Raw genomic sequence first — 57,671 nt, 5'->3', positions numbered from 1 at the left:
GGGCAGATGATCGCGATCAGCGGCGGCCTTGGGCTATTGGTACCGCCGCTGACCTCGACCCTGCTGGGCAGCGTCGACAAAGCGCGCTCCGGCATCGCGGCGGGCGTCCTCAACGCGACGCGGCAGACCGGCAGCGTCCTCGGCGTTGCCTTGTTCGGATCGCTGATCGCGGGAACAGGCGCCTTCATGGAAGGCCTGCATGTGTCGTTGATCGTTTCAGCGGCGGTCTTGTTGCTGGCGGCGGCGGCGATCGGCTTCGGTGCACCGGCGCGAGAATGACAATGTGAACGAATCCGGACATCCGCCATTTACCATTCGCAGACCGGTCATGTAGCCGGTTACCGATCGTCCACCTCTGTCGGTTCAAGTGCGGGTCCATAGGGACGGGGCCCGCAATGTATCAAGTTCTCTACTGTCTTACCGAGGAGCACGATCTGCGCCTCGTCGCGCTCGGCGGTGCGGTGTGCCTGCTCGCCAGCGCAGCGGCGATCAGCCTGTTCCATCGCGCGCGTGCGACGCACGGGCTCGAGCGTCTTGCCTGGATCGGCCTCGATGCTGCCGTCAGCGGCTGCGGCATCTGGGCGACGCATTTCATCGCGATGCTCGCCTATGGGCCGGGAGGCGCGGGCGCCTACAACATCCCGGTGACGATCCTGTCGCTGATCTTTGCGATCGCCGTGACCTTCGTGGGGCTGAGCATCGCCGTATCGTCCTCGCGCGCGGCGTGGGTCGCCCTTGGCGGCGCCATCGTCGGCACCGGTGTCGCGGCGATGCATTACACCGGGATGGCGGCGCTGGAGATACCCGCGCGGGTGGGCTGGATCGGAAGCACGGTTGCTATCTCGATCCTGTCCGGAATTGTCTTTGCGGCGCTTGCCCTGTTCGTGGCGGCGCGACGCGATGACCTCTTCCATGCGCTGACGGCGACGGCGCTGCTGACGGTCGCCATCGTGGCACATCATTTCACGGCCATGGGCGCGGTGCTGCTGACGCCGGATCCGACGCTCGCAATCAGCGGCCTGTCGATCCCGCCGGCCTCGCTGTCCTTTCTCACCGCCAGCGCCGCGGTCGCGATCATCGCGATCGCCCTCGTGGCGGCGCTGCTCGACCGCCGCGCCAAGGGCGAACTGGGGGCCCAGCAAATGGTGTTGGATACGGCGCTCGAGAACATGTCGCAGGGGCTGTGCATGTTCGACGCCGACGGCACGATCATCCTGTTCAACGAGCGCTATGCGGCGATGCTTCGCCGCACCGACATCGCGCTGACCGGCCGCCGGCTGGTCGACATCTTGCGGGATGAGCAGGCCAAGGGCCAGTGGCAGGGCGATGCCGATGAATTCTTCGCCCGCCTCGTCGCCGACGCGCGCGAGGGCCGCACCACGACCGACGTGGTCAACCGGTTCGGCCGCTCCATCCGGGTGGTCAACCAGCCGATGCACGGCGGCGGCTGGGTCGCGACCTTCGAGGACATCACCGAATGGCTGGAGGCGCAGGCCAAGATCTCGCACATGGCGCGCCATGATGCGCTGACCAGCCTGCCGAACCGCGTGCTGTTCCACGAGCAGCTCGAGCAGGGGCTGCGCCGGACAAGGTCGGGCGAGCAGCTCGCGGTGCTCTGTCTCGATCTCGACCACTTCAAGGACATCAACGACTCGCTCGGCCATCCCATCGGCGATGCGCTGCTGAAGGAGGTCGGCCGCAGGCTGACGGCCGTCGTCGACGAAAGCGACACCGTGGCGCGGCTGGGCGGCGACGAGTTCGCCGTGGTCCAGATCGGACGCTCCGAGGAAACCGCCGCGAGGTCGCTCGCCCGCCGTCTCGTCGAGGTCATCTCGGCACCGTACGAGATCGACGACCATCAGATCGTGATCGGCGTCTCGATCGGCATCTCGCTGTCGCCGCAGGACGGCAGCGACCCGGACGAATTGCTGAAGAATGCCGACCTCGCACTCTACCGCGCCAAGGCGGACGGCCGCGGCACCTATCGCTTCTTCGAGACCGGGATGGATGCCCGCGCGCAGGCGCGGCGGCTCCTGGAAATGGATCTGCGCGCGGCGCTGCAACGTGGCGAGTTCGAGCCGTACTACCAGCCGATCCGCGACGTCATCAGCGGTCGCGTCGTCGCTTTCGAGGCGCTGCTGCGCTGGAACCATCCGCACCGCGGCCTGATCGCACCCATCGACTTCATCCCGCTGGCCGAGGAGACCGGACTGATCGTCCAGCTCGGCGAATTCGTGCTGCGCTCCGCCTGCATCGACGCGGCGAGCTGGCCTGACGACGTCGACGTCGCCGTCAATCTGTCGCCGGTGCAGTTCAAGAATCCGAACCTGATCGCGTCCGTGACCGAGGCGCTGACCGCTTCGGGGCTCGATGCGCGACGCCTCGAGCTCGAGATCACCGAATCGGTGCTGCTGCAGAACAGCGAGGCGACGTTGACCACCCTGCACGAGCTGCGCGGCATGGGGGTGCGGATCTCGCTCGACGATTTCGGCACCGGCTATTCGTCGCTCAGCTATCTGCGCAGCTTCCCGTTCGACAAGATCAAGATCGACCGCTCGTTCGTGTCGGAGCTGGCGACGCGCGAGGATTCCATGGCGATCATCCGCGCCGTGACCGGCCTCGGCCGCAGCCTCGGCATCGTCACCACCGCGGAAGGCGTCGAGAATGATGCGCAGCTCGAGCTGCTCAGGCGCGAGGGCTGCAATCAGGCGCAGGGCTATCTGTTCAGCAAGCCGCGGCCGGCCTCCGACGTGACGATCATGCTGGACCGCCCGCGGCTGTTGGCGTCGGCGTGACGTTCAGCCGCGGCGCAGCGCGAAATGGGCGCCGCAGAACGCCATGACGGCGCCAAGGCATAGCGCGGCGAGCCCGGCCAGCACGCCCGAGACGGTCGGGATCGGGCTCGGCGCCGAGGCCACCTGACCCGCGCCCGCGAGCAGGAGCACGCCGACTGCGATCAGGAACTGCCGCATCCGCTGCGGGATCTGGCCGGACACGGCGCTCTGCATCAAGCTCGCCGTGAAATAGCCGCCGGAGAATCCGACCGAGGCGATCAGCCACCAGGCAATCGCCGCGCCCGCGGGGATGAATTCGGCCGTGTCGGAACGCCAGAGCCCGCCGAGGTCGAGGCCGTAGCGCGCGCCCAGCATGTGCACCGCGAGCGCCAGCAGCACGCCGGAGATCATTGCGGCGCCGAGAATCAGACGGCGCGGAAAAAAGGTCGTCTCAACCATGCCTCGCTTGTAGGATGGGCGAGGGCGATCGCGCAAGCGGATCGCCGGCGGGATGGCGCGGACGGGATCGCGCGGACGAGATCGGTTGTCGGGATGCAGGGTTCGGAGGCCGAGGCCGCGCCAGTTGTGAGCTATGCCTACAAGGCGTCGCTGATCGGCTCGGCGCATCGCTTCGAGCTGACGGAGCAGGGGCTGTCCTGGCACATCTCCGGCCGCTCGGGCCTGTGGCCTTATGACGAGATCAGTGCAATCCGGCTGTCGTTCCGCCCGGTGTCGATGCAGCAGCACCGCTTTCGCGCCGATGTCAGACACAGGAGCGGCCGCCGCATCGCGATCCTGTCGACGAGCTGGCAGACCGCGGCGCTGATGGCGCCGCAGGACAACGGCTTTCGCGCGTTCATCGTCGAATTGCATGCGCGGATGGCCGAGGCCGGCAGCCACGCGGCGCTGACCGCCGGGCTCGGCCGCACCGCCTATGCGATCGTGCTGGCATTCCTGGCGGCGCTGACGGTGGTGATGGCGGGCCTGTTGATCCGTGCGCTGATGATCGGCGAGCTCGCCGGCGCGCTGTTCATCGTCGGCTTTGCCGGGCTGTTCGCCTGGCAGGTCGGCGGCTTCGTGCGGCGCAACCAGCCACGCGCCTATACCCTGGCGCGCCTGCCGCAATCGCTGCTGCCGTAGCTTGCAACCGGCCGCTGATCGATTGTCAGCGGGGCCTGCCGCCGGGCTCGGAGCAATCCAAATAAACGCCGATGAGCGGCCATGGTCCGAGCGGACATTCCTGCGGAACTTGTCCTCGGCTGGAGGTGCGTTGGCGAAAGGGCCCCCGCGATCTACTCCGTGGAGTCGAAATCCTCTTCCTTGGTGCCGAGCAGCGACACGATGGTGCGCAGGCCGGAATCGAGCTGTTCGAAGGTGGGCGGGGCGAGTGCGAGGCGCACCGCGTTCGGGGCATGACCGTGGGCGATGGCGAAGGTGGAGGACGGCGTCAGTGCAATGCCGCGCCGGGCCGCAGCGGCAACAAAGGTCTGCGAGCGCCAATGCGGCGGCAGCGTCAGCCACAGATGATAGGAGCGCGGGTCGGCGGCGAGCTGGTAGCCGGCGAGCAGCCGTGCCGCGGTCTGCTGACGCCGCGAGGCGTCGATGCGTTTCAGGCGCGTGAGCTCGGCGACGGTGCCGTCGGCCATCAGCCGCTGCCCGGACGCCAGCGCGTGGCCGGAGGCGATCCAGCCGCCGGTGCGGACCGCGCTCATCACGCTCTCGCGCAATTGCGGCGGCGCCACGAGGATGCCGAGCGCAAGGCCCGGCGCGACCTTCTTCGACAGGCTGTCGATCACGATACAGCGGTCCGGCCCGAGAGCTGCCAGCGGCGTGTCGTCGGCGAGGAAGCCGTACACGGCGTCCTCGATGATGGTAAGGTCGAGCTTTTCGGCGACGCGCATGATGTCGGCGCGCCGCGTCGCGTTCATGGTGACGCCGAGCGGGTTCTGGATGATGGGCTGCAGATACAGCGCCGACAGATGCGCCTCGCGATGCGCCTTCTGAATGGCGTCGGGCCGCGCGCCGTACTCGTCCATCGGAATCGGGACCAGCGTGATGCCGAGCCGCGCCGCGATGCTCTTGACGTAGGGATAGGTGAGCGCCTCGACGCCGCAGCGGCCGCCGGTGGGCACGAGCGCCGCGAGCGCGGCCGCGAGCGATTGCTTGCCATTCGCCGTGAAGACGATCTGCTCGGCCTGCGGCGCGAAATCCTTGCGCGCGAGATAGGCGGCGGCCGCATTGCGCGCGCTCTTGGTGCCGGTGCTGGTGGAGACGCGCAGCGCTGATTCGAGCGCATCGACGCGCTCCAGTCCCGCAAGGCTCTTGGCGATCATCGCCCATTGCTGCGGCAATAGCGGGTAATTGACCTCGAAATCGATCCGCGCCTCGCGCGGCTCGCTCAGCGCCTCGACCTCGCGCCTGATGTCGCCGGAGATGAAAGTACCGCGGCCGACCTCGCCGACCACGAGCCCACGGCGGAGCAACTCCGTATAAACCCGGCTCGCGGTCGAGACCGCGATGCCACGATCATAGGCAAAATTGCGCTGCGGCGGCAGCCGATCGCCGGGCCTTAACGTGCCGTTAGAGATATCCGAGGCAATGGCATCGGCAAGCTTCACGTACTCGAACTTGGACATTATTGCACCGAGAGCAATGTTTTACTTGCTCCGAGTAGTGTACTGAAGCATTTAAGTTCCATCAAGGTCCGCGATTGAGCCGAGGAGAGCGAGAGCAATCCGACGGCAAATGAGGTGCAGACGCCCAGTGCGTCCGCGCCAACGGCATTGGCTTTCGCCGCGCGGAACGACAGGCCGGAGAAGAAAAATGACCATTATCTCGCAAACTGCCGGGCGGAGTTTACGCCCATCCTCGACGAGCGGATTTTTCACCACGCTCGCCCACGCCGCTTATGCGCTGTTCGATCGCCTCGAGCGCCGTACCGCCGTCAAGACGCTGAACGAGCTCGACGACCGCGCCCTGCGCGACATCGGGATCACGCGCAGCCAGATCGAGGACGCCGTCTACGGGCAGTTCAAGTCCGAGTTGACGCGGTATCTGTAAGCCACCACTGTCGCGTCCCGGACGCGCAGCAACGCGTTGCTGCGCAGAGCCGGGACCCAGGGGCCGCGCACACGCTGCAACATGGGCCTCGGCTCTGCAGCGCACCGCTTGGCGCTGCGCTATGGGTTTCGCTTCGTTCTACCCATCCTGCAATTCTGCAGACGTGGCTTCACATCCTCGCGACGCGTTTCGCCCGAGCTTTGCTTGATCTCTTCGCCCTCATCGAAAGAGGGCGCAGGAAAGGCCGGGAGCCGGTTGGCTCCCGTGGACCGCCATGCCAAGGGCAGACTGCGTGTGCTGCTGCATAGCGGAGAACAGGGCAACCGGGGACATCCCGGCCTTCCCTGCGCAGTGGTTTGAACGGCTTATGTCGTGCTCTCCCCGGGGAGCGTTGCACTGTTGCCCCCGTCGCCTTGCGGATGGCTGACGCGCGTACCCGGTCGGGCCGCTACATCACCGCAAGACTTGACGCCAGACTGCGGGCGCCAGGACCACACGATTTTGCCGTACGCTGATGGCACCGGTCGTGTGCGCGATGGCCTTGCTCACGGTTGCCCGCCCTGCAAAAGCCGGTCGCGCCGGTATCATCAGCGCCCACCGCCGCCCGGCCCGCGTTCGTGACGATCGCGATACGCCCCTTGTGCTTGGGCCGGGTTGCCGCGATGGATACGCCATTCCGAATTTCGGTAAAGCGGAATATTTTTGCCAGCGCGGATTGACCGATGGCTCGGGTGTTTTGCCCGGCGGCAGCGCAAGGGATTGTGGCCTCGCTTCCCTCCTGCTGGGGAACAGTCCCGGAGAAGGGCCCGCCCTCGCAAGCAAAAACGCCGCCCGCTTGAAATGAGGCGCAGGCGGCGGCTGATCAGCCCCGGGAGGGTGAGAGTAAAATCCCGATACCAATAGGTCTTTACGCAGAGGGCGTAGGTTCAGCCAATTGGAGATTGAGACCTAAAGCGGCGCCAACAGGCCCGGCGAGGTCAACCACTTGTTGACCTCTCCGGCAACATCGATCTGCCGGGCTTTTCGCAAAAGCTCCGAACGGCGGATACCAGTGGGCATCTCTTTGGCCTGCTGGCGAAGGTTGAGTGCCTCTTGCGCCAGGCGATATTCGAATGTCGATGATGGTTCTGGGAATCGTCGAGCCAAGATTTTCATGCTCCGCTGCGGGGGAAAGCGGGAGCGCAACTCGCGTTCACACCACCGATAGATGCTACGGGCCGCTCGGCGGTGGCGAGACAATGCGACTTTATCTGCTGGATAGCGAGTGCTTTATTTCGTTTCCGCGCGGGAACTATCTGTGAAACTCAGCAGCCGCGGCAAATATTCTTCAGCTTCGCGGCAGTTCGAGCGTCTTCCGCAAGAAACGGATCCTTGTCACCTGACGATGAGCTGATGCTCGCTTGGGCGGGCCTCGCTGTTCTTGGAGGAAATGCCGCATCGTAACACGACAGGCGCGCGTTGGTGCTTTCGATTGCACGGCAGTTTGGCTCCGCCGCAACAGCTGCGGTCGTGGATGTGCCCACCACCGCCGCCAGCAAGAGCGCTCTGGTCCATTTGCTCGTTCGGGCCGGCGTCATGCTGAACACTCCATGTTACTTGGTTGTATTCGCCCAAATGGGCCGCTCGCCGGTCCAGGCCGGCAGGGCATCCCATTCGGACCGGCGCATCCTGCGCTCCTCGTTTCCGACCCTCACGAAGACGAAGGGAGCATCGTCCCGACCTGTCTTCGAACCCGTGAAAACCGCCGGAACGCCGTAGGCATCTCTGATGATTGCTGTGTTTGCCATTGCCGCCTGCTGTCTCGGCTCGCGTGCTCGCGAGTTGGCTGAAGCGCCGCGCTTTGCATTTTGGCGCGGGTCATCGTCGGACCGCCCGCCGCTAGAGAACGGCCACGATCGCGATCAGCAGAACGAGGAAAATAGGCACCAGTAAAGGTGGCACGAGCCACTCACGAATGTCGAATTTGACCGAATCGGACATCTGACCGCCTTCTGTCGGGTGGAGGCGGGAGCGCGATGCTCTCAGTCACCGATAACAGCCAAGAAGCGCGCGGTGATGCCAGCCTTGTAGCACTCGCCTTGCCAATTAGCGAGATCAATCTCGTCGATCTTGCGTGCAATAACCCGGACGAGCGGCTCATACCAGTTCATCAGTCCACACCTTGAAGCTGATGAGCTCGCCTGGTCCGAAAATATGAACAATCGGAACATCCGCCGCATCGCGGCCTTGGGCGATCAGCACACGGCCGATGCGCGGGGTGTTGTTGCGTGCATCGAAGGTGTACCAGCGGCCGCCAAGGTAGGCATCGAACCAACCCGCAAAGTCGCCGGGGGCATGCGGCGGCGGAATGCCGATGTCGCCGAGATAGCCGGTGCAGTAGCGCGCTGGAATGTTCATGCAGCGGCAGAACGCGATGGCGAGATGCGCATAGTCCCGACAGACGCCCTTCTGCTCATTGAAGACCTCCCACGCCGTCATGGTCGCCCGCGCGTGCTCGTATCCGAACGCGATGTGATGGTGGACGAAATCGCAGATCGCCTGGACGCGCGCCCAGCCGGGCGCCGTTTTCTCGAACAGCTTCCACGCGATGTCGGAAAGCCGATCTGTTTCGCAATACCTGCTGCCGAGCAGATAGAGCAGGGTGTCCGATGGAAGATCCTCGACCGCGTGCTGCGCGGCTGAAGGCACGATCACATCGGGCAAGCCGCTGTCGCGCACCGTTCCGTCGGCAGTAAGGCGCATGCGGCCGCGGGGCGCAACCATCCGGCTGCACCAGTTCCCGAAGCTGTCGCGGTAAGGCGTGATCGGAACGGAAGGCGAAGTGATGAGGTGATCCGGTACGACAACATCGGATGCCCGCGTGAAATGCGTTCCGACCATCGCGATCAATGGCGTGACTTGCGGGAAGTCGTAGATCATTTCGAAGCCGACCCGGATCTGCATGCTTAGGCCTCGGCTCCAACTGCGCTGACTGGAATTGGCCGGCGGATGAGTCGGGTTAGCTCGAACTCAGGTCGGCATCGCTGCGACAGTCCGGTCTGCGGCATCGCTGAAGAGGAAATGGCTATGCAGCTGACCGAGCGCAATGCCAAGTGCGGGAAGGCCAAGGCACGTCCCATCACCATGCCGTGTCCGACCATCCCGAGCGGAGGGCGCGGTGCTCGCCAGCATTCGCGGCGTCCATTGTCTAGTGCAATGTCGCGGCAGCGGCTTCATCGATGGCCGCCATCAAATCGGGCGTCGCAGATTGATGGACCATATGACCGACGCCGGCGATCCGGTGCAGTTTGCTTTGCTTGATCTCTTCGTGGAGCCTGACCGATTGCTTTTCGATGTCGATCAGACGGTCGTCCTCACCCCCGATGATGATCGTGGGCATCCTGAGCTCACTATAGGTCTTCGCAGCGACAAAAGCCGCCGGGACCATCAAGGCCGCTTCTGCGGCACTGGCAAGCATCTGTGCTGGCCGTACAGCCATTGCTTTGGGAAAGTCGGCGAATTTCTCGGGGACTTTGCGCGGGCCGAATAGCTTGCGCAACATCACAGGCCACATCAGCCGCCCGAAGATCGGGGATATTGTGTAACTGATGATATCGCCGAGTCCAGGGATTGCAGGTGCCAAAGAGGCCGTGGCGTCGGTGCGGGCGGTCGGGAAATAATATCCCGACGCCAGCACCAATGCTTCGACCAGCGATGCATGCCTGATCGCCAGCGCCACTGCGAGCGACGCTCCCCATGAGTGCCCCAGCACAATCGCGCGCTGAACGTCCAGACGGCCGAGTGCTTCCCTGAACAGATCTGCCTGGGTCTCAGGGGTCCAAACCGCATTGCGGGGCCGCAAGCTATGTCCGAATCCCGGGCGGTCGAAGACGATAACCCGGTAGTTTTTGGCGGCCAGATCAATCAAGCCGCTCGACTCGAAGTCCTGGATCATGCTGCCGTTGCCATGAAAGAGCACCAGTGGCCGGCCGTTGCCGCGCTCTACATAGTGCAGACGCACGCCATTGACCTCGATGAACCGCCCCTGTGGCGGATTATCGCGTTGTGCCTTCCTGGCAAGCTGGCGATTGATGAGAGCTGTCCCCAGAAGCACCGCTCCAATTCCAGCAACAGCGGCGAGCGCGGGATATTGCCTTGCGGCACTGAGCGAGTTGGAGACGAGCGAAGGGGAGCGTGTGCGCAGCAAGGTCATGGCAGTACCTCAGTGGGTTCTGCACGATGCCTCAGGGCAATGAGAAATGTTGCAGGTAATTCAAACGAGGGCGTCGTCCGTTGGTTCCTGTGCGGCGCCCGAATCTGACCGTTCTTCTCGTTACCGCATTCACTCTTAGGCAAAGCGCCGCACCTGCACGCGGGCAGGTCAGCGCCAGTCTGTTGCGGGCCTAGATGCCTAGCCCGGGCCCGGTGTCTCGTCCTTCTTCGGCGATCGCAACGCCGGAGAGGAGAGCCAATCATCCATATGTGCCGCCATCTCGGCCTGCCGGGCCCTTTTCGTTGCAGCTTCCCGCAACGGGCCATGCGGTAGCAGCTTCGCTTCCTCTTTTAGCTTTATAGCCTCTTCGAGGAGGCGCTCATTGAGCGATTTTGTGTGTTTGAACCGGTGACGCTGCATCTGGCGTTCCTTTCCGTGAGGGCGGGAGCGCGATCAGGCGTTCTCATCACCGATGATAGCCGAGAGCCGGGCGGCGATGACGGTGAACGTTCCAACCGAGGAACTGTTCCATCCTATCATGCTCTACGAACTCGCCGCTGGTGTAGCGCACGACGTGGCCGGCGCTGGAGCCGAGGAAATAGGTGCGCATCGCCGATGCGAGGTCATCCCAGGGACAGCCATAAGCTCGATCATCTTCGGACCTCTCGGGTTTGCGGCGAGGCCGTGTCGCGGCGCCGTGCTGGCGCCGGCGCCGGACGTCGAGCCGTCGCAAGCGCGTGATGACGCGGCCGCCGAGCAGGGTGATGCGCGCCGCGGCTTGTTTGACGACGAACAGGATCGTCGCGACGCGGCTCAGCACCCCGACCAGGACCAGCACCGAGAAGATGTCGATATAGGCGAGGAAGTCGCCGATCAGCATCAGTTCCGGCGGAATCGGAATCCTGTGATAGTAGGCGAGGACAAGGATCGCGACGGGGATCAAGGCGATGATCTTCCGCGCGGTCAGCCTGTCCAACTGCGCCGCCAGTTGGACGACCAGCACCTCCCACAGCGCATCACCGATCGCGAGCGGGACCTCGTAGGTCCATCTTCGCCACCATCGCTTCATGGCGCTGCGCTCCATCCGGGCTACGACCGCGTTTGCTCCGAGCTAGTGCCTCACAACCAGCACCGAGCATTTTGCGTAGCGCACGACGTGGCCGGCGTTGGAGCCGAGGAAATAGGTGCGCATCGCCGGCCGGTGCGAGGTCATCACGATCAGATCGGCCTTCATGTGCACGGCTTCCTCCAAGATCTCGTGGTAGATGCCGCCCTGGCGGACCACGCTGGAGATGCGGGCGGGGTCGATGCCGGACTCGCGCGCGACGATGGCGAGCGCCTCCTCCGAGGTCTGGCGCTGCTGCTCGTCGAAATCGGCCGGCACGTATTCGGCCAGCATCACCGGCGTCATCGGCAGCACGTTGAGCAGCCGCACCTGGCCGCTCCAGGTCTGCGACAGCGTGGCCGCGGTCGCGATCGCCGGCTTGGCCAGATCGGTGTCGGCGAGGTCGATGGGCACGAGGATGGACTTGAACATCTGCGCCTCCAAATCTTCAGCCCTTGATCGCACTGGATCAACCGGTCGAGACGGCGCTCGCGCGTCTCAAGCCGATCGAAGCAGCTTGGGGCTGGTGAACAGCACCAGTTTGCCGCGGCGGTAGGCCACGTCACCCCAATCCTTGACGTCAAAGTCGAAGATCGCAAGCCCCGAGGTGGGCAGATTGTCGGCGAGCGCCTTGGCACCGGCAGGATCGCCGCCGCCCATCAGCATCAGCGCGGCCTCGTGCATGCCGGGATTATGGGCGACCAGCAGCAATTGCCTGGGATTGGCAGGGGCCGTTGCAGTGCGAATGGAGTCCAGAATCTGCGCGGGATCGGCGCCGTAGAGTTCCGGCAGGATCTCGACCTGCGGCACCGGGACGCGGTCCTTCATCGCCGCCCAGGCGGTGTCCCAGGTCTGCCTGGCACGGACGGCGTGCGACACCAGCACGGTATCGGGGAAGGGCGGATGGGTGGCGATCCAGTCGCCGATCTGCGCGGCATCCCTATGGCCGCGGTCGTCGAGGCGGCGGTCCTGGTCACGGCCGCTCGGCGCGTCAGTCTCTGTCTTGGCGTGACGCAGCAGCATCAAACGGCGCATGGCATTCTCGAATCGTTCCACGTCCAGAATAATCTACAGGTGCCGGTTGAGGACAAGGTGACAGGCGCCCGGTTGGTATCTTAAGAAACGACATGAGCGAGACTTACACAAGCGTGTCCCAGGACGAAGCCGGCTTTCGCGACCGCACGCGGCTGTCGTTCGACCTCGACGCCGACATCTGCGTCATCGGTGCGGGGCTGGCCGGGCTCACCATCGCGCTGGAGGCGGCCCGGTTGGGGGCCAGTGTCGCGGTGCTCGAGGGCCGCCATATCGGCTGGAACGCGTCCGGCAACCAGCTCGGCACGGTGATGCCGGGCTTTGCCCTGCCGCTCACCGACCTGATCGAGCGCATCGGCTTCGAGGACGCGCGTGAATTGTGGACGCTGTCGAAGGAGGGCGCAGAATTCGTCCGGGCCAACGCCACGGAAGAGAACATGCCGGGGATCGGACTGAGCGAGGGTGTGCTGGAGGTCTCCAACGTCGATGCCGGCGACCGGCTGATCAGCCGGCTGCAGATGCTGAACGAGGATTTCGACACCGAGGTCGAGGGTTGGCAGGTCGATCGCGTCCGCGAGGTGCTCAAGACCGATCGTTACTTCCACGGCGTGCATTATCCGAAGGCGTTTCAGGTCGACGGCCGCAAATATGTCCATGGCCTCGCGGCGCTGGCGCGTCGGGCAGGCGCCCGCATTTTCGAGGACACGCCGGTCGTCAGCATCGATCATTCCGGCATCCGCAAGCGCATCGTCACGCCCTCGGCGCGGCTGCGCGCCACCCACATCGTGCTCGCAGGCAACATCCATCTCGGCGCGCCCCTGCGGCGCCTGTCGGAGACGCTGCTGCCGGTCTGGCGCTATGCCGGAATCACCGCGCCGCTCGGCGAGCGCGTGCATGAGATCATCGCCTTCAAGGGATCGGTGATGGACTCCGACGGCGTCGACCATTTCCGCATCGTCGACGGCGACCGGCTGATGTGGGAGAGCCCCGAGACCACCTGGGCTGCGCGTCCGCAGCGCTTTGCGGGCGCCGTCAGGCGGCGGATCCGCACGATCTTTCCGGCGCTCGGCAATGTCGAGGTCACCGACATGTTCGGCGGCGCCACCGGCCAGACCGTGCACGGCATGCCGCAGATCGGCCAGTTGCGCAAAGGCCTGTGGGTGGCGAGCGGGTTCGGGCGCCAGGGCATGAATACCTCGGCCATGGCCGGGCAGATGATCGTGCGGAGCATCCTGTGGGGCGATGAGCGCTGGAAGTTGTTCTCGCCGTTCGAGCTGGTCTGGGCTGGCGGCGCCACCGGACGGGTCGCGGGCCAGTTGGTCGGGATCTGGGGCAGGGCGAGTTCCGCAGCCGCAGGCTCGCTCGCCCGGTACCGTGAACGGGCCAGGCTCAGGGATTACCAGCGCGAGGCGCGTCTTGCCGAAGCCAACCGGGCCGCCGGCACCGGTCCGCGCCGCCCGCCGCCCGGAGTCAGGCCGCGGCCGGCCCCGCCGCCGAAACCCGCCGCCCAAGCGGGCGACCCGACTTCGGAACCGGCCTCCCACGACGCCGGCGTTGCGCGATAAACCGGCGAAAAATTCCGCCCGGACGTGTAACTTCGGCCGTTAGAGCCCGTATCTCAGGGCGTGGAGCTCCCGCACGGAGAATGAGATGTTTGACCGCCGCATCCTGTTGACGACCGCCGCCGGCCTGTTCGGCCTTGGGGCCTTCCGCTGGCTCAGAGCAACGCCTGCCGAGGCCGGCGAGAAGACCGCGGAAAAATTCGAGATCACGAAGACGGAGGCTGAATGGCGCGCCCAGCTCACGCCGCAGCAATATGAGATCCTGCGCAATCACGGCACCGAGCGGCCGGGCTCCAGCCCGCTGTTGAAGGAGCACCGCAAGGGCACCTTCGCGTGCGCCGGCTGCGACCTGCCGCTGTTCGCGTCCGAAACCAAATTCGAGAGCGGCACGGGCTGGCCGAGCTTCTACCAGCCGATCGAGGGCAATGTCTGCAAGACCGAAGACCGGGCCTACGGCATGGTCCGCACCGAGGTGCACTGCCGGCGCTGCGGCGGCCATCTCGGCCACGTCTTCGACGACGGTCCGAAGCCGACCGGCCTGCGCTATTGCATCGACGGTTTCGGGCTGGTTTTCCATCCCGCAGCAGCGTCGGCGACGTAAGAAAGCCCCGGCAATTGTTGCCGGTCCCGGCAATTGTGCCCCGGTCGCCCGACCGGGGCTTTTTCGTTAAGCCATTGATTTCTTAGAGATACCCGCATTGGCATGGCCTTTGCGACTGTCTCCCCCGACTGCGGCCATGGTCGACCGGCCGCCGAGATCGGATTTGGAGACAAAGTTATGGGTATCTTCGATGCAATGAACACCTCGGTGGGTGGCCTGCAGGCGCAGTCCTACGCGCTGCAGAACATTTCCGGCAACATCGCGAACTCATCGACCACCGGTTACAAAGGCATCGGCACCAGCTTCGTCGATCTCATCCCCGACTCCTCGGTTCCGAGCAAGCAGGTCGCGGGCGGCGTGACGGCCAATGCCAAGGCCACCATCACCACGCAGGGCACGATCTCGGGCTCCACCGTCGCCACCAACATGGCGATCACCGGTGACGGCTTCTTTTCGATTCAGAAGGCGACCGGCGTCGTCGACAACGTGCCGGTGTTCAGCGGCGTCACCTATTACACCCGCCGCGGCGACTTCCAGCTCAATGCCAACGGCAACCTGGTCAACGGCGCCGGCTATTACCTGATGGGCGTCACGGTCGACCCCAAGACCGGCAACCCCACCGGCAACGTGGCGAACGTCCTCAAATTCCAGAACAACTTCATTCCGGCGCAAGCGACCACCTCGATCCAGTATGCGGCAAACCTGCCAACCCAGCCGAACACTGCAGCGAGCTCGACCGCCACGACAGGGTCGCTGCTGGCGGCTGGCGGCCTCAACCCGTCGGATTTCGCTGCCAACCCGCTTCCGGTCGGCACGCCCCCCGCGCCCTATACCAACAACACCGCTTCGGGCGCCGCGGCCACGGGCAACCTCCGCTCGCCTTACTCTTCGACGACGAACACCGGATCGGTCGCCCTCCAGAACAACTCGGCGGCCGTGGCATCGACGACGACATCGCTGGATGCCGCCGTCGGCACCCATCTCGCATCGAGCATTCTCACCGCACTGAGCGGCCAGACGCTGACGATCAACGGCAACACGATCACCTTCAACACCGGCAACACGGTCACACTCGGCACCAACTCGACCATCGGCCTGGGCGCCGGCACGCCTGCGACGGTCCAGGACATTCTGACCGCAATCCAGAACGCAGGCGGTGCTGGCGTGACCGCGTCTCTCAACACCAGCGGCAACATCGTGATTTCGAGCGGCACCTCCACGGATGTGGCGGTGAACAGCGGCACCGCGGCCACGGCGCTCGGCATCACCAGCGTGACGCGCGGCGGCAACGTGCTGTCCTCGCCCGCGATCTCGGGGTCGACGCTGCTGAGCGGCAGCGCCACGGCCGGCGGCGCCGAGGTTCTCACCTCCGGCTTTTCGGCGGGCCCGCCTGCCGACACGATCACCGTCAACGGCCAGACGCTGACCTTCGTGGCTTCGGGCGCGAGCGGTCCGAACCAGATCAACGTCACCGACAACATCACGACCCTGCTCAGCAAGATCGATGCGCTCTCCGGCGCCACCGGCTCGTCCGTCAGCACCAGCGGTGTGATCACCTTGAACACGGGCACCGTGTCCAACCTGTCGGTGTCCAGCTCCAACAGCGCCGCCTTCGCCGCGCTCGGCTTCACATCCACCATCACCAAGAACCGTAACGGCGGCGGCACCGCGGGCACCGGCGGGGTGATCGGCAACGACATCGCGACCTTCACCAAGGAGTCGATCAGCGGCGGCGCGGTGACCGCTTACAACGCTGCGGGTACGCCGGTGAACCTGCAATTGCGCTGGGCCAAGACCGACAGCGCCTCGCTCGGCGCAGGTCACTCCGACAGCTGGAACCTGTTCTACCAGACCGATCCGAACGCGACCGGCACCACGGTCGGCTGGGTCAATACGGGGCAGGCCTTCACCTTCGCTTCCGACGGCTCGCTGACCACGCCGAGCGGCTCGGGCATCACCATCAACAATGTCAGCGTCAGCGGCCAGTCGCTCGGCTCCGTCGCCTTCAACATCTCGACCGGCGGACTGACGCAATATGCCAGCACGTCGGGCGCGGTGACCATCAACACCATCACGCAGAACGGCTACGCCGCAGGCCAATTGCGGTCGGTCGCGGTCAACAACAGCGGCCTCGTGGTCGGCACCTTCTCGAACGGCCAGAACCTCAACCTCGCCCAAGTCTCGCTGTCGCACTTCAACGGCACCAACTATTTGAAGGCGATGGATGGTGGCGCCTATGCCGCGACCGAACAGTCGGGTGCGGCGATCGACGGCGCATCGGGGAGCATCAGCGGCTCGTCGCTGGAAGGCTCGAACACCGACATCGCCGACGAATTCACCAAGCTGATCGTGACCCAGCAGGCCTATTCGGCCAACACCAAGGTGATCACGACGGCGAATTCGATGGTGCAGGACCTCCTGAACGTGTTGCGCTGATCGGCGCGTGACGTAACCAAAGGCGGCAAGTAACATGGGTTTGAGTTCAGCCCTCGCCAGCGCGATGAGCGGCCTGCGTGCCAACCAGGCCGCGCTCTCGATCGTCTCCTCGAACGTCGCGAATGCGCAGACGCCGGGTTACGTCGTCCAGACCCCGAACCAGATCGAGGTCACCACCGGCGATTTCGGCTCGACGGCGATGACGACCGGCGTCAGCCGGGAGCTCGACACCTTCGTGCTGAACCAGCTGCGCACCGAGACCGGCGGCAGCGGTTACGCCGCCCAGATGGCCAACATCCTGAAGCAGCTTCAGAGTGTCTATGGCACGCCCGGCAACAGCGGCACGCTGGAAACCGCGCTGAACAACTTCACCACGGCGCTGCAGGCGCTGTCGACCAGCTCGGGCGCGTCGTCGGCGCAAACGGTGGCCCTCGGTGCGGCGCAGGCGCTGGCCACGCAGCTCAACGTCACCACCAAGGGCATCCAGTCGCTGCGCTCCAACGTCGAGCAGGATCTCGGCACCTCGGCGCAGGCCGCGAACGCTGCCATGCAGCAGGTCGCCAACATCAACACCAAGCTGCAGGGCCTGTCGGCCAACGACCCCTCGGCCGCGACGCTGATGGACCAGCGCGACCAGGCCATCAACACGCTGTCGAAATATGTCGACGTCCGCGTCACCACCGACGGATCGAACCAGGCCAACATCTACACCACGACGGGCATCCAGCTGGTCGGTGCGGGGCTCGCCTCACAATTCACTTTCGCTTCCGCCGGGGCGATGTCTGCGACCTCGCTCTACAACATCGATCCGGCCAAGTCGGGCGTCGGCGCGCTCAACATCGTGCTGCCGAACGGCTCGAAGGTCGACGTCGTCGCCAACAACGTGGTCTCATCGGGCCAGATCGCGGCTGATCTGAAGCTGCGCGATCAGACGCTGGTGCAGGCGCAGAACCAGATCGACCAGCTCGCCGCGACGATGTCGAGCGCATTGTCCGACAAGACCACGGCCGGCAGCACGGTGTCGGGTCCGCCCGCTGGCTTTGACGTCGACCTCGGCGGCGCGCTCCCGGGCAACACCGCCACCTTCACTTACACCGACACGGCCACCAACACCCAGCGCCAGATCACGCTGGTGAATGTGACCGATCCGGCTGCCTTGCCGCTGCAGAATGCGACCAACGCCAACCCGATGCAGATCGGCGTGAATTTTTCCGGCGGCATGGGCGCGATCGCCTCGGCGCTCAACACCGCGCTTTCGACCTCGCATCTCAGCTTCTCTGCCGCGCCAGCGCCGGCGAGCGCCACGACGCTGCGGGTCACGGACGACAATTCCGGTCTCGCCAGGGTCAATTCGGCCTCGACGAGCAAGACCGTGTCGTCGCTGACCTCGGGCAATCCGCAACTGGCGGTGTTCACCGATGGCGGGCAGGCGCTTTACACCGGCGCGATCACCGGCTCGGGCTCGCAGCTGACCGGCTTTGCCGGTCGCATCAAGGTGAACACGCAGCTGACCGCCGACCCCACCAGGATGTCGGTGTACAACACCTCGCCGGTGACGCCCGCGGGTGACACCACGCGTTCGGACTATCTCTACTCGCAGCTCACCAGCGCGGTGTTCTCCTATTCACCGCAGAGCGGCCTCGGCTCGGCCAACCAGCCCTTCACCGGCAGCGTCTCGGGCTATCTGCAGCAATTCCTCAGCATCCAGGCCAACGCCTCAACTCAGGCCACCCAGCTCCAAGAGGGGCAGGGCGTCGTGGTCTCGACGCTGCAGGCCAAGTTCGACTCGACCTCCAAGGTCAATCTGGACTCGGAGATGTCGAACCTGATCCAGCTGCAGAATGCCTACGCCGCCAACGCCCACGTCATGTCGGTGGTGCAGAGCATGATGAACACGTTGATCCAGGCTCAAGTGTAGAAGTAACGGAGCGCTGAAACATGTCGATCAGCAGTATCAACTACTCCTCGTCGGTTCTCGGCTCGCAGATCCGCAACATCAATCAGCAGCTCACCGACCTGTCGACGCAGCTCTCGACCGGCAAGCTGTCGCAGAACTATTCCGGGATGGGCACCAACGAGGGCTTTGCGATCGCCGGGCGCGCGCAGCTCTCCAACATCGCCGCCTATACCGACACGATCACCAACGTCAACGTCAGCATCAACCTCGCCAACACCGCGTTGCAGTCGCTGACCAAGATCCGCAGCACGGTGCAGACCGGCGCCGCCAACACCGCGCAGGATCTCAACGTCAACGGCCAGACGATCGCGCAGAACACCGCCGCGGCGCAATTCGGCTCGATGGTCGGCGTCCTCAACACCCAGACGGGCAACCGCTATCTGTTCTCCGGAACCGCGGTCAACACGCAACCGGTTGCGGATGCCGGCGACATCATCAACGGCACCACGACGCAGGCGGGCTTCAAGACCGTGATGGCGGAACGCCAGGCCGCTGACCTCGGCGCCAACGGCATGGGCCGTCTGGTGCAGACGCAGCCGACGCCGAGTTCGGTGAAGGTGTCGGAAGACGTCCCCGGATCGCCGTTCGGCCTCAAGCTCAAGGCGGCCTCCCTGACGATGCCAACTGCGACGCTCACCGGCCCGAGCGGCTCGCCGGTGTCGTTCGCCGTCGATCTCAACGGCGTGAATCCGAGCAATGGCGACAAGCTGAGCGTGCAGTTCACGCTGCCGGACGGCACTACCGAGCAGATCGACCTGACCGCCTCCACCGCGACGCCGACGCCGCTCGGCAGCTTCGCGATCGATCCGGGTAATCCCAATGCCGTTCCGCCGGTTCTTCCCGACCCGAACGTCACGGCGTTGAACCTCAACAACGCACTGAATACTGCGATAAAGAAGCTCGCTGGCACCTCGCTGGTGGCGGCGTCGGCCGTGACCGCCGGCGACAATTTCTTCAATACGGTTGGATCAGCCACCGCGAACGCGGCTGGCACCAGCAATCTGATCTCTTATACCTCGACGACCGGGACGGGCTCGGTCGCGTTGCAGGACAGCGCAGCGGCGGCCGCGTCGACGACGACCTCGCTTGATCCGGCGGCGACACCCCATCTCAACGGAGCCGTCCTCACCGCGCTCGCCAACGCTCCGACCGGTACCACTCTGACCATCACCGGCGCGAACGGCGCCCACACGATCACCTTCGACCCGGCCGTCACCACGGTCACGACGGCCGGTGGCAACACCACGATCGGACTGGCTTCGGGCAGCACTGCGAAGATGTCTGATATCCTGAATGCGATCGCGACGGCCGCCGGCATCCCCGCCGCAAACGTAACCTTGAGCGCCGGCGGCAATATCCAGATCGCGACCGGCACCGGTACAGACGTGTCGGTCACCGGCGGCCCGGCGGCCACGGCGCTCGGTCTCAGTAGCGTGACGCGCGGCAACGCGGCGTCGACGCCGCCGATCACCGGTTCGACCGTGCTCAGCGGCACTGCGATTGCGGGTGGCTCGCAAGTCCTCTCGACGGCGTTCCAGGCGGGGTCGGCGGGACCGCCTGTCGTCAACCCCGATACGATCACGGTGAACGGTCAAACGCTGACGTTCGTCGCCTCGGGCGCCACAGGCCCGAACCAGATCAACATTACCGACGACATCACAACTCTGCTCGGCAAGATCGATCAGTTGACCGGCACCTCGAAGCCGTCGACCATCCATGGCGGCTTCATCACGATCAACACCGACAATCCCGGCAGCCTCAACATCAGCAGTTCGAACGGCGCGGCGTTCGGAGCGCTTGGCTTCACGTCCTCTCCGGTCACGGCAGCAAAGGCTCCGCTGCGGGTCGGGACCTCCCCGGCAAGCTCGGCGACCACGCTGGTAAACGGGACCGCCACCACCGTGAAATGGTACCAGGGCAACGACGGGCCCGGCTCGGCGCGCTCGACAGCGATGGCGCGGGTCGACGATTCCGTCACGGTGCAGTATGGCGCCCAGGCGGACGAAGATGCGATCCGCCGGCAATTGCAGGCGATCGCGGTGTTCGGGACGTTCTCGACCTCGCCGACCGGGCAGTATTCGGGCGGGCAGGTCTCCGCGCTGAGCCAGCGGGTGACGCAGGCTCTGACGCAGCAGCCCGGCCAGCAGCGCATCGAGGACATCCAGACCGACATCGCGATGGCCCAGAACACGATGAAGGACGCCTCCACGCGCCAGACCCAGGCCAAGGCGCAGCTCCAGACCATCATCGACCAGGCGGAATCGGCTTCGCCCGACCAGGTGGCGAGCCAAATCCTGGCGCTGCAGAATGCGCTGCAGGCATCCTACCAGGTGACCTCGAATCTCGCGCAGCTCTCGCTCGTCAAGTTTCTGTAAGGGCGCGTTAAGGCGCCGTTAACCATGCCTCTTTACCTCTTGGTGAGGATTGGAGCGGGGCGGAGCTGCCGATGTCGGACAAGATGCAACTGGTGGTGGCAACGCCGTGCTTCGGCGGGCAGGTGTCGAGCATCTATGCGAGCTCGATCTTCGCGCTGCAGCGCGCCGTGCACGGCATGTCCAATCTCGAGCTCAAGGTGCTGCTGCGGGACGGCGACGCGCTGATCACCCGCGCGCGGGCCAATCTCGTCGCGATGTTCCTGGACGATCCCAAGGCGACGCATTTCCTGTTCATCGACGCCGATATCGGCTTCAAGCCGGAGCAGGTGTTCCGGCTGATCGAATGCGGCGCGGACGTCGTGGCCGGCTGCTATCCGATCAAGCGTGTCAACTGGGACAAGGCCGCGCGGGCGATCCAGTCCGGCCGGGCCGACGTGCCGGCGGCTTCGCTGGATTATGTGCTCGAGATCGAGGATCCCGACCGCATCGTCGTCGTCAACGGTTTTACCCGCGTGCGCTACGCCGGCACCGGCTTTCTGATGATCCGGCGCCACGCGCTGGAGGCGATGTGCCGCCATCCGGACTATGCCAGCCTGCAGTTCTTCCGCGAGCATTCGCACGACACGCTGGTCACGAGCCGGAACCGCTTCGCGCTGTTCGAATGCATGATCGATCCGGCGACCGGCACCTATCTGTCCGAGGACTTCGCTTTCTGCAAGCGCTGGACCGATATCGGCGGCGAGATCTGGGCCGACATCCAGAGCTCGCTCGATCATGTCGGACCGTCGGTGTTCCACGGCGACATCGCCTCGCAATTCGCACCGGCGCCCGGAGGGGCGGCGGCCGATGCGGCGTGAAGCTTTCGGGATGAGCACCGGCGCATCCCGTCTGTCAGAATTCGAACGCGCATCCGACAGCGGTTCGCGTTATCGCCTGCGCGATCTCTTCACGCCGCTCGACACGCTGCTCGTCTCCGGCGGAGATCCGCGGCTGGCGCTCGACGCCACGGATCGCGTCAACCTATATGGCTGCGCGGCCTCGCCGGAGCCGGAGCTCTGGAATTTCGCGTCCTCGACCGCGTCGACGATCTCGCAAGCTGGCTATGACCGCGCCGCGTTGGCGCGCGAAGAGCTGGTGCACAAATGCCTGTTCGACGAAGTCGAGGTCGCCTTCGACGCACGTTGCGAGGACATGCGCAGCGAGCTGCGCGGCCACCTCCAGCTGCCGCCGCGCGTCGACATCGTGTTCTCGCCCTCCGGCACGGACTCCCAGCTCCACGCTTTGTTCCTGGCGCGCGCGGTGCTCGGGGCGCCGCCGGTGACGATCGTGGTCGGCGCCGACCAGACCGGAAGCGGGACGAGCCATACCGCTCGCGGGCATCATTTCAGCTCCATGACGGCGAGCGGCCTTGCCGTTCGCAAGGACGGCGCGATTGCGGGGCTCGCCGGCGCCAGTCTTGCGCTGCCGCTGGTTCAGGCGGGGCCCGGGATTGCGATGCGCGGGGAGGCCGATGCCGCGGTGCTGCAGGCGGTGGAGACCGTGATCGCGCAAGACGCGCCCGTGCTGCTCCAGATCATGGATGCATCGAAGCTCGGCTGGTGCGCACCGAGCGCGGCCTGCCTCGATGAGATCGCGCGGCGTTGGCCGCGCAAGGTCCAGATCGTCGTCGACGCCTGTCAGGCGCGGCTCGGCCGCCGCCGGCTGCGCGCCTATCTCGACCGCGGCCATATGGTGCTCATGACGGGCTCGAAATTCTTCGGCGGGCCCGCCTTCAGCGGTGCGCTGCTGGTGCCGAAGGGCCTGTCGCGCTCGATCGACCGGATCGAGCGGATCGCGCCCGGCATCTTCGATTATGCCGGCCGTTGCGATTGGCCGATGGCCTGGACGGCGCTGCGTTCGCGCTTCGACCGCCGTCCCAATTTCGGTCAATGGCTGCGCTGGGAGGCGGCGCTCGCCGAGATCGGCGGGTATTACGCCGTACCCGGCGCATTCCGCGCCAGGGTGCTCGCCGAGCTCGCCGTCGGCATCGACAGCATGATCGCGTTGTCGCCGTCGCTTCAACCCGTGCCAACCGTGACCGGCACGGCCGGCGTGGATGACGAGGAATTTGCACAAACTACGATTTTTCCGTTCATGCTGCTGCGCGGTGGCAAGCCGGTCTCGATCGCCGAGACCAATGCCATTCATCAGGCGCTGGCGCGTGACATGAACGAGAAGATCGGCGGCAGTGCGGCAGACCGGCAGGTCGCCGCGCAGCGCTGCCTGATCGGCCAGCCGGTCCGTCTGGAGCGGCCTGACGCGGCACCACAGGCGGTGCTGCGCCTTTGCGTCGGCGCCAGTCTGGTGACCGAAGCCTGGTCGCCTGATACGGCCGAGGCGCAACGCAATGTGAAGCATATTCTCGATCGCATCGCCCATGTGCTGGTAAAGATCGAGCTGCTGCTTGACCGTGGCGCAGTCGCGGCCACGCCGGTAAACTCCGCGTTCGAGGTGTGAGATGCAGCATCCGGTTTCCGCGCCGCTTCGCATGACCGCGGCGAACTTTGCCGATCGCATCGGCTTTGCGCAGTTGACGCGCCGTGCCTTCGAAGGTGTCGACCTGCATCCGCTGCGCGACCATCTGGTGGCGCGGATCGCGGCAGGAACGGCGCTGGCGGGCGAAGGACTGGACCTGTCGCTGATCACCCAGCTTCTCGGCGACAAGGATCGAGGCCTTGCGATCCAGTCGGAGGTGCTGGCCTTCCATCAATTGTTCCGCACGCCGAGCACTGCTGCGAAGCCGGGCTTGCGCGTGCTGGCGCTTGCCGCCGACATCGACATGGGCGGCAACACCCCGATCGATTTTCTGCTTGAAGGCTCCGACATCGAGCTGTTGACGCTCTACGTGATCAAGGGCGTCGGCCTGCCGGAGAGTTTGCCCGAGCACGACGTTGCCATCGTGGTCGCCTCCGATTCCGAGGAATGCCGCGATGCGCTCGACCTGATCGAGAAGGCCGCACCGCATTGGCCGCGGCCGCTGCTCAATCGTCCCGATCGCATCGGCAATCTCGATCGCGACAAGCTGCATCGGCTGCTGGCCGGCGTACCGGGTCTCGACATTCCCGCGACCATCCACGCGACGCGCGCGCAATTGTCGGATCTTTCGCAAGGGCGGATCGCTTGCCGAGACATCGCGGGTGAACTGCGCTTTCCGATGATCGCGCGGCCGCGCGGCTCGCATGCCGGCGTCGGGCTCGCAGAGCTCGACAATGCGGCGGCGCTCGCAGCCTATCTCGCCGAGCGCGACGAGCAGGACTTCTTCGTCGCGCGCTTCGTCGACTATGTGAGCGGCGACGGGCTCTATCGCAAATATCGTCTCGCGATGGTCGACGGCAAGCCTTACGCCTGCCACATGGCGATCGCCGACCGCTGGGATATCTGGTATCTCAACGCCTACATGGCATTCAGCGAGGAGAAGCGAGCAGAAGAGGCGCTCTTCATGCGCGATTTCGACCACGCCTTCGCGGCGCGTCACAGCAGCGCGCTCGACGAGATGAGCAGGCGCGTCGGCCTCGATTATTTCATCGTCGATTGCGCGGAGAACCAGGCTGGCGAACTCCTGGTCTTCGAAGCCGACAACACCGCCGTCGTGCACAACATGGATTCGCCAGACGTGTTTCCCTACAAGCCGCCGCAGATGCGCAAGATCTTCGCGGCGTTCGCGGCGATGCTGTCGCGGTATGCTGCAGCCGTGGAGAGCGCAACATGAACGAGATCATCCGCAACACGCAAAGCACGACTGCGCACACCTCGCTCGACCCGCAGGACTGGAGCGCATTTCGCGCGCTCGCTCATCGCATGCTCGACGAGACGATCGACGGCATCGCCAATGTCCGGACGCGTCCCGTCTGGCAGCCGATCCCCGATGAGGTCCGCGCTTCATTCAAGGCCGACGTGCCGCGCGAGGTGAGCGATCTCGCCGAGGTCTACCGCGAATTCGCCGAGCACATCGCGCCCTATGCGACCGGCAACGTCCATCCCGGCTTCATGGGCTGGGTGCATGGCGGCGGCACCGCGGTTGGCATGCTCGCGGAAATGCTCACGGCCGGCCTCAACGCGAATCTCGGCGGACGGGACCATATGCCGATCGAGGTCGAGCGCCAGATCGTCGACTGGATGCGCCGCCTGTTCGCTTTTCCGGACAGCGCGAGCGGCATCTTCGTCACGGGCACGTCGATGGCCAATCTGATGGCGGTGCTGGTGGCGCGCACGGCGGCGCTGGGCACGCTGGCGCGGCAGTACGGCATCGGCAATGACGGCGCGCTGCTCGCAGCCTATACGTCGCAGGCCGCGCATGGCTGTGTGTCCAGGGCGATGGACATTGCCGGGCTCGGCAGCGATGCGCTGCGCAAGATCGGCGTCGATGCCGATCATCGCATCGACGTTGCCGCGCTGCGCGCGCAGATCGCTGTCGATCGTGAGGTCGGCTTCAAGCCCTTCCTGGTCGTCGCGTCTGCCGGCACGGTGGACATTGGTGCGATCGACGATCTCAAGGCCGTTGCACAGCTGTGCCGCGAGGAGGGAATCTGGTTTCACGTCGACGGTGCTTTCGGCGCGCTCGCGATTCTGTCGCCCGAGCTCGCGCCGCTGCTCGGCGGTATCGAGCTCGCCGATTCCATTGCACTCGACTTCCACAAATGGGGTCAGGTGCCTTACGATGCCGGCTTCCTGCTGGTGCGCGATGGCGAGCAGCATCGGCAGGCCTTTGCGCAGCCCGCGGCCTATCTGCGCCGCGAGGCGAGGGGGCTTGCGGCGGGGGCGGTCTGGCCCTGCGATCTCGGACCCGATTTGTCGCGCGGCTTTCGTGCGCTGAAGACCTGGTTCACCCTGAAGACGTTCGGCACCGACCGGCTCGGTGCGACGATCGCGCGAAGCTGCGCGCTGGCGAAGTATCTCGAAGCACGCGTGCTGGCCGAACCGCGATTGGAATTGCTGGCGCCGGTCAACCTCAACATCGTCTGTTTCCGCTACCGTGCCATTGACGCGGTCAACCGCGAGATCGTTGCCGACATCCAGGAGTCCGGAATCGCGGCACCGTCGAGCACGACGCTGGACGGCAAGTTCGCGATCCGCGCCGCGATCGTCAACCACCGCACTGAGGCGGCGGACATCGATGCGCTCGTCGCGGCGGTGCTGGAGTTCGGCGGACGGCGCTGCGGCGAGGATCTGATCGAGGTCGAGGCACCGCCGCTCGCGGCGCAATAGCGCACGCATTGTTGAAACGACAGCGGCCCCGGAGATGATCCGGGGCCGTTGTCGTTTGCGGGACTGTGTCGTTGATCAGGCGGCGGAACTCACGTCGTCCTTGGCCACTTCAGCCGTGGGATGGGTGGCCTCGAACTGGCTCCGCAGCTTCTCCTCGTAGGCGATCAGCTTGCGGGCATCCTTCAGCGCCCGGTAGAGGTCGCCATTCAGGATGTTGTTGTTGATGGCCTCAATGATCGGCCAGGCACTCGGCACCGCGGTGACGATGTCGCGCACCAGGTTGAAATAGGTGCCGTGCTGGGTCTGCGGATCCGGCGAGATGTACATGAGCTGCACCGCCAGATAGACGAGCTTGGCAGGCGTATCGGCGGTCTCCGGCGTGAGGATGTCGCGCTCGCGCAGGATCGGCACGTTGTCGCCGTCGATCAGGAGGCGGGCGCGCTGGTCCGTGTTGGTAATCACGCAGTTACCGACGATGATGCGTTCGTGCGGTCTGAGCTCGACCTTGAGGGCCATGCCTGTTCTCCATCAACGCTTTCGTAACCGAGCGTTCGTTGCGGCCTCTGAAGACGCGATTCTCGCTCGCAATTAGTTAACGAGCTGTAAATCCACACCGTTCGCACTGAAAAGCCCAATATTTTCAAAGGTGCATTTGTGCGGCGGCGCAGCGATCCGCGCCGTTCCCCGGACCGAATCACACGTGACCCGGCGAAAGTGCGGGTTTCATTTCATGTTTCGTTAGAGGTCTCCGCGCCACGGTCCGCCGTCGCTGGATCACTCGCGATCCAAGCAGACGTGTAACAGTAGCGTCGTTTACCAGAAAGGTAACAGAGTCATGTCCGGTATCGTCCTCTCCGCATCGGTTCGTCAGAACCTGCTCTCTCTCCAGTCCACCGCTGACCTCCTCGCCACCACGCAGAACCGTCTGTCGACCGGCAAGAGCGTCAACTCGGCTCTCGACAATCCCACCAACTTCTTCACGGCACAGTCGCTCGACAACCGCGCCAGCGACATCAACAACCTGCTCGATGGCATCGCCAACGGCGTGCAGGTGCTGCAGGCCGCCAACACCGGCATCACCTCGCTGCAGAAGCTGATCGACTCCGCGAAGTCGATCGCCAACCAGGCGCTGCAGACCACCGTCGGCTACTCCACCAAGTCCAACGTCTCTGCCACCATCTCCGGTGCGACGGCGGCCGACCTGCGTGGCACCACGAGTTTCGCCAGCGCCACGGCGCTCGGCAACGTGCTCTATAACGGCACGGCCGGCGGCGCCACCGCGGCAGGTTCGTCTGCCACGCTCGGTGCAACCCAGGGCTCGTTTGCGGGCACCGGGGGTCTTGCGGCCGACGGCACGACAGGCATCTCGTCGGCCACCACGCTGCTCGGCACCACCGCCGCCGGCAAGCTGACCACCGCTCCGAGCGATGGCGATACGCTGACGGTGAACGGCAAGACCATCACCTTCCGCACCGGCACTGCGCCGGCTACGAGCGCCGTTCCGACCGGTTCGGGCGTCAGCGGTCATCTCGTCACCGACGGCAGCGGCAACAGCACGATCTATCTCGGTGACACCGCGACCACGTCGACGCTGGCGACCGTCGGCGACATTCTGACCGCGATCGACCTCGCCAGTGGCGTCAAGACCTCGACGATCTCCGCTGGTGCAGCGACCATCGGTGCTGCTTCCGGCGCATCGCCCTCGACCGCTGCCGCGGGCGTCGTGACGCTCAAGAGCTCGGCGGGTGCCGACCTGTCCGTGACGGGCAAGGCCGACTTCCTGAAGCAGCTCGGTCTGACCGGTGCGACGGGCGGCGGCAATATCACGTTGACCGCGACCCGCACGACCAGCTCGGGCTCCTTGAGCTCGCTGATCTCGGACGGTTCATCGCTGAACGTCAATGGCCACGTCATCTCGTTCAAGAACGCGCCGGTTCCGGGCTCGACCAACGCCCCGGCGATTCCGAGCGGCTTCGGTGTCAGCGGCAACGTTCTCACCGACGGCGCCGGCAACTCGACGGTCTATCTGCAGTCCGGCACGGTTGCCGACGTGCTGAGCGCGATCGACCTTGCCACCGGCGTGCAGACCGCCACCATTGCCGCCAACGGCACCGCGACGCTTGGGGCCGCCTCGGGCCAGATCGCCTCGTCGATCAATGCCTCCGGCCAGCTCAAGCTGTCCACCGGCGTCAATGCCGACCTGTCGATCACCGGCACGGGCAACGCGCTGAACGTGCTCGGTCTTGCCGGCAACACGGGCACGGCGACTGCGTTCACTGCCGCCCGTACCTCCGGCATCGGCGGCATCAGCGGCAAGACCTTGACCTTCACCTCCTTCAATGGCGGCACGGCGGTCGATGTCACCTTCGGCGACGGCACCAACGGCACGGTCAAGACGCTCGATCAGCTCAACTCGAAGCTTCAGGCCAACAACCTGTCGGCGACGATCGATGCCAACGGCCTGCTGACGATCTCGACCACCAACGACTACGCGTCCTCGACCATCGGTTCGAGCGCCGCGGGTGGTGCGATCGGCGGTACGCTGACGACGGCGCTGACGTTCTCGACGGCTTCCAGCCCCGTCCAGGACACGGTGGCGCAGACCTCGCGTGCCAACCTGGTGTCTCAGTACAACAACATCCTGAACCAGATCGACACGACCGCTCAGGACTCCTCGTTCAACGGCGTCAACCTGTTGAACGGCGACCAGCTCAAGTTGGTGTTCGACGAAACCGGCAAGTCGAACCTCAGCATCACCGGCGTGACCTACAACTCCAAGGGTCTCGGCCTTGCTGCGCTGACCAGCGGTGTCGATTTCATCGACAACGCCGCCACCAACAAGGTGCTGACCAACCTGAACGCTGCGTCGAGCACGCTGCGCTCGGAAGCTTCGAGCCTCGGTTCGAACCTCTCGGTGGTGCAGGTTCGTCAGGATTTCAACAAGAGCCTGATCAATGTGCTGCAGACCGGTTCGTCCAACCTGACGCTGGCCGACACCAACACCGAGGCAGCCAACAGCCAGGCGCTGTCGACCCGCCAGTCGATCGCGGTCTCCGCGCTGTCGCTGGCCAACCAGTCGCAGCAGAGCGTGCTGCAACTGCTCCGCTAAGTCGCGGCAGACATCGCAAAGCAAGATCCGGCGGCGGGGCTTCGGCCCCGCCGCTTTTTTTTTGCGTCGGCATCGGGATGCCGCTCGATGAAGTGGGATGATGTATCGGATGCAGCCAATTGCTCACTCTGAGTTATGGTTGACAAGTGGCAAATGGCTCGTCGCCGCGCCAAAAAGCGTCATCCTATCATGACGATATGGAGAAGCGTGATCAGGCTTCGATCGCCCGTATGGTGAATCCGCGCAGGGACTGGCGCGACACGCTTCATGCTTTGTTAGCCCTCCACGTTCACCGTCCCGAGCATCGATTAATCCTAATCGAAGTTTTGTTGCGTTGCGTACCAGAAGGGTAACACTCAATGTCCGGTATCGTTCTCTCTTCCTCAGTTCGTCAGAACTTGCTCTCCCTCCAGTCCACCGCTGACCTCCTCGCCACTACCCAAAGCCGCCTGTCGACCGGCAAGAGCGTCAACTCGGCCCTGGACAATCCCACCAACTTCTTCACCGCACAGTCGCTCGACAACCGCGCCAGCGACATCAACAACCTGCTCGACGGCATCGCCAACGGCGTGCAGGTGCTGCAGGCCGCCAACACCGGCATCACCTCGCTGCAGAAGCTGATCGACTCCGCGAAGTCGATCGCCAACCAGGCGCTGCAGACCACGGTCGGCTACTCCACCAAGTCGAACGTCTCCACCACCATCTCCGGTGCGACGGCGGCCGACCTGCGTGGCACCACGAGCTTCGCCAGCGCCACGGCGCTCGGCAACGTGCTCTATAACGGCACGGCCGGCGGCGCCACCGCGGCAGGTTCGTCTGCCACGCTCGGTGCAACCCAGGGCTCGTTTGCAGGCACCGGGGGTCTTGCGGCCGACGGCACGACAGGCATCTCGTCGGCCACCACGCTGCTCGGCACCACCGCCGCCGGCAAGCTGACCACCGCTCCGAGCGATGGCGATACGCTGACGGTGAACGGCAAGACCATCACCTTCCGCACCGGCACTGCGCCGGCTACGAGCGCCGTTCCGACCGGTTCGGGCGTCAGCGGTCATCTCGTCACCGACGGCAGCGGCAACAGCACGATCTATCTCGGTGACACCGCGACCACGTCGACGCTGGCGACCGTCGGCGACATTCTGACCGCGATCGACCTCGCCAGTGGCGTCAAGACCTCGACGATCTCCGCTGGTGCAGCGACCATCGGTGCTGCTTCCGGCGCATCGCCCTCGACCGCTGCCGCGGGCGTCGTGACGCTCAAGAGCTCGGCGGGTGCCGACCTGTCCGTGACGGGCAAGGCCGACTTCCTGAAGCAGCTCGGTCTGACCGGTGCGACGGGCGGCGGCAATATCACGTTGACCGCGACCCGCACGACCAGCTCGGGCTCCTTGAGCTCGCTGATCTCGGACGGTTCATCGCTGAACGTCAATGGCCACGTCATCTCGTTCAAGAACGCGCCGGTTCCGGGCTCGACCAACGCCCCGGCGATTCCGAGCGGCTTCGGTGTCAGCGGCAACGTTCTCACCGACGGCGCCGGCAACTCGACGGTCTATCTGCAGTCCGGCACGGTTGCCGACGTGCTGAGCGCGATCGACCTTGCCACCGGCGTGCAGACCGCCACCATTGCCGCCAACGGCACCGCGACGCTTGGGGCCGCCTCGGGCCAGATCGCCTCGTCGATCAATGCCTCCGGCCAGCTCAAGCTGTCCACCGGCGTCAATGCCGACCTGTCGATCACCGGCACGGGCAACGCGCTGAACGTGCTCGGTCTTGCCGGCAACACGGGCACGGCGACTGCGTTCACTGCCGCCCGTACCTCCGGCATCGGCGGCATCAGCGGCAAGACCTTGACCTTCACCTCCTTCAATGGCGGCACGGCGGTCGATGTCACCTTCGGCGACGGCACCAACGGCACGGTCAAGACGCTCGATCAGCTCAACTCGAAGCTTCAGGCCAACAACCTGTCGGCGACGATCGATGCCAACGGCCTGCTGACGATCTCGACCACCAACGACTACGCGTCCTCGACCATCGGTTCGAGCACCGCGGGTGGTGCGATCGGCGGCACGCTGACGACGGCGCTGACGTTCTCGACGGCTTCCAGCCCCGTCCAGGACACGGTGGCGCAGACCTCGCGTGCCAACCTGGTGAACCAGTACAACAACATCCTTCAGCAGATTGACTCGACCGCGCAGGACTCGTCCTTCAACGGCGTTAACCTCCTCAACGGCGACCAGCTCAAGCTGGTGTTCGACGAGACGGCCAAGTCCAGCTTGAGCATCACCGGCGTAACCTACAACTCCAAGGGTCTGGGCCTCGCTGCGCTGACCAGCGGTGTCGACTTCATCGACAACGCTGCCACCAACAAGGTGTTGGCGAATTTGAACACCGCGTCTAGCACGCTGCGCTCGGAAGCATCGGCTCTGGGTTCGAACCTGACGATCGTGCAGGTTCGTCAGGACTTCAACAAGAACCTGATCAACGTGCTGCAGACCGGCTCGTCCAACCTGACCCTGGCCGACACCAACGTCGAAGCGGCCAACAGCCAGGCGCTGTCGACCCGCCAGTCGATCGCGGTCTCCGCGCTGTCGCTGGCCAACCAGTCGCAGCAGAGCGTGCTGCAACTGCTCCGCTAAGTCGCGGACGACATCGCAGAGCAAGATCCGGCGGTGGGGCTTCGGCCCCGCCGTTTTCTTTTTGCTCCTAGCTCAAAAGCTTTCGAGAGGGCAGGCAGCGCTCGAGAAAGTAACCAGCGGTTATGGTTAATGGAGCGTAAGCGCCAGGAATCGCCAATGATTTCAGGTGGGTTGTCGCTCGTCTCGGCGCCTTCGGCTCGCTTATGGTGAACCGGCGCTTATGCAGTCTGCACTCCTTTCACCCTTTGTTAGCCACGTCGCGGCACGCTGAGCCCGTCACTCGATCCACAAGCGATCGAACGAAGACGCGTAAGCCAGAAGGGTAAAGAGTCATGTCCGGTATCGTTCTCTCTGCGTCGGTTCGTCAGAACCTGCTTTCTCTCCAGTCCACCGCCGATCTTCTCGCCACCACACAGAACCGTCTGTCGACCGGCAAGAGCGTCAACTCGGCTCTGGACAATCCCACCAACTATTTCACCGCCCAGTCGCTCGACAACCGCGCCAGCGACATCAACAACCTGCTCGACGGCATCGCCAACGGCGTGCAGGTGCTGCAGGCCGCCAACACCGGCCTGACCTCGCTGCAGAAGTTGATCGACAGCGCCAAGTCGATCGCCAACCAGGCGCTGCAGACCACCGTCGGTTACTCCACCAAGTCCAACGTCTCGACCACGATCGCCGGTGCGACGGCGGCCGACCTGCGCGGCACGACGTCCTTCGCCAGTGCGACAGCCAGCAGCAACGTGCTGTATAACGGCACGGCCGGCGGCACCACCGCGGCAAGTGCGTCCACCACCCTCGGCGCAACCCAGGGCTCGTTTGCGGGCACCGGGGGTCTTGCGGCCGACGGCACGACAGGCATCTCGTCGGCCACCACGCTGCTCGGCACCACCGCCGCCGGCAAGCTGACCACCGCTCCGAGCGATGGCGATACGCTGACGGTGAACGGCAAGACCATCACCTTCCGCACCGGCACTGCGCCGGCTACGAGCGCCGTTCCGACCGGTTCGGGCGTCAGCGGTCATCTCGTCACCGACGGCAGTGGCAACAGCACGATCTATCTCGGCGACACCGCGACCACGGCGACGCTGGCGACCGTGGGCGACGTCCTGGCCGCGATCGACCTCGCCAGTGGCGTCAAGACCGTGACGATCTCCGCTGGTGCAGCGACCATCGGTGCTGCTTCCGCCGCATCGCCCTCGACCGCCGCTGCGGGCGTCGTGACGCTCAAGAGCTCGGTGGGGGCCGACCTGTCCGTGACTGGCAATGCCGACTTCTTGAAGGAGCTCGGTCTGACCGGTGCGACGGGCGGCGGCAATATCACGTTGACTGCGACCCGAACGACCAGCTCGGGCTCCCTGAGCTCGCTGCTGCAGGATGGTACGTCGCTGAATGTCGACGGCCACGTCATCACCTTCAAGAACGCGCCGGTTCCGGGATCGACCAACGCTCCGGCAGTCCCGAGCGGCTTCGGCGTCAGCGGCAACGTTCTCACCGACGGCAACGGCAACTCGACGGTTTATCTGCAAACCGGCACCATCGCCGACGTGCTGAAAGCGATCGACTTCGCCACCGGCGTGCAGACCTTCACGCTCAATGGCAGCGGTGGCGGCACGCTCGCAACAGCGGTCGGGCAGGCTGCATCGACCATCAACACGTCTGGACAGCTCAAATTGTCGACCGGCATCAACGCCGACCTGTCGATCACCGGCACGGGCAATGCGCTCTCCGTGCTTGGTCTCGCCGGCAACACCGGCAGCGCGACGGCGTTCTCGGCCGCCCGCACCTCCGGCATCGGCGGCATCGCCGGCAAGACCTTGACCTTCACCTCCTTCAACGGCGGCACGGCGGTCAACGTCACCTTCGGCGACGGCACCAACGGCACGGTCAAGACGCTCGATCAGCTCAACACCAAGCTGCAGGCCAACAACCTGTCGGCAACGATCGACGCCAACGGCTTGCTGACCATCACCGCGTCCAACGACTACGCGTCCTCGACGCTCGGCTCGACCGCGGCTGGCGGTGCGATCGGCGGCACGCTCACTTCGGCGCTGACCTTCTCGACGGCTTCCAACCCCGTCCAGGACGGTGTTGCCCAGACGGCGCGTGCCAATCTGGTGTCTCAGTACAACAACATCCTGAACCAGATCGACACGACCTCGCAGGACTCCTCGTTCAACGGTGTCAACCTCTTGAACGGCGACCAGCTCAAGCTGGTGTTCGACGAGACCGGCAAGTCGAGCCTGAACATCACCGGCGTGACCTACAACTCCAAGGGTCTCGGTCTTGCCGCGCTGACCGTCGGCGTCGACTTCATCGACAACGCCGCCGCCAACCGCGTGCTGACCAATTTGAACGCCGCGTCGAGCACGCTGCGCTCGGAAGCCTCGAGCCTCGGCTCGAACCTCTCGGTCGTTCAGATCCGTCAGGACTTCAACAAGAACCTGATCAACGTGCTGCAGACCGGCTCGTCCAACCTGACCCTGGCCGACACCAATGTGGAGGCCGCCAACAGCCAGGCGCTGTCGACCCGGCAGTCGATCGCGGTCTCCGCGCTGTCGCTGGCCAATACCTCGCAGCAGAGCGTGCTTCAGTTACTCAGGTAATAAGCGACTGAAATAACTGGATAAAATCGAGCGGCGGGGCCATTTGCCCCGCCGTTCTTTTTGCGTCCTGGGCGGGCAGGGGCGTTCACTCGCCATTAACCCTGTCCCTTAAACCGGCGTTAACCATACTTTAAAGGACACCTCCTAAAACTGGACAAAAGCCCGCTTTGCAGACCGCGCGGCCGATTCGTATCCGGTTCAAGAGGAAGACTCGCCAATGTCCAACATCGTTCTCTCGGCGTCCGTTCGCCAGAACCTGTTGTCGCTGCAGTCGACGGCCGACTTGCTGGCCACGACGCAGGAGCGGCTGTCGACCGGCAAGAAGGTCAACACCGCGCTCGACAATCCCACCAACTTCTTCACGGCGCAGGGGTTGGACAACCGGGCGAGCGACATCAGCAACCTGCTCGACGGCATCAATAACGGTGTCCAGGTGCTGCAGGCCGCCAACACCGGCATCACCTCGCTGCAGAAGCTGATCGACAGCGCGAAATCGATCGCCAACCAGGCGCTGCAGACCACGGTCGGCTACTCCACCAAGTCGAACGTCTCGACCACGATTCCCGGCGCGACGCCTGCCGACCTGCGCGGTACGACCTCCTATGCGAGCGCTACCGCCAAGAGCAACGTGCTTTATACCGGCGCCGCCGGCGGCGTGACCCCGGTTACGGGAACCGCCGCACTCGGCGCCTCGCTGGGCTCGAGCGCCGGCACGGTGGTCGGGTTCGCTGCGACCGCGGCTGACGGCACCACGGTACTCAGCGGCACCGCCACGCTCGTCGGCACAACCGCGTCCACCACCTTCGGCGCCGCGCCCGCCGACGGCGATACGATCACCGTGAACGGCAAATCCATCACCTTCCGCACCGGTATTGCCCCGAGCACGCAGCCGACCGGCTGGGGCCTCGACGCCAGCGGCCACATCGCCACGGACGGCAACGGCAATTCGATCGTCTACGAGGGAACGCCGACTGCGCCCGGTGCGACCATCAACGACGTCCTCACCGCGATCGACCTCGCCAGCGGCGTCAAGACTGCAACCATCAGCGCGAGCGCGGCGACCATCGCCATCAGCGGCGCGGCCGGACCCGTCGGCACGCTCCAGACGGCGTCATCCATCTCGGGCGGCGGCCAGATCACGCTGAAGAGCTCGACCGGCGCCGATCTCAGCCTGACCGGCAAGGCCGACTTTCTCAACAAGCTCGGTCTGACTGCGGCCACCGGCGCGGGCAATGCGAGCGTCACTGCGAACCGGTCGACGACCGCCGGCTCGCTCGGCACTCTCGTCCAGGACGGCTCGACGCTGAACATCGACGGCCACACCATCACCTTCAAGAACGCGCAGACGCCGCAATCGGCGGCGAGCGTGGCCACCGGCTATGGCGTCAGCGGCAACGTCGTCACCGACGGCAACGGCAACTCGACCGTCTATCTCCAGAGCGCGACGTTGACCGACCTGCTCAACTCGATCGACCTTGCCACCGGCGTCAAGACGGCCGGCATCTTCAACGGCGCGGCGACGCTGTCGACCACCGCGGGCCAGATCCCCTCGTCGGTCAACAGCAGCGGTCAGCTTGCGCTCTCCACCGGCATCAATTCCGACCTGTCGATCACCGGCACCGGCAATGCCCTGAGCGCCTTCGGCCTCAGCGGCAACACGGGAACGGCGACCGCCTTCACCGCGGCGCGCACCTCGGGCGTCGGCGGCGTCAGCGGCAAGACGCTGACCTTCTCGTCCTTCAACGGCGGTACGCCGGTCAACGTCACCTTCGGCGACGGCACCAACGGCACCGTCAAGACGCTCGATCAGCTGAACGTGCAATTGCAGGCGAACCACCTGACGGCGACGATCGATGCCAACGGCGTGCTGACGGTCACCACCGTCAACGAGTACGCGTCCTCGACCCTCGGTTCGACTGCTGCCGGCGGCGCGGTCGGTGGTACGCTCACCGGCGTGCTCGCTTTTACCACCGCGCAGCCACCGATCCAGGATCCCGTCGCGCAGACGGCGCGTTCGAGCCTGGTCAGCCAGTTCAACAACATCCTGGCGCAGATCGACACGACGTCGCAGGACTCGTCCTTCAACGGCATCAACCTGCTCAACGGCGATACGCTGAAGCTGGTCTTCAACGAGACCGGCAGCTCCACGCTCGGCATCAACGGCGTCGTGTTCAACGCGGCGGGTCTCGGTCTCAGCAATCTCGTTCCCGGTACGGACTTCATCGACAACGGCGCCACCAACAAGGTGCTGGCCAGCCTGAATGCCGCCTCGAGCAGGCTGCGCTCGGAGGGCTCTTCGCTCGGTTCGAATCTCTCGATCGTGCAGGTGCGTCAGGACTTCTCCAAGAACCTGATCAACGTGCTGCAGACCGGCTCGTCCAACCTGACGCTCGCCGACACCAACGAGGAAGCGGCCAACAGCCAGGCGCTGTCGACCCGCCAGTCGATCGCGGTCTCCGCGCTGTCGCTGGCCAACCAGTCGCAGCAGAGCGTGCTGCAGCTGCTCCGCTAATTTCGAGCGCCAGGCTCGCTCTTCGAGATTTCGCGGCGGGGCTAACGCCCCGCCGTTCTTTTGAGGGAGATCGCTAAGACAGGATTAGCTGAGATCAGCACGCCTCGCGCGAAGCGCGTTTACATCGTGCGTGCGTGGATCTAGCGTTGCGCTGACGAAGAGCTCCGCGACCCGTAATTATCCGGAGTGCTTCCAAGCACACACGTAAGCAAATCTTAAGCGGTGCTGCCTAGGGTTGGGAAAGAAATCCTTAAGCGCTTACAACGCGCTAGGTAACCTCCAGGGTGTGATTGATGTCGAATTCCGCTGCCTCGGCTTATGCGCGTGTTGCAACGACCACCGCATCTCCTCGCGACATCGAGGCGCAGACTCTGCTGAAGGCCGCGAACAAGCTCCAGGATGCGGTGAACAATGCCGATCCGCTCAGCGAGCAGACCATGCAGGCCCTGATGTTCAACCGCAAGCTCTGGACCATCTTTCTGAGCGAGGCGATGCGCGACAACAACCCGCAGCCGATCGACGTCCGGCAGAAGATCGCCAACATCAGCGTGTTCGTGCTGAGCCAGACCGCCGCGCTCCAGATGAGCCCGCAGTTCGATCACTTCCGTCCGCTGATCGAGATCAACCGCAACATCGCCGCGGGCCTGTCCGGACGGCCGTGACGGGAACTCGTGATGGTCGACGTCACGAGCATTGGACTTGTCGTCTTTCAGCAATGACAATTTGACGCTGACCGGTGCCGGTCAGACGCAGGGCAGAACATCGTCACCGATCCCGCGATCGCGACGCGTGATCGTCAGGCGCTGACATCCGTGCTGAGCGGACGCGAGGGCTGGGACTTCAGATCCTCTGCGTGGAAATAGGCTCGCCGGCGCAGCATCGCTTCGTCGGGGAACTGATTGACCACCGCGTCGGTCCTGTCGTTGACGACCTGGAAGACGAAGGATGCGGCCGCCTGGTCGAACACGACTTGGCGCGAGATGTTCTCGTGGTTCGGCAGATCATTGCGCACGGGCGCGCTCGTATCCGCCGCGGCGACCGTCTGGCTCACCGGAAGATCAGTTTGCACAGCCTCGTTCGCCGCCACGCTGGACGTCGTTACGATCTGCACGGGGGCCGGGATCCCCACCGGCCTGATGCTGAAATCTGTACTCATGGCAGCCTCCTGGTTGCCTCACGTGAGTCAAATCCCAACCCCTCTCATAACGCAACCATGGAACACCAGGACTGAAGACCCGGTAAGGAAACGTGCCTAACCGCGCGACGAAATCGCCGCGCGGTTTTTCGTAAAATTGTCGGTTGTTTTCGCGTGCGCTCAGAGCGAGCGGCTGACCGCGAGCGGGGTGATGTGGCGCGGGCCTGGAGCTGCGCGACGACCTGCGGCCGTATAGGTATTCGGCACGTTGCGCTTCTGGATCTCGGCATTGACGCCGCGCACGACGCTTTCGGAAACCGCGTGCGCGGTCGCGAGCACGGTGAGATTGACCTGGAGCATCGCGCGGAATGCATCGTGGTGGCGGTGCAGCGTCGAGAGCAGCTCCGGCGCGGACTTCGCGAGTTGAGGCTGATTGGCCTTCAGCTGGCTGACGGCACCGACATAGTTTCGCGAGAGCTCCTGCTTCTTGCTCTCGAGCATCATCGCCTCGCGAACCTTGCCGGCGCGAACCAGCTCGGTCTCGCGCTCGATCAGTCCGAGCAGGGCGCTCATCGCATCCATCAGGTCTTCGGCGAGCTTGCGCGCCTCGGCGCTGCCGGGCGCGGTGTTCGGACGCTGGGCCTGCATCGGCTGACGTGAGGCGTTGAAATGGTTCATCTCGATTGACCTTATGCCGTGCGGATCGTTTTCGTCTGCTGCATGATGAGGGTGCGGTAGACTTCGCTGGCGATGCCGACGCCGCCGGCATTGGCGAAGGTCTTGGAATATTGCTCGGTCAGCATCGAGCGCCACACGCCGGTGCCGGGCGTATCGCCGAACGGGCCTTCGCCCTTCAGGCCCGACGTCATCTGCGAGAACATGCTGTTGAGGAACATCGCCTCGAAATCGGTGGCCGTCTTCTGCGCCTTGGCCTGCTGCTTCGGCGAGACCTTTTGCAGAGCGCTAGCGAGATCGAAATCGGGCCGGCCGTTGCGGCTCTCGACCGAGAAGGCCGAGGAGTTGGCGACACGCGGGGTGTTGATCGTGCTGGTCTGCATCACATCACCTCGATGTCGGCTTCGATGGCGCCGGCTGCCTTGATCGCCTGGAGGATGCTGATCATGTCGCGCGGGCCGATGCCGAGGCCGTTGAGGCCGTCGACGAGCTGCTGGAGCGAGACGCCGTCCTTGACCACGGCCAGCTTCTTGCCGTCCTCGGTGACCGTGACGCTGCTGCGTGGCGCGACCACGGTTCGGCCGCGCGACAGCGGGTTGGGCTGGCTGACCTGGGGGCTCTCGGAGATGGTGACGGTGAGGTTGCCCTGCGCCACCGCGACGGTGGCGACGCGGACGTCGCGGCCCATCACGATGATGCCGCTGCGTTCGTCGATGATGATCTTGGCGGCCAGATCGGGATCGACCTGCAGCTGCTCGATCTCGGTGAGGAACGCGACGACGTTGCCCTTGAACTCCGGCGGGATCGAGAGCTGCACCGTCGAGGGATCGATCGGTTCGGCGGACTTCACGCCGAGATAGTCGTTGATGGCGGCCGCGATACGCTTGGCGGTGGTGAAGTCGGCGTTGCGCAGCGCCAGGCGCACGTTCGGCAGGCGATTGAGCGCGAATTCGATCTCGCGCTCGATGATGGCGCCGTTCGCGATGCGTCCCACGGTCGGAACGCCGCGCACGATCTTGGCCGCCTCGCCCTCGGCCTGGAAGCCGGAGATCGCGAGCGAGCCCTGCGCCACCGCGTAGACATTGCCGTCGGCGCCTAACAGGGGGGTGACGAGCAGGGTGCCGCCCTGGAGGTTCTTGGCATCGCCGAGCGCGGAGACGGTGACGTCCATGCGCGTGCCCTGGGTGGCGAACGCCGGCAGATTGCCCGTGACCATCACGGCGGCGACGTTGCCGGTGCGGATGGTGGCGCCGCGGATGTTGACGCCCATGCGCTCGAGCATCGCCTGCAGCGACTGCTTGGTGAAGGGGATGTTGTTGAGCGTGTCGCCGGTGCCGTTGAGGCCGACGACGAGGCCGTAGCCGATGAGCTGGTTCTGCCGCACGCCCTCGATGTTGGCGAGGTCCTTGATGCGCGAGGTCGCAGCCGCCGGCGCGACCGAGAGCGCAAGCGCCGATAGCGCAGCGCAGGCCACCCCAACAATCCTCACCCAACGAACGCCTGACATCCCCTGCTCCCCAAAGGTCCCTAAAAGGGGCGCCTCAAATCGGAAAGACCTGCACGACACTCCCATGACGAGCTGGTCCGACGCTGTCCTTGCGAGGGCTGTGCCAACCCAGGCCGGCGAGGCTAGGTGGCTGAATAGGTTGAATAAATCTGTCTCGACCGGTGTCAGCCCGGCGTTCGCCCTGAGGAGCGAAAATGCCGCCTGTCGGCAGATTTTGCCGGGCCGTTTACGCGCCGTTAACCATAAGACGGCGAAGGTGAGGCATCGATCACCCGGATTCCTTCCGATGCGCATCTACGGACCGAATGGCACCACGCTTGGAACGCCGGCCAGCCAGGCCAGGCGGACCGGCTCCGGCACCTTCGTGCTGCCCGACGCCTCGTCGGCGCAGGAGACGCGGAGCGCCGCCGCACCGAAGGCTGCCGCCAACATCGACGGGCTGCTTGCCTTGCAAGGTGTCGAGGAGGATCCGGTCGAGCGTCGCAAGCGCTCGGTCACGCGCGGCAGGACCGCGCTCGACGTGCTCGACGATCTCAAGATGGGCTTGTTGTCCGGCAATCTCGACGCCTCGACCGTAATGCGGCTGCGGGATGCCGCGGCGAATCTGAAATCGTCCTCGGGCGATGCGGGTCTCGATGCGGTGCTTGCCGAGATCGAGCTGCGCGTCGAGGTCGAACTGGCGAAGGCCGGGCAGGCGTAACCTCCCGCCGCGCCTATGCCGCTTCCTCCTTCTGCTGCGCATCGTAGCGGCGCTGGGCGGCGAGAACGTCTTTCAGATTCTGCTCGGCCCAATCGCGCAGCGGATCAACGGCGCCGGCGAGCGTCAGCCCGAGCTGCGTGATCGAATACTCCACCGTCACGGGTACGGTCGCGATGGCGTGGCGCTTGAGTAGGCCGTCGCGTTCGAGCGATTTGAGAACCTGGCTCAGCATCTTCTGCGAAATGCCTTCGATCGTGCGGCGCAGCTGATTGAAGCGCATCGGCTCCTCGCGCAGCAGCAGGAGGATCAGCACCGCCCATTTGTCGCCGACGCGGTCGAGGATCTGGCGGGTGGGGCAGTTTGCTGCGTAGACGTCGGGTTTCATCGTCGGTCCTCGGAGTTCGTTCGGTCGCTTGCGGTCCGGGCGTCGGTCGGGAGGGCGCTGGGTGAAGCGCCCGGGTTACCCCCGCGTAATCAGGTAAGCACAAAGTGCTCTCTTAACACCAGCATTCTTTTTGATATCTAGTCGCTATTGGTTACCACAGAATCGAAGGAGCCTTCCATGAAAATCGCAGTTGCCGGAGCCTCGGGCCGGGCCGGGTCGGAGATCACCAAGGAACTGTCCCGCCGCGGCCACGCGGTCACCGCCATCGCCCGGAACCCGGAGAACATCGCGGCGCTGCCGAACGTCACGCCGACCAAGGGAGACGTGCTCGACCAGGCCGGCCTTGCCAAGCTGTGGGCCGGCCACGACGTCGCTGTGAGTTCCGTGCACTTCCTGGCCAGCGACGCGCGCAAGCTGATCGGTGCCGCGAAGGACGCCAAGGTTGGCCGTTATCTCGTGGTCGGCGGTGCCGGCAGTCTCGAGGTCGCGCCGGGCGTGAAGCTGGTCACGACTCCCAATTTTCCGGCCCAGTACAAGGCGGAAGCCGAGGCAGGCTCGGCCTTCCTCGACCTGTTGCGGCAGGACAAGGAGCTGAACTGGACCTTCATTTCGCCGTCCGCGCTGTTCGTCGAGGGGGAACGCACGGGCAAGTTCCGGCTCGGGACCGATCAGCTTCTCGCAGATGCGAACGGCAAGAGCTGGATCACGTTCGCCGACTACGCCATTGCGCTCGCCGACGAGATCGAGCGGCCGGCCCATCTGCGGCAGCGTTTCACGGTCGGATACTAGGCCTTCCGGCGCCCCCGGGCCCTCCAGGATAAACCTTCCTGTGCAAGGGCTTGGGGGTGCCGGCCGGACCTTCAGGGAAAGATTGTCTGTCACAGGAGGCCGCTATATAACGCCCCGCTCAACGGACCCCGTTTCCGTTGCGAGTCGTTGCTTAGACAGATAGGCCGCCCTTGGAAAAGTTGAAAAACTACCGACCGACCGAAAAAGAGCCTTTCATGAACGACCGGCAGAAGGAGTACTTCCGTTTGAAGCTCCTTGCCTGGAAGGATGAGATCCTCAAAGAGTCCAAGCTCACCCTGCAGGCTCTGCAGGAGGAGAACGTGAACCACCCCGATCTCGCCGATCGGGCATCGTCCGAAACCGACCGCGCCATCGAACTCCGCGCCCGCGACCGCCAGCGCAAGTTGATCGCCAAGATCGACGCCGCGCTCCAGCGCATCGAGGACAACACCTACGGCTATTGCGAGGACACCGGCGAGCCGATCTCGTTGAAGCGGCTCGAGGCCCGGCCCATCGCGACGCTCTCGGTGGAAGCGCAGGAGCGCCACGAGAAACGCGAGAAGGTCTATCGCGACGAATAGAGACGGAGCCGCAGCGATGCGGCTCTTTTGTTTTTGTGGCGTAAGGTGCGCTGTTTCGCGCCGCGCTCGGCGTTTGCCTGCCGCTTGAATGCCGCCTCTCCGGCGCGTAGATTCGCGCCGCCATGATGATTTGCACTCTCAACATCGCATCGGTCTTCTTCCTGGGTTGAGCGCAGGCGCCTCCGCCGCGGAGGCATTGCGTCCCGCGAGCCCGGCTTGCGGATTCCCCACCGATCGACCCAGCCGGTTCCGCAGCGAGCGGACCATGAGGGCTGGGCGAGGCATCGAGAGATCATCATGACCGCCGTTCCCCGCGCGTTGGACGACGCGCAAATTGCCCAATTCATCCGCGACGGCTTTGTCCGGATCGACAATGCTTTCCCCCGTGAGCTCGCCGAGGCGGCCCGCGCCATCATGTGGCGCGATCTGCCGTGCAGCGAGCACGACCCCGCGAGTTGGACCCGGCCCGTGGTGCGGCTGCCCTATTATGGCGACCCGCCGTTCCGCGATGCCATCAACACCGCATTGCTCCATACGGCCTTCGACCAGATCGTCGGGCAGGGGCGATGGCGGCCGCGGCGCGACATTGGCACCTTTCCGGTGCGCTTCCCGCATCCGGACGATCCGGGCGACGCCGGCTGGCACGTCGATCTCAGCTTTCCCGGCGAGGATGACAACCCAAACGAAGCGCAGGATCACATGGCCTGGCGCGTCAATGTCACCTCGCGCGGGCGGGCGTTGCTGCTGCTGTTCCTGTTCTCCGACATCGGTGACGACGATGCGCCGACGCGGATCCGGGTCGGCTCGCATCTGCCGATGGCGCGCTATTTGGCACCGGCCGGCGATGCGGGGCGAGCGCACATGATGCTGGAGGAGATGGGGGCCGATTGTCCGGTTGCCCTTGCGACCGGTGCGGCCGGCACGGTCTATCTCTGCCATCCCTTCCTGGTTCATGCCGCGCAGAAGCATCAGGGAACGCGACCGCGCTTCCTGGCGCAGCCGCCGCTGCATCTCGCCGAGCCATACCGGCTGGAGCGAAGCGAGGGCGACTACTCGCCGGTCGAGGTCGCCATCCGCATCGCACTCGGACGCAATTGAGGGACGGGATCTCGTTGCTCTCAGCGTTGTGGCGCGTTCCCTGTGCCACAACGCCCCTATCGTGTGACGACGGTTGGTTTGATCGCGAAAAATGAATCGCGATCAATGGGCTAGAGTCAAATCCTCCGTGCTCACGTGAGTTCGCATGAGAAAAAGCTTTCACTTCAGGTGCGGGCCGTTTTGCGAGTCGCATCAAGGAGATCGACCGGCATCTTGAGACGGCGGCGCAGCGGCTTCACGCATCGCTGCAATCAGGGATCTCGTACCGCGCGGGCGCGTAGACCTGCCGCGTGGCTCCATAAAGACCGGACCAACTCAATTTTTTCTTAAGCGGCGGGCTCCCCCCGTAATCGACCCGGCCGAGCGCCGAGCGGCGCTTGTCAGGCCCGGGTTGGAATGCTGAAGTGTCGCCCACAATTGCGTAGCGTGGGAGGCGGCGCCGATGGACAAGATTCTCGCAGCCGCGAAGGCAATCGCGCTGGCGCGCCGCAACCATGCGCCGCTTGCGGCGCTGGAACGTCCGCCGAGGGATGAAGCCGAAGGCTATCAGGTCCAGCGTGCGCTGCATGATCTGCTGCTGGCGCATGCCGGGCCGCTGGTCGGCTACAAGATCGGCTGCACCAGCCAGGTGATGCAGGACTATATCGGCATCCCCCACCCCTGTGGCGGCGGCGTGTTCCAGAAGGGCGTGCATGACAGCGGGGCCAAGCTCGCCGCCTCGAACTATGTCCGGGTCGGCGTTGAATGCGAGATCGCGGTCCGGCTGAAGCGCGACCTTGCCGCCGGCGAGGCGCCGTTCACGGCCGAATGGGTCGGCGAGGCCGTTGAAAGCTATCAGCCCGCCATCGAGATCGTCGACGACCGCTATGTGAAGTGGGAGACCATGGGCGCCCCGACCCTGATCGCCGACGATTTCTTCGCCGCCGGCTGCGTGCTGGGCCCGTCGGTTCCGCGCTCGTCCGTGCCGGACCTGAAGGCGGTCAAGGGCCGCGCCATCGTCAACGGCGAGGAGGTCAGCCAGGGCACCGGCGCCGACGTGCTCGGCCATCCCCACAACGCGCTCGCCTGGCTCGCCAACCATCTCGCCGCCGAGGGCAAGGGACTGCACGCGGGGCAGCTCGTGCTCACCGGCAGCCTGGTCAAGACGCTGTGGCTGAAGGCCGGCGACAAGGTGCGGATGGAGCTGGACGGGCTCGGCGTGGTGGAGGCGGAGTTTACCTGAGGGGCAGAAGTCGCTTCGGCGTCATTGCGGAGTCGGCGCAGCCGCGTCGATATACGGGCCGGACCTGCGACCGCGCGATGACCACTGCTCAAAATACATGCGGCCCTCGCCAGGGGAGCTAGCGAGGGCCGCGTTGTACATCGTCGTTCGCGCCTAGGTTCGCGAACACGATGTGGGAGCTCGGGAGAATTTAGAAGGGCAGCAGCACGTCCATGACTTGCTGGCCGTAGCGCGGCTGCTGCACGTCCATGATCTGGCCGCGGCCGCCATAGGCGATGCGGGCCTGCGCGATCTTGGTGGAATCGATGGTGTTGTCGCTCTGGATGTCCTCGGGGCGGACGATGCCGGCGACCACGAGCTCGCGGATCTCGTAGTTGACGCGGATCTCCTGCTTGCCCTCGACCACGAGATTGCCGTTCGGCAGCACTTGGGTGACGACCGCGGCGACGTTGGTCTGCAAGGCTTCCGTACGGTTGACCGAGCCCTTGCCGTCGCTGGAGGCGGAGGAGTCCGCCGTGAGGATGCGACCGGGCAGCACTTTTTGCGCCTGCGCGCCGAGCGTCTTGGCGCCGATGAAGTCGGTGATGCCGGAATCTTCCGAATTGGTGCGGCTGCGCTGGGTCTCGTTGGCGATGTTGGCCTTGTCCGTGATGTTGACCGTCACGGTCAGGAGGTCGCCGACCTGGCGGGCGCGCTGGTCCTTGAAGAAGGCGCGGCTGCCGTTGCGCCACAGCGAGTTCGGATTGTAGGAGGCGACTTCCGGCTTCGGCATCGGCATCTGCACCGGCTTGTAGCCGGGCTGCGTCGTCGGATTGTCAATCGCCGACAGCTTCGGCTGCTCGCCGATCTGCGACAGGCGGTCGATCGAGGAGCAGCCGCCCAGCGCGCAGGAGGTCAGCAGCAGGGCACAGATCGCGATGCGACGAAGACGGTAAGCCGAACTGAACGAGGACATGACGAACTCTTACTTTGCTTGAGCTTGCGAGACGCGAGCTTGCGGGATCTGGGCTTCTGCGATCTGGGCGGGCGAGGCGGGGGCCTGCACCAGGTTCCGCAGGAGTGCTGCGGTGTCGACGGGGGCCGGCGCTTCATCGCGCTTGAGCGAGGAGGTCTGCTCGACCGCGGGCGCCATCGGCGCGGACTGGCTCGCGCCCTGGATCGTCACCTGGCCACGGCCGGTGACGACCCCGGTCAGGGTGCGCTTGGATTGCAGATTGAGGACGCTGACGGTGTCGCCCTCGGCGCCGCTCTCGATCGCCTTGCCGCGTGTGGTGAGGTAGAGGCCCGGCGCCTGGAAGATGACGGTCACGGCCTGGTCGCGCACAACGAAATCGGGCTTGACGACGTCGGCGGCACGAAGCGGCGTGCCCGCCCGCATCGCCCGGCGCAGCTGCATGCCGACGCTGCGATCGCGCGAGGCCGGCTCGCCGGTGACCTCGGCCTTCGGCCGGCGCTCCAGCGCGACGTCGGAGGCCTTCAGCGTGTCGGTACGGTCGATGTCGCGCGTCAGCACGGCCACTTCCACCGTTTCGATCGCGGTGCCCGAGAAGCGCAGCTTGGTCGGGCTCGGATTGTTGTCGTTGGCGATCTCGAAGGCGATGTCGAAGCGGCCGCTGCGCGCGTCGTAGCGGGTCGCGACCGGCTGCAGCGCGCCGCTGTTGGAGGCATCCAGCCGCATTTCGGCACCGCCGCGGTCGAACGTGACGGTGATGTTGGCGGCGTCCCCGAGGCCGAAGCGGCGCTCGAGTGCCGAAGCGACCGCGTTCTCGATATCCTTGCTCGCGAGCGTGCGGGCGAGGCGGGTGACCTGGACCTCCTTGATGTCGCCGGTCATCACGCCGATCACCTGCTTGGCACGGAGCACGCTCAGGACGTGCGCGACCGGCAGCGCGCCGGTGGTGCCGAGATCGGGCGAGCGGTAGACCGGGATCAGCGCGGCCGATCCGGCATTGTCGATGAGATCGCCGACCCGCACCACGTCCGAGGTCACGGTGACGCTTGCGCGCAGTGTCGGCGAGGCGATGAAATCGTCCGCGGCGGCTGCCGGCAAGGCCAGCGCGAGCAGGGTGGAGATCGTGGCGAGTGTGGCGCGGATCATCGTCATTGCTTCAGTGTCATTGCTTCAGACTTGGCCTCAGCGGAACAGCGCCGTGGTCGATTGCATCATCTGGTCGGCGGCGCTGATCACCTTGGCGTTCATCTCGTAGGCGCGCTGGGCGGCGATCAGGTCGCTCATCTCCGACACGACGTCGACATTGGCCTGCTCGAGGCTGCCTTGCGTGATGTTCCCGTAGCCTTCCGCGCTCGCCGTGCCGTCCTGGGGCGGGCCGGAGGAGGGCGTCTCGACGAACTGATTGTTGCCGACCGGCTGCAGGCCCGCCTTGTTGATGAAGCGGGTCAGGCCGAGCTGGCCCTGGATGGTGGAGGTCGACGAGCCCGGCAGCGTCACCGAAACCTGGCCCTGCACGTTGACCGTGAGGCCCGAGGCGTTTTGCGGGATCGTGATCGTCGGCTGCACCGGGTTGCCCTGCGCAGTGACGACGCGGCCCTGATTGTCCATCTGGAAGGTGCCGTCGCGGGTGTACTGGTAGCTGCCGTCGGGCATCAGGATCTTGAAAAAGCCTTCGCCCGAGATCGCAAGGTCGAGATCGTTGCCGGTCTGCGACAGCGTGCCCTGCGTCATGCTGCGCGGCGTGCCGACGGTCTTGACGCCGCCGCCGATGTCGACGCCGACGGGCAGGATGGTGCCCTGGTCCGAGGCCTGCGCGCCGACGCGGCGCACGTGCTCGTAGATCAGATCCTGGAATGCCGCGGTCTGCTTCTTGAAGCCGGTGGTGCGCAGGTTGGCGATGTTGTTGGAGATCACCTGAACGTTGAGTTCCTGTGCCGCCATTCCGGTCGCTGCGGTGTGAAGTGCCTGCATCTCAGTTCTCCCTCAATCAGGCCGGAACGTCGGCGAGCTTTTCGATCGCCGATTTGTGGAGGTCGCTCTGCTGCTGCAGCAGATTGGCGATGGCGGTGTAGCTGCGCATGACTTCGACCATGCGGGTCATCTCGCCGACCGAATTCACGTTCGACTTCTCGATGTAACCCTGCTCCACGGTGGACTTGGTGGCGGGCTGCACGGTCGCGGAGCCGGTGTCATAGAGATTGGCGCCGAGCTTGGTCAGCTTGGCCGGATTGTCGAACGACACCATCTTGATCTTGCCGCGGATCGAGTCGGTCTTCGCCGTGCCCTCGAGCACCGTGATGGTGCCGTCGGGGGCGATGTTGATGTCGTGGTCGGTCGGCTGGAAGGTGATCGGGCCACCGGTGCCGAGCACGAGGTTGCCGTCGGAGGTCACGAGCTGGCCGGTCGAGTTGAGCGAGAACTTGCCGTCGCGGGTGTAGCGCTCGCCGCCATTGACCTGCACGGCGAAATAGGCGTCGCCGCTGATCGCCATGTCGAGCGGGTTCTTGGTCATCTCCATCGGCCCCGGGCCGACGTCGCGGAAGGTGCCGCGGTCCTGCACATAGGAGACCCGGCGGTCGGCGCCGATGAAATTGTCCTCGCGTGCGTTCGAGTTGAGAAACTCCTCGAACTGCGAATGATCGGCCTTGAAGCCGTTGGTGTTGGCATTGGCGACGTTGTTGGCGATGACATCCATCTGCCGTTCCAACGTCATCTGCCGTGACAGGCCGATCAGAAGCGCGTTCTGCATCGGAAATCTCCCCTGAGTGAGGCCTGCCATTTCGCTCTCCCAAGCGCCTTGGCCGCCCCCGTGAACGAGACCTTCAGGTTCTCCCAAACCTTGGGGTCTCGGCCCTCTCTCAGCGAAAGCCGTGCCAACTCGGAAAATTGTGTTATTTCAATTGTTTGGCGATTTTCGAGGGGTCCGGGAGGGCGGCAGAAAGGTTCTGTTAGCCATGTCTGCCCGGCAGATTTTTCCTAGCGGAAGCCCAATTGAAAGATTCCGTTAACCATTATTACCGTAGCGTTTGCCATGAAGAGGAGCGCATTGCGCCGGGGCATTTGTATCGCGTCACTGTCTTGAGGCTTCGCTCTTTCGACCCCTTTCAGAGATCCGGGCGCGGCGACCATGGCAGAGAATGAAGCAGAAGGCGGCGCAGCCGCCGAAGGCGCGGAAGCCGCTCCGCCCAAGAACAAGCTGAAGCTCATCATCATGGCCGTCGGCCTGCTCGCAATCCTCGGCGGCGGTGCTGCGACCTGGTTCTTCTTCTTCCGCCACGGCGACGACGAGCATCATGCCGAGGCCGCGCCGCCGCCGAAGCCGCCGGCCTTCGTCGACGTCCCCGACATGATGGTCAACCTCGCCGGTGCGCCGGGCGAGCGCGTGCAATATCTGCGGCTGAAGATCGTGCTGGAGCTGAAGGAAGAGAAGCAAATCGAGGCGATCAAGCCGACGATGCCGCGCGTCACCGACATCTTCCAGACCTATGTGCGCGAGCTGCGCCCCTCCGACCTCAACGGTTCCGCCGGCATCTTCCGCCTCAAGGAGGAGCTGACCAAGCGCGTCAACGCGGCGGTCGCCCCGATTCAGGTCAGCGCGGTGCTGTTCAAGGAAGTCGTGGTCCAGTGATGGCGCTGCGGGAGGCAATGGGCTAGCGTCATGGCCGGCAACGAGCAAATGGACCAGGATGCGATTGCCGCCCAATGGGAGGCGTCGCTCGATTCCGAGGATCCCGCGGAGGCCGCAAAGGCTGCCGCCGAAAATGAATTGTCGGAGACCATGGCCCTGCAATGGGCGGCCATGGTCGAGGACGGCAGCCGCGACCTCGGCAGCGGCAAGAACTCCGGCGAGCGGGTGCTGTCGCAGGAGGAGATCGACAATCTCCTCGGCTTCACCGTCGGCGACGTCACGCTCGACGACCATTCCGGCATTCGCGCCATCATCGATTCGGCGATGGTCTCCTACGAGCGTCTGCCGATGCTCGAAATCGTCTTCGACCGCCTGGTGCGGTTGATGACGACGTCCTTGCGCAATTTCACCTCCGACAACGTCGAAGTCTCGCTCGACCGCATCACCTCGGTGCGCTTCGGCGACTACATGAATTCGATCCCGCTGCCCGCCGTCCTCACCGTCTTCAAGGCCGAGGAGTGGGAAAACTTCGGCATGGCGACGGTCGATTCCAACCTGATCTATTCGATGATCGACGTGCTGCTCGGCGGCCGCCGCGGCACCAGCCAGCTCCGCATCGAGGGCCGGCCCTACACCACGATCGAGACCGAGCTGGTCAAGCGGCTGGTCGAGGTGGTGCTGGCCGACGCCGAGCAGGCGTTCCGGCCGCTGTCGCCGGTGACCTTCACGATCGACCGGCTCGAGACCAACCCGCGTTTCGCCGCGATCAGCCGTCCCGCCAATGCCGCGATCCTGGTGCGCCTGCGCATCGACATGGAAGACCGCGGCGGCAACATCGAACTGCTGCTGCCTTACGCGACCATCGAGCCGATCCGGGGCGTCCTGCTCCAGATGTTCATGGGCGAAAAATTCGGCCGCGACCCGGTCTGGGAAGGCCATTTCGCCACCGAGATCGTGCAGGCCGAGATCGCCGTCGATGCCGTGCTCTACGAGGCCGACATCCCGCTCAAGCAGCTGATGCGGCTCAAGGTCGGCGACACGCTGCCGCTGGACATGCGTGCGGATGCCAACGTCACCGTGCGCTGCGGCGACGTCACGCTGACCGAGGGGCGGATGGGCCGGGTCGGCGACCGCGTCGCGATCCGCGTGACGAAACCCTTGCGCAAGCCAAGTACGACACTTGCGATGTTCGAGAAGGTGGACGAGCAGAACAAGATGATGGAGGCCCCATGAACCACTCCCTGGGAATGGCGATCGAGACGCTGGTGGCTATCCTGCTGATGCTGACGATCGTCTATTGCGTCATGCTCAACAAGCGGCTGACGCGGCTGAAGGCGGACGAGCATTCGCTGAAGGCGGTGATCGGCGAGTTGATCACGGCGACAGAGATCGCCGAGCGCGCGATCGGCGGGCTGAAGCTCGCCGTGCGCGACGTCAACGAGAACCTCGGCAGCCAGCTCGCCGCGGCGACGCAGATGTCGGACCAGCTCCACAAGCAGCTCGGCGAAGCCGACAACGTGGTGCGGCGGCTGTCCAAGATCGCGATCGCCGCGCGCCCCGTCGCCGGCCCCGAAACGGTCGTCGCGCCCGCAGCCAAGCCATCGACGGCGAAGGCGGTGGCGGCGGCCGCCGAAGCCTTCTCCGAGCGCCGGCGATCCAACGGGCTTGCCGCATGAAATCCTTGCCGCATGAAGCCAGGATATGAAATCCTTTCGTAACATCCGCGTCATTCCGGTCGTCCTGGTTGCCGTCGCTGGCCTCGCCACGCTGAAGGTCGCGGGCCTCGTGATCAATGGCGGCTATGTCTTCGACTACAAGCCGAACCAGACCAAGAAGTCCTGGGCGCAGGAGAACCTGAACTTCCCGACCGGCCGCGAGGAACCCGAGATCATCACCGGCTCGACCCATGGCGCGCCGAAGGAGGCACCGAAGCCCGCCGCGCCCGAGACCAAGCCGGAAGGCACCGTGGTCAAGGTCGAGGAGGGCCAGCCGCAGGTCTCGGCCTCCGAGCGCGCGATCCTCGAGCGGTTGCAGGCGCGCCGCCAGGAGATCGAGGCCCGTCAGCGCGAGATCGACATCCGCGAAAGCCTGCTCAAATCGGCCGAGAAGCGCATCGAAGGCAAGGTCGAGGAGATGAAGGCGGTGGAAACCCGCATCTCCGCGACGCAGGCCGAGCAGAAGGCCGCCGAAGCCCAGCGCATGAAGGGCCTCGTCACCATGTACGAGGGCATGAAGCCCAAGGACGCCGCGCGGGTGTTCGACCGCCTCGAGATGGGCGTGCTGATCGAGATCGCCTCGGCGATCGCGCCGCGGAAGATGTCGGACATCATGGGACTGATGTCGCCGGAAGCGGCGGAGAAGCTGACGGTCGAGATGGCCCGCCGCGCCAATGGCGGCGGCGATCAGTCCGCCTCGGCCGCCGAGCTGCCCAAGATCGAGGGCAAGCCGACGCAAAAGCCGAATTGAGGGCACAAGGCGAACAGAGCTAGCGCGACCGGACGCGTTGCAGCGTGGTCGTTCGACTGGAGCCCAACAAGAGCCTTGCGTGCCTAAATCGCGAAGACCTGTTGCACCCTGCGAACAGGCGGGCGCAACTGCTTCTCCACCCGAGGAAGAGTATCTAGCTGCTGCTTGATCAGCTGCGCCTCTGTGACGCGAGTCACGAGCTGCAGGGTGCTATGGCAACAGGAGCACTCAAATGTTTTCAGGGCGTATCCGCTGGCGATCGGAACGATCGCTACGACCGCTCTTGCCCTGCTACACACAATGCAACCGGCTTCTCCGTTCATTGATTACCCCCCAAAAGCTAACCAATGCGATTCGCATCGCCGAGGTCACATCTGATTCAGAGTCGCGCGCGAACCGCAACGTGCCGAAGGTTGTGAGAGCGCGCGCCCAGCAACTCGATCGAACTCCCGCGGCGGATGCAGTCGAACCAGGCGGCACCCTCTGGGACTGCGATGAGTTGACGCGCGCAGGTGTGAAGTGGCGTACAGTTGCGCTCAAGCCGCGGTCCTACGCTTCGGCCGTTCGCAATCGGCAGCGCAGGAGGAGGCCATGAACTACTCGTCCGCAGCGGAGCGCGTCATTGAGGCCGTCAACCGGCTGCTCATAGCGGCGATGACATCAGCGTGGACGTCCGCCCTTAGCCATCAGCATGTAGCGCCGCCAGAAGTTGACGACGGTAACGATGATGGATCTCCCCTCGGCGTACAGAACTCCTCGGCGCCAGAAGGCGCCGACAAGCAACACTGAAGACGCAATCGACCTGAGCGTCATACGATCAGATCGTGCAACACATGGCCGTGAATTGTTCCTGCGCCGTGAGGCGACTCAACACCGGATGTTTCAGGCATGGACGCCAGCTCGGACGCATGGAATCCCTTATCCTGCTCGTGCTGACCGACGATGTCCGAGAGACGATCCAACACTGCGCTGTGCAGTGAGCCAGGCGAAGCGTCACCTCTAAACTCGAACGAGCCGCCGAGTTGCTGCGGACCGGCGGGGTGGGATCCAGACGCTCCCTGGGACAGGTTGTGCTGCTCCGCCTCGCCGGTCGGCAAATGGTTGACGCCGCCGGTCGCTGACTTCAGGAGGCTTGGGTTGAGCGTCGTGTCTGCCGTTTCATCGCCGGTTTGATCATGGGCATGAGCCGCCTTGGCGGCGCGTCCCGGTGGCAAGGTGCCGTCGTCAGCATCGCTCCCCGGCGCAAACCTGCCTCCAGCGTGGTGTTCGGCAGCGTCATGGGCAAAATTCAGCATGGCGATCGGAATGTCGGGCACCTGGCCACTCGCGGCAATCGTGCCGCTTTTGCCAGCCATTGAGGCGGCGTCGAAACCGGTCAGGTTGTCGAAGACAAAGCTGGTCTCCGTGGGTGTGACCATGTGCTGCATGATCACCGCCAGCGCACCGGCTGGGGCAGGTGCGGCGTCGCTGCGGGGCGTTTCGATCACGAGCGTTTGCACCTCGTCTGAACCGGGCAAGCTGGAATATCCGCTCGCTGCGATCTGGTCCCAGCTCGAATCGAGGCTTGAGGCCGGCTCGGTTGGTTGGATTGCCGAACTCCCCGCAGCGAGAAGCGTGCCGTCGCCGCCGCCGACATCGGACGAGACTTCGGAAGTGGTCGTCATCACGGCGGTCGCGTCATTTTGCGCGGTTGCGGTGAGGTCGAGCAGATCGCCGGCTACCGCCATCACCGGTGCCGCCGCCGGCGCCGTGATGAAGTCCGACGCGTCGATGGTTGCAACCCCCTGCAAATGAATTTCGAGCAGACCGGAATCGCCGACATGCAGGGTCTGATCCGTCGGATTGACGTACACGATCGTTTGATTGGCCGCGCTGTCGTAGAGCCAGGCGATCGTATGTGCCGGCACGACGGTGCTGGTTGAACTCAAGGCCAATATGACAAACCCAAGCGCGCCAAAGGCAGTCAGGTCGATCTTGTCAGCCCCCGAGGCGAAGTCCGTGATGGTGTCGTACTGGTTTGCGTTGGAATCGGCTACGAACAAATAAGCGAAGCGGTCGTTGCCATTGCTGCCGGTGAGTTGATCCGCACCAAAACCACCGGTTATGACGTCATTGCCGTTGTTGCCGTTGATTGTATCGCTGCCTGAGCCGCCATAGATCACGTCATTCCCATCGTTGCCCTTGATGGTGTCATCGCCTGAGCCGCCATAGAGAACGTCGGATTTGCCCGTGCCGTTGACGGTATCGCTGCTCGCTCCCGCGTAGATGATCTGACCTCGGTCGCCGCCGCCGGCGATGGTTTCGCTCCCCGGTGTTCCATACACGTTCGGAGGATCGGAGATCACTGCAGATCCCGTGGCCAAGTTATCAAAATCGTTGGGGTCTGCATCGCTGGCGCCATGAATGGCGACGGTCACCGTCTGCGTCGTACCGTCGATGGCCGTTACCGTGAACGTGTCGGTCAACGTGTCGCCGACGTCGAGCGCCTGAACCACGCTGTTGTTGTTATCTAGGGTGTAAGTCCATACGCCGGCCGCGGTCATCGTGAAGGTGCCGTATCCGCCGTCACTTGCTGTCGAAGAGACTGCGGTGAACGTGTTCGGCGGGTTGTCGACGTCTGTATCGGTGAGCGTGCCCGTCGCGATGGGAGCGCCAGGCGAGAAAGTTCCTGCCTCGGTCACCGAGCCGGTCGTGGTGCCAGAAATGAGGGCCGCGTCGTTGCTGCCCTGAATGGTGATCGTCACCACCTGCGGCGTGCCGTCGAGGGTTGTGACAGTGAAACTGTCGGTGAGCGTACCGCCGGCATTGAGCGCCTGCACCGCGCCGCTGGCGTTGTCGAGCGTATAGGTCCACACGCCGGCGGCGGTTAACGTAAAAGTGCCATACCCATTCGTGCTTGCCCTCGGCGAACTCACCGCGGTGAAGGTGTTAGGCGCATTGTCGACGTCGGCGGCAGAGAGCGTGCCCGTTGCGCTCGGGCTGCCGGGTGTCGCATCGGCGATGCCGCCGGCCTCAGTCACCGAGCCGGTCGGGGTGCCTGAAACGATGGCAGCATCGTTGGTGCCTTGGATGGTGACCGTCACGACCTGGGCAGTTCCGTCCAGGGTGGTCACTGTGAACATATCGGTCAATGTCTCGCCGGTGTTGAGCGCCTGCACCGCAGCGTTGATATTGTCGAGCTCATAGGTCCACACGCCGGCTGTCGTCATGGTGAAGGTGCCATAGCCGGCGGTGCTCGCCGTTGGCGAGGCGACCGCCGTGAAAGCATTTGCGGTCGTGTCGACGTCCGTATCGGTGAGGATGCCGGTCGCGGTGGGCGTGCCGGGGTTTGCATTGGCGAGGCCGCCAGCCTCGATCACTGCGCCGGTCGTTGCGCCGGAAACGATCGCGGCATCACTGGCTCCGTGGATCGTGATCGTCACCACTTGGGCGGTGCCTCCGCTCGTGGTCACCGTAAAGTTGTCGGTGAGCGTGTCGCCGGCATTGAGTCGCTGCACTGCGGGATTGGCGTTGTCCAAAGTGTAGGTCCACACGCCGGACGCTGTCATCGTGAAGGTGCCATAGCCACCGGTGCTGGTGGTTGGCGAACTCACCGCCGTGAACGTATTGGGCGGATCGTCGACGTCGGTATCGGAAAGGGTGCCGGTCGCAATCGGCGTGCCGGGCGCTCCATTGTCTATGCCGCCAGCCTCGATGGTCGAACCGGTCGTATTGCCAGAGATGATTGCAGCGTCGTTGACACCGTTGATGATGATTGTGAACGTCTTGCTCGCAGAATTGAGGCCGTCGGAAACCGTGATGACGAAATCGTCGGTCGAGGGTGCCTTCAACGCATTGATCGCGGCGCTGTCAGGCACGAACGTGTAGGCACCGCTCGCACTGTTGACGTAGAGCGTCCCGTACGGACTTGGCTTTGACAGATCGTATGTCACTCCGTCGAGGATCGTCTCGCCGGCGGCCGCCCCTATGACACCAAAGGTCAGCTTGGCGCCGCTGCTGGTGCTGCTGGCGGCAAAAACTCCGCTCGTCGGAGTGAATGTATCAAACACCACCGTATCGAGTTCGGTTGGCCCCGCTCCCGTGCTGAGCGTCGGCGGCACAGGGTCGAAAACGGGAATAGCGAATGGTGTCACTGGGGCCAGCAGGTTCTGCGGCGTGGGCGCATCGGACGGAATGAAATTGATCGGCTGCAGCGACAGGGATTTGACAAAGGGTGGTGTGCTCGATCCGTGTGGACCTTGCCCGTCGGAGAGATTGGCGAGCACGTCCTGCTGAGCGGCGCGCAATTCGTCCATGCGAGCGGACGTGTTCGTGACCTGGTTGACGCTGATGGTTGATCCCACCTTCTTGATGACGATCGTCTCGCCGGGATCTTCGACGATGATGTGCCGCGGGATCCGCTCCTTGGTCACGAGCTCGAATGCACCGTGCGCAAGGTCCTTGTAGGTGATGGAATCGTCATCCAGGAATGTGACATCCGGATCCGCCGCCTCGGCGTCTTGCGCGGCCGAGAAAGTCAATGCTGCAAGCGTCAGCATCCCGAAACCGCCCGCGTGCCCTCGGGCGCGAATGCCTGCAATGGGGGTATTCAGCTGGAGCGCTCCGGCTTGTGCCAGCCGGCCTGGTACGAAACTGAAGCTCCCTCGGGTCACGTCGAACAGGGCTGCAAGTGGCATGCCTTCGGCGTCGAAGACGAACTCGCTCAGCTCAACGCGAGTGCCGCAGCCGATATTGAAGAAAGTACCGTCGATGAAGCGAATTGTGATCTGTCCGTCGGCATCGGTCTCCAGCACGTCGCCCCGGTAGATAGGCGCACCAGCCACTGCCTGCGTGGCGATGCCGCTCGCTCGCGTCAGCGTGCAGCGACCGATCACTGTCGGAATATGGCCGATGAGTTCGGCGGGCAGGGCCATGGCGGCCCCGTTATCAACCTGGATGCCGGAAGCAACTAGCATGGCTCGCCCTCGCCTGGGTGATCGTTTCAGGCTCGGCGTGCTGCCTTGCTCGGGTCCTCGCCAAGGCACAAAATTTCCTGGCGCTGGCAGCCCCGAAGGCTTGCCCGCCGAAAGAAATCAAGTCTGAGAGGGAGACGCATTGCGCCGGGGACAGCGAAGCTTACCGCCCATTCCCCGCCGTGCCCCTCCCGCCAATGTGATTAAATTGACAAACGAGATTTATTTAATTGATGGTGCTTGCACCGCGCCGGAGATAAGGTAGTCCAGTTAATAAAATTAAACAATATTATATTTATTGTGGCTCCGTCGCGCGGGTCAGAGAATAGACCGCCGATTAGCGGCAAGATCTTCTCAGAAAGGGGGGATCATGTGCAGACCTG

At 64.6% G+C, this 57,671-nt stretch carries 49 protein-coding genes and 1 pseudogene (2 of these 50 cut by a window edge); 29 read left to right on the top strand and 21 right to left on the bottom strand.

The features are described from left to right. Both XH83_RS24500 and XH83_RS24495 read left to right on the top strand, forming a co-directional pair. Positions 1-279 (top strand): annotated as a pseudogene (locus XH83_RS24500) (MFS transporter); it begins 1,130 nt to the left of the window's first position. Positions 280-395: 116 nt separating this feature from the next. Further along, positions 396-2,795 (top strand): EAL domain-containing protein, encoded by a 2,400-nt coding sequence (locus XH83_RS24495; RefSeq protein WP_194403271.1) that lies wholly within the window; start codon positions 396-398, stop codon positions 2,793-2,795. 3 nt (positions 2,796-2,798) lie between these two features. On the opposite strand, the gene XH83_RS24490 is transcribed toward XH83_RS24495, so the two are convergent. Then, positions 2,799-3,233: a hypothetical protein gene (locus tag XH83_RS24490; protein ID WP_194403270.1), complete on the bottom strand. Its 435-nt coding sequence runs from the start codon at positions 3,231-3,233 to the stop codon at positions 2,799-2,801. 93 nt (positions 3,234-3,326) lie between these two features. On the opposite strand from XH83_RS24490, the gene XH83_RS24485 reads away from it, so the two are divergent. After that, the gene (locus tag XH83_RS24485; RefSeq protein ID WP_194403269.1) at positions 3,327-3,914 is read left to right on the top strand and encodes a hypothetical protein; all 588 of its coding nucleotides are present in this window, start codon (positions 3,327-3,329) and stop codon (positions 3,912-3,914) included. Between the two features lie 152 nt (positions 3,915-4,066). On the opposite strand, the gene XH83_RS24480 is transcribed toward XH83_RS24485, so the two are convergent. Next, complete coding sequence (locus XH83_RS24480) at positions 4,067-5,410, bottom strand: PLP-dependent aminotransferase family protein (RefSeq protein ID WP_194403268.1); 1,344 nt, start codon at positions 5,408-5,410, stop codon at positions 4,067-4,069. Positions 5,411-5,597: 187 nt separating this feature from the next. On the opposite strand from XH83_RS24480, the gene XH83_RS24475 reads away from it, so the two are divergent. Further along, positions 5,598-5,834, top strand: a complete 237-nt coding sequence (locus tag XH83_RS24475) for a DUF1127 domain-containing protein (RefSeq protein ID WP_194403267.1) — start codon at positions 5,598-5,600, stop codon at positions 5,832-5,834. Positions 5,835-6,782: 948 nt separating this feature from the next. Here XH83_RS24475 and XH83_RS24470 read toward each other — a convergent pair. The 8 genes from XH83_RS24470 to XH83_RS24440 all read right to left on the bottom strand — a co-directional run bounded on the left by XH83_RS24470 (position 6,783) and on the right by XH83_RS24440 (position 12,166). Beyond that, positions 6,783-6,989, bottom strand: coding sequence for a hypothetical protein (locus XH83_RS24470; protein WP_194403266.1), 207 nt, complete (start codon positions 6,987-6,989; stop codon positions 6,783-6,785). Positions 6,990-7,855: 866 nt separating this feature from the next. Continuing rightward, the gene (locus XH83_RS40240; RefSeq protein ID WP_256438851.1) at positions 7,856-7,984 is read right to left on the bottom strand and encodes a hypothetical protein; all 129 of its coding nucleotides are present in this window, start codon (positions 7,982-7,984) and stop codon (positions 7,856-7,858) included. Continuing rightward, positions 7,971-8,777, bottom strand: a complete 807-nt coding sequence (locus tag XH83_RS24465) for a transglutaminase family protein (RefSeq protein WP_194403265.1) — start codon at positions 8,775-8,777, stop codon at positions 7,971-7,973. The genes XH83_RS40240 and XH83_RS24465 overlap by 14 nt, the downstream gene beginning before the upstream one ends. Before the next feature lie 244 nt (positions 8,778-9,021). After that, on the bottom strand, positions 9,022-10,026 hold the full coding sequence (locus XH83_RS24460; RefSeq protein ID WP_194403264.1) for an alpha/beta fold hydrolase: 1,005 nt from the start codon (positions 10,024-10,026) through the stop codon (positions 9,022-9,024). Positions 10,027-10,224: 198 nt separating this feature from the next. Beyond that, positions 10,225-10,446 (bottom strand): hypothetical protein, encoded by a 222-nt coding sequence (locus tag XH83_RS24455; RefSeq protein ID WP_194403263.1) that lies wholly within the window; start codon positions 10,444-10,446, stop codon positions 10,225-10,227. Between the two features lie 46 nt (positions 10,447-10,492). Then, positions 10,493-11,095: a hypothetical protein gene (locus tag XH83_RS24450; RefSeq protein ID WP_246776315.1), complete on the bottom strand. Its 603-nt coding sequence runs from the start codon at positions 11,093-11,095 to the stop codon at positions 10,493-10,495. 42 nt (positions 11,096-11,137) lie between these two features. Beyond that, complete coding sequence (locus XH83_RS24445) at positions 11,138-11,563, bottom strand: universal stress protein (RefSeq protein WP_194403262.1); 426 nt, start codon at positions 11,561-11,563, stop codon at positions 11,138-11,140. Positions 11,564-11,629: 66 nt separating this feature from the next. Further along, positions 11,630-12,166 (bottom strand): histidine phosphatase family protein, encoded by a 537-nt coding sequence (locus XH83_RS24440; protein ID WP_194403261.1) that lies wholly within the window; start codon positions 12,164-12,166, stop codon positions 11,630-11,632. 92 nt (positions 12,167-12,258) lie between these two features. Between XH83_RS24440 and XH83_RS24435 the strand changes: the two genes are divergently transcribed. The 9 genes from XH83_RS24435 to XH83_RS24395 all read left to right on the top strand — a co-directional run bounded on the left by XH83_RS24435 (position 12,259) and on the right by XH83_RS24395 (position 26,338). After that, positions 12,259-13,728: an FAD-binding oxidoreductase gene (locus XH83_RS24435; RefSeq protein ID WP_194403260.1), complete on the top strand. Its 1,470-nt coding sequence runs from the start codon at positions 12,259-12,261 to the stop codon at positions 13,726-13,728. 85 nt (positions 13,729-13,813) lie between these two features. Next, positions 13,814-14,326, top strand: coding sequence for a peptide-methionine (R)-S-oxide reductase MsrB (msrB, locus tag XH83_RS24430; protein ID WP_194403259.1), 513 nt, complete (start codon positions 13,814-13,816; stop codon positions 14,324-14,326). 177 nt (positions 14,327-14,503) lie between these two features. Continuing rightward, positions 14,504-16,762 (top strand): flagellar hook-basal body complex protein, encoded by a 2,259-nt coding sequence (locus tag XH83_RS24425; RefSeq protein WP_194403258.1) that lies wholly within the window; start codon positions 14,504-14,506, stop codon positions 16,760-16,762. A gap of 34 nt (positions 16,763-16,796) precedes the next feature. Further along, the gene (flgK, locus tag XH83_RS24420) at positions 16,797-18,680 is read left to right on the top strand and encodes a flagellar hook-associated protein FlgK (protein WP_194403257.1); all 1,884 of its coding nucleotides are present in this window, start codon (positions 16,797-16,799) and stop codon (positions 18,678-18,680) included. Between the two features lie 20 nt (positions 18,681-18,700). Continuing rightward, positions 18,701-21,094 (top strand): flagellar hook associated protein, encoded by a 2,394-nt coding sequence (locus XH83_RS24415; RefSeq protein WP_194403256.1) that lies wholly within the window; start codon positions 18,701-18,703, stop codon positions 21,092-21,094. Positions 21,095-21,165: 71 nt separating this feature from the next. After that, on the top strand, positions 21,166-21,951 hold the full coding sequence (locus XH83_RS24410) for a hypothetical protein (RefSeq protein ID WP_194403255.1): 786 nt from the start codon (positions 21,166-21,168) through the stop codon (positions 21,949-21,951). Further along, on the top strand, positions 21,941-23,590 hold the full coding sequence (locus tag XH83_RS24405; RefSeq protein WP_194403254.1) for a hypothetical protein: 1,650 nt from the start codon (positions 21,941-21,943) through the stop codon (positions 23,588-23,590). The genes XH83_RS24410 and XH83_RS24405 overlap by 11 nt, the downstream gene beginning before the upstream one ends. 1 nt (position 23,591) lies before the next feature. Then, positions 23,592-24,842: a hypothetical protein gene (locus tag XH83_RS24400; RefSeq protein WP_194403253.1), complete on the top strand. Its 1,251-nt coding sequence runs from the start codon at positions 23,592-23,594 to the stop codon at positions 24,840-24,842. After that, positions 24,839-26,338 carry an aspartate aminotransferase family protein gene (locus XH83_RS24395; protein ID WP_194403252.1) on the top strand — a complete coding sequence of 500 codons (1,500 nt, stop codon included), beginning with the start codon at positions 24,839-24,841 and terminating at the stop codon, positions 26,336-26,338. Before XH83_RS24400 ends, XH83_RS24395 begins: the two co-directional genes overlap by 4 nt. A gap of 75 nt (positions 26,339-26,413) precedes the next feature. On the opposite strand, the gene flbT is transcribed toward XH83_RS24395, so the two are convergent. Then, positions 26,414-26,854, bottom strand: coding sequence for a flagellar biosynthesis repressor FlbT (gene flbT, locus XH83_RS24390; RefSeq protein ID WP_194403251.1), 441 nt, complete (start codon positions 26,852-26,854; stop codon positions 26,414-26,416). A 319-nt stretch (positions 26,855-27,173) separates the two neighbouring features. Here flbT and XH83_RS24385 point away from each other — a divergent pair, with 319 nt between their 5' ends. From XH83_RS24385 to flaF, 5 genes are all read left to right on the top strand, one after another. Then, positions 27,174-29,447, top strand: a complete 2,274-nt coding sequence (locus XH83_RS24385) for a DUF1522 domain-containing protein (RefSeq protein ID WP_194403250.1) — start codon at positions 27,174-27,176, stop codon at positions 29,445-29,447. Between the two features lie 359 nt (positions 29,448-29,806). After that, positions 29,807-32,080: a DUF1522 domain-containing protein gene (locus XH83_RS24380; RefSeq protein ID WP_194403249.1), complete on the top strand. Its 2,274-nt coding sequence runs from the start codon at positions 29,807-29,809 to the stop codon at positions 32,078-32,080. Positions 32,081-32,412: 332 nt separating this feature from the next. Next, positions 32,413-34,686, top strand: coding sequence for a DUF1522 domain-containing protein (locus tag XH83_RS24375; RefSeq protein ID WP_194403248.1), 2,274 nt, complete (start codon positions 32,413-32,415; stop codon positions 34,684-34,686). Between the two features lie 217 nt (positions 34,687-34,903). After that, positions 34,904-37,198, top strand: coding sequence for a DUF1522 domain-containing protein (locus XH83_RS24370; RefSeq protein ID WP_194403247.1), 2,295 nt, complete (start codon positions 34,904-34,906; stop codon positions 37,196-37,198). 293 nt (positions 37,199-37,491) lie between these two features. Continuing rightward, positions 37,492-37,860 carry a flagellar biosynthesis regulator FlaF gene (flaF, locus tag XH83_RS24365; protein WP_008554779.1) on the top strand — a complete coding sequence of 123 codons (369 nt, stop codon included), beginning with the start codon at positions 37,492-37,494 and terminating at the stop codon, positions 37,858-37,860. Between the two features lie 134 nt (positions 37,861-37,994). On the opposite strand, the gene XH83_RS24360 is transcribed toward flaF, so the two are convergent. The 4 genes from XH83_RS24360 to XH83_RS24345 form a co-directional block, all read right to left on the bottom strand. Further along, on the bottom strand, positions 37,995-38,354 hold the full coding sequence (locus XH83_RS24360) for a hypothetical protein (protein ID WP_194403246.1): 360 nt from the start codon (positions 38,352-38,354) through the stop codon (positions 37,995-37,997). A 159-nt stretch (positions 38,355-38,513) separates the two neighbouring features. Continuing rightward, positions 38,514-39,011: a hypothetical protein gene (locus XH83_RS24355; RefSeq protein WP_194403245.1), complete on the bottom strand. Its 498-nt coding sequence runs from the start codon at positions 39,009-39,011 to the stop codon at positions 38,514-38,516. 11 nt (positions 39,012-39,022) lie between these two features. After that, on the bottom strand, positions 39,023-39,391 hold the full coding sequence (gene flgJ / locus XH83_RS24350; RefSeq protein WP_194403244.1) for a flagellar assembly peptidoglycan hydrolase FlgJ: 369 nt from the start codon (positions 39,389-39,391) through the stop codon (positions 39,023-39,025). Further along, a complete protein-coding gene (locus XH83_RS24345; RefSeq protein ID WP_194403243.1) occupies positions 39,391-40,515 on the bottom strand; it encodes a flagellar basal body P-ring protein FlgI in 1,125 nt (374 codons plus the stop codon). The genes flgJ and XH83_RS24345 overlap by 1 nt, the downstream gene beginning before the upstream one ends. A gap of 286 nt (positions 40,516-40,801) precedes the next feature. Between XH83_RS24345 and XH83_RS24340 the strand changes: the two genes are divergently transcribed. Continuing rightward, a complete protein-coding gene (locus XH83_RS24340) occupies positions 40,802-41,215 on the top strand; it encodes a flagellar assembly protein FliX (protein WP_194403242.1) in 414 nt (137 codons plus the stop codon). A 13-nt stretch (positions 41,216-41,228) separates the two neighbouring features. Here the strand turns inward: XH83_RS24340 and XH83_RS24335 are convergent, their stop codons facing one another. Beyond that, positions 41,229-41,600, bottom strand: coding sequence for a helix-turn-helix domain-containing protein (locus XH83_RS24335; protein ID WP_128917938.1), 372 nt, complete (start codon positions 41,598-41,600; stop codon positions 41,229-41,231). 177 nt (positions 41,601-41,777) lie between these two features. Between XH83_RS24335 and XH83_RS24330 the strand changes: the two genes are divergently transcribed. From XH83_RS24330 to XH83_RS24315, 4 genes are all read left to right on the top strand, one after another. Continuing rightward, entirely contained in the window at positions 41,778-42,389 is a 612-nt protein-coding gene (locus tag XH83_RS24330; protein WP_194403241.1) for an NAD(P)-dependent oxidoreductase, read from the top strand. A 215-nt stretch (positions 42,390-42,604) separates the two neighbouring features. Continuing rightward, positions 42,605-42,970: an RNA polymerase-binding protein DksA gene (gene dksA / locus XH83_RS24325; protein WP_008554760.1), complete on the top strand. Its 366-nt coding sequence runs from the start codon at positions 42,605-42,607 to the stop codon at positions 42,968-42,970. Between the two features lie 297 nt (positions 42,971-43,267). Beyond that, a complete protein-coding gene (locus tag XH83_RS24320; RefSeq protein WP_194403240.1) occupies positions 43,268-44,068 on the top strand; it encodes a phytanoyl-CoA dioxygenase family protein in 801 nt (266 codons plus the stop codon). A 442-nt stretch (positions 44,069-44,510) separates the two neighbouring features. Continuing rightward, a complete protein-coding gene (locus tag XH83_RS24315) occupies positions 44,511-45,290 on the top strand; it encodes a 2-keto-4-pentenoate hydratase (RefSeq protein WP_194403239.1) in 780 nt (259 codons plus the stop codon). A gap of 190 nt (positions 45,291-45,480) precedes the next feature. Here XH83_RS24315 and flgH read toward each other — a convergent pair whose 3' ends face one another. Genes flgH through flgF form a run of 4 tightly spaced genes read right to left on the bottom strand, consistent with a single transcriptional unit; the run spans position 45,481 to position 48,991 of the window. Further along, on the bottom strand, positions 45,481-46,245 hold the full coding sequence (flgH, locus tag XH83_RS24310; RefSeq protein ID WP_194403238.1) for a flagellar basal body L-ring protein FlgH: 765 nt from the start codon (positions 46,243-46,245) through the stop codon (positions 45,481-45,483). Between the two features lie 9 nt (positions 46,246-46,254). Continuing rightward, the gene (flgA, locus tag XH83_RS24305; protein ID WP_194403237.1) at positions 46,255-47,388 is read right to left on the bottom strand and encodes a flagellar basal body P-ring formation chaperone FlgA; all 1,134 of its coding nucleotides are present in this window, start codon (positions 47,386-47,388) and stop codon (positions 46,255-46,257) included. Between the two features lie 36 nt (positions 47,389-47,424). Further along, a complete protein-coding gene (flgG, locus tag XH83_RS24300) occupies positions 47,425-48,213 on the bottom strand; it encodes a flagellar basal-body rod protein FlgG (RefSeq protein WP_194403236.1) in 789 nt (262 codons plus the stop codon). 16 nt (positions 48,214-48,229) lie between these two features. Further along, positions 48,230-48,991 carry a flagellar basal-body rod protein FlgF gene (flgF, locus tag XH83_RS24295; RefSeq protein WP_194403235.1) on the bottom strand — a complete coding sequence of 254 codons (762 nt, stop codon included), beginning with the start codon at positions 48,989-48,991 and terminating at the stop codon, positions 48,230-48,232. Positions 48,992-49,369: 378 nt separating this feature from the next. Here flgF and fliL point away from each other — a divergent pair, with 378 nt between their 5' ends. From fliL to XH83_RS24270, 5 genes are all read left to right on the top strand, one after another. Continuing rightward, positions 49,370-49,870, top strand: a complete 501-nt coding sequence (fliL, locus tag XH83_RS24290) for a flagellar basal body-associated protein FliL (protein ID WP_194403234.1) — start codon at positions 49,370-49,372, stop codon at positions 49,868-49,870. 30 nt (positions 49,871-49,900) lie between these two features. Further along, the gene (gene fliM, locus XH83_RS24285; RefSeq protein WP_018321852.1) at positions 49,901-51,103 is read left to right on the top strand and encodes a flagellar motor switch protein FliM; all 1,203 of its coding nucleotides are present in this window, start codon (positions 49,901-49,903) and stop codon (positions 51,101-51,103) included. Continuing rightward, on the top strand, positions 51,100-51,546 hold the full coding sequence (locus tag XH83_RS24280; protein WP_194403233.1) for a DUF6468 domain-containing protein: 447 nt from the start codon (positions 51,100-51,102) through the stop codon (positions 51,544-51,546). Before fliM ends, XH83_RS24280 begins: the two co-directional genes overlap by 4 nt. 25 nt (positions 51,547-51,571) lie before the next feature. Next, positions 51,572-52,336, top strand: a complete 765-nt coding sequence (locus XH83_RS24275; protein ID WP_194403232.1) for a MotE family protein — start codon at positions 51,572-51,574, stop codon at positions 52,334-52,336. Positions 52,337-52,927: 591 nt separating this feature from the next. Next, positions 52,928-53,125: a hypothetical protein gene (locus XH83_RS24270; RefSeq protein WP_194403231.1), complete on the top strand. Its 198-nt coding sequence runs from the start codon at positions 52,928-52,930 to the stop codon at positions 53,123-53,125. A 20-nt stretch (positions 53,126-53,145) separates the two neighbouring features. Here XH83_RS24270 and XH83_RS24265 read toward each other — a convergent pair whose 3' ends face one another. After that, positions 53,146-57,291: a VCBS domain-containing protein gene (locus tag XH83_RS24265; protein ID WP_246776314.1), complete on the bottom strand. Its 4,146-nt coding sequence runs from the start codon at positions 57,289-57,291 to the stop codon at positions 53,146-53,148. A 367-nt stretch (positions 57,292-57,658) separates the two neighbouring features. Between XH83_RS24265 and XH83_RS24260 the strand changes: the two genes are divergently transcribed. After that, on the top strand, positions 57,659-57,671 hold the 5' end (the start) of the coding sequence (locus XH83_RS24260) for a FecR domain-containing protein (RefSeq protein WP_194403230.1). 638 nt of this gene lie beyond the right edge of the window; only the first 13 of its 651 coding nucleotides appear in the window; the start codon lies at positions 57,659-57,661; its stop codon lies beyond the right edge, outside the window.

It is taken from the genome of Bradyrhizobium sp. CCBAU 53351 (genome assembly GCF_015291745.1).
Taxonomy (GTDB): Bacteria; Pseudomonadota; Alphaproteobacteria; order Rhizobiales; family Xanthobacteraceae; genus Bradyrhizobium.
This window is presented reverse-complemented; position numbering and strand designations above follow the sequence as displayed.

Bases quoted from the DNA above. Each gene is read 5' to 3' on its own strand.
- XH83_RS24495 (WP_194403271.1), top strand. From the start codon at position 396: ATGTATCAAGTTCTCTACTGTCTTACCGAGGAGCACGATCTGCGCCTC.
- XH83_RS24490 (WP_194403270.1), bottom strand. From the start codon at position 3,233: ATGGTTGAGACGACCTTTTTTCCGCGCCGTCTGATTCTCGGCGCCGCA.
- XH83_RS24485 (WP_194403269.1), top strand. From the start codon at position 3,327: ATGCAGGGTTCGGAGGCCGAGGCCGCGCCAGTTGTGAGCTATGCCTAC.
- XH83_RS24480 (WP_194403268.1), bottom strand. From the start codon at position 5,410: ATGTCCAAGTTCGAGTACGTGAAGCTTGCCGATGCCATTGCCTCGGAT.
- XH83_RS24475 (WP_194403267.1), top strand. From the start codon at position 5,598: ATGACCATTATCTCGCAAACTGCCGGGCGGAGTTTACGCCCATCCTCG.
- XH83_RS24470 (WP_194403266.1), bottom strand. From the start codon at position 6,989: ATGAAAATCTTGGCTCGACGATTCCCAGAACCATCATCGACATTCGAA.
- XH83_RS40240 (WP_256438851.1), bottom strand. From the start codon at position 7,984: ATGAACTGGTATGAGCCGCTCGTCCGGGTTATTGCACGCAAGATCGAC.
- XH83_RS24465 (WP_194403265.1), bottom strand. From the start codon at position 8,777: ATGCAGATCCGGGTCGGCTTCGAAATGATCTACGACTTCCCGCAAGTC.
- XH83_RS24460 (WP_194403264.1), bottom strand. From the start codon at position 10,026: ATGACCTTGCTGCGCACACGCTCCCCTTCGCTCGTCTCCAACTCGCTC.
- XH83_RS24455 (WP_194403263.1), bottom strand. From the start codon at position 10,446: ATGCAGCGTCACCGGTTCAAACACACAAAATCGCTCAATGAGCGCCTC.
- XH83_RS24450 (WP_246776315.1), bottom strand. From the start codon at position 11,095: ATGAAGCGATGGTGGCGAAGATGGACCTACGAGGTCCCGCTCGCGATC.
- XH83_RS24445 (WP_194403262.1), bottom strand. From the start codon at position 11,563: ATGTTCAAGTCCATCCTCGTGCCCATCGACCTCGCCGACACCGATCTG.
- XH83_RS24440 (WP_194403261.1), bottom strand. From the start codon at position 12,166: ATGCGCCGTTTGATGCTGCTGCGTCACGCCAAGACAGAGACTGACGCG.
- XH83_RS24435 (WP_194403260.1), top strand. From the start codon at position 12,259: ATGAGCGAGACTTACACAAGCGTGTCCCAGGACGAAGCCGGCTTTCGC.
- msrB (WP_194403259.1), top strand. From the start codon at position 13,814: ATGTTTGACCGCCGCATCCTGTTGACGACCGCCGCCGGCCTGTTCGGC.
- XH83_RS24425 (WP_194403258.1), top strand. From the start codon at position 14,504: ATGGGTATCTTCGATGCAATGAACACCTCGGTGGGTGGCCTGCAGGCG.
- flgK (WP_194403257.1), top strand. From the start codon at position 16,797: ATGGGTTTGAGTTCAGCCCTCGCCAGCGCGATGAGCGGCCTGCGTGCC.
- XH83_RS24415 (WP_194403256.1), top strand. From the start codon at position 18,701: ATGTCGATCAGCAGTATCAACTACTCCTCGTCGGTTCTCGGCTCGCAG.
- XH83_RS24410 (WP_194403255.1), top strand. From the start codon at position 21,166: ATGTCGGACAAGATGCAACTGGTGGTGGCAACGCCGTGCTTCGGCGGG.
- XH83_RS24405 (WP_194403254.1), top strand. From the start codon at position 21,941: ATGCGGCGTGAAGCTTTCGGGATGAGCACCGGCGCATCCCGTCTGTCA.
- XH83_RS24400 (WP_194403253.1), top strand. From the start codon at position 23,592: ATGCAGCATCCGGTTTCCGCGCCGCTTCGCATGACCGCGGCGAACTTT.
- XH83_RS24395 (WP_194403252.1), top strand. From the start codon at position 24,839: ATGAACGAGATCATCCGCAACACGCAAAGCACGACTGCGCACACCTCG.
- flbT (WP_194403251.1), bottom strand. From the start codon at position 26,854: ATGGCCCTCAAGGTCGAGCTCAGACCGCACGAACGCATCATCGTCGGT.
- XH83_RS24385 (WP_194403250.1), top strand. From the start codon at position 27,174: ATGTCCGGTATCGTCCTCTCCGCATCGGTTCGTCAGAACCTGCTCTCT.
- XH83_RS24380 (WP_194403249.1), top strand. From the start codon at position 29,807: ATGTCCGGTATCGTTCTCTCTTCCTCAGTTCGTCAGAACTTGCTCTCC.
- XH83_RS24375 (WP_194403248.1), top strand. From the start codon at position 32,413: ATGTCCGGTATCGTTCTCTCTGCGTCGGTTCGTCAGAACCTGCTTTCT.
- XH83_RS24370 (WP_194403247.1), top strand. From the start codon at position 34,904: ATGTCCAACATCGTTCTCTCGGCGTCCGTTCGCCAGAACCTGTTGTCG.
- flaF (WP_008554779.1), top strand. From the start codon at position 37,492: ATGTCGAATTCCGCTGCCTCGGCTTATGCGCGTGTTGCAACGACCACC.
- XH83_RS24360 (WP_194403246.1), bottom strand. From the start codon at position 38,354: ATGAGTACAGATTTCAGCATCAGGCCGGTGGGGATCCCGGCCCCCGTG.
- XH83_RS24355 (WP_194403245.1), bottom strand. From the start codon at position 39,011: ATGAACCATTTCAACGCCTCACGTCAGCCGATGCAGGCCCAGCGTCCG.
- flgJ (WP_194403244.1), bottom strand. From the start codon at position 39,391: ATGCAGACCAGCACGATCAACACCCCGCGTGTCGCCAACTCCTCGGCC.
- XH83_RS24345 (WP_194403243.1), bottom strand. From the start codon at position 40,515: ATGTCAGGCGTTCGTTGGGTGAGGATTGTTGGGGTGGCCTGCGCTGCG.
- XH83_RS24340 (WP_194403242.1), top strand. From the start codon at position 40,802: ATGCGCATCTACGGACCGAATGGCACCACGCTTGGAACGCCGGCCAGC.
- XH83_RS24335 (WP_128917938.1), bottom strand. From the start codon at position 41,600: ATGAAACCCGACGTCTACGCAGCAAACTGCCCCACCCGCCAGATCCTC.
- XH83_RS24330 (WP_194403241.1), top strand. From the start codon at position 41,778: ATGAAAATCGCAGTTGCCGGAGCCTCGGGCCGGGCCGGGTCGGAGATC.
- dksA (WP_008554760.1), top strand. From the start codon at position 42,605: ATGAACGACCGGCAGAAGGAGTACTTCCGTTTGAAGCTCCTTGCCTGG.
- XH83_RS24320 (WP_194403240.1), top strand. From the start codon at position 43,268: ATGACCGCCGTTCCCCGCGCGTTGGACGACGCGCAAATTGCCCAATTC.
- XH83_RS24315 (WP_194403239.1), top strand. From the start codon at position 44,511: ATGGACAAGATTCTCGCAGCCGCGAAGGCAATCGCGCTGGCGCGCCGC.
- flgH (WP_194403238.1), bottom strand. From the start codon at position 46,245: ATGTCCTCGTTCAGTTCGGCTTACCGTCTTCGTCGCATCGCGATCTGT.
- flgA (WP_194403237.1), bottom strand. From the start codon at position 47,388: ATGATCCGCGCCACACTCGCCACGATCTCCACCCTGCTCGCGCTGGCC.
- flgG (WP_194403236.1), bottom strand. From the start codon at position 48,213: ATGCAGGCACTTCACACCGCAGCGACCGGAATGGCGGCACAGGAACTC.
- flgF (WP_194403235.1), bottom strand. From the start codon at position 48,991: ATGCAGAACGCGCTTCTGATCGGCCTGTCACGGCAGATGACGTTGGAA.
- fliL (WP_194403234.1), top strand. From the start codon at position 49,370: ATGGCAGAGAATGAAGCAGAAGGCGGCGCAGCCGCCGAAGGCGCGGAA.
- fliM (WP_018321852.1), top strand. From the start codon at position 49,901: ATGGCCGGCAACGAGCAAATGGACCAGGATGCGATTGCCGCCCAATGG.
- XH83_RS24280 (WP_194403233.1), top strand. From the start codon at position 51,100: ATGAACCACTCCCTGGGAATGGCGATCGAGACGCTGGTGGCTATCCTG.
- XH83_RS24275 (WP_194403232.1), top strand. From the start codon at position 51,572: ATGAAATCCTTTCGTAACATCCGCGTCATTCCGGTCGTCCTGGTTGCC.
- XH83_RS24270 (WP_194403231.1), top strand. From the start codon at position 52,928: ATGAACTACTCGTCCGCAGCGGAGCGCGTCATTGAGGCCGTCAACCGG.
- XH83_RS24265 (WP_246776314.1), bottom strand. From the start codon at position 57,291: ATGCTAGTTGCTTCCGGCATCCAGGTTGATAACGGGGCCGCCATGGCC.